At 59.0% G+C, this 57,671-nt stretch carries 46 protein-coding genes (2 of these 46 cut by a window edge); 32 read left to right on the forward strand and 14 right to left on the reverse strand.

Annotated features, from left to right (window positions below):
• Together QEH54_RS02740 and QEH54_RS02745 are read left to right on the forward strand one after the other, a co-directional pair.
• A protein-coding gene (locus tag QEH54_RS02740; protein WP_309017088.1) for a glutamate-cysteine ligase family protein crosses the window boundary here: on the forward strand, nt 1-583 show its 3' end. 674 nt of this gene lie to the left of the window's left edge; the window shows 583 of its 1,257 coding nt (coding positions 675-1,257); the start codon falls outside the window, past its left edge; the stop codon is at nt 581-583.
• A gap of 19 nt (nt 584-602) precedes the next feature.
• A complete protein-coding gene (locus QEH54_RS02745; RefSeq protein WP_309017089.1) occupies nt 603-1,331 on the forward strand; it encodes an N-formylglutamate amidohydrolase in 729 nt (242 codons plus the stop codon).
• Here QEH54_RS02745 and QEH54_RS02750 read toward each other — a convergent pair whose 3' ends face one another.
• The 4 genes from QEH54_RS02750 to QEH54_RS02765 form a co-directional block, all read right to left on the reverse strand.
• Nucleotides 1,332-2,120: a TMEM175 family protein gene (locus tag QEH54_RS02750; RefSeq protein WP_309017090.1), complete on the reverse strand. Its 789-nt coding sequence runs from the start codon at nt 2,118-2,120 to the stop codon at nt 1,332-1,334.
• Nucleotides 2,117-4,414 (reverse strand): FdhF/YdeP family oxidoreductase, encoded by a 2,298-nt coding sequence (locus QEH54_RS02755; protein WP_309017091.1) that lies wholly within the window; start codon nt 4,412-4,414, stop codon nt 2,117-2,119. The genes QEH54_RS02750 and QEH54_RS02755 overlap by 4 nt, the downstream gene beginning before the upstream one ends.
• Before the next feature lie 16 nt (nt 4,415-4,430).
• Complete coding sequence (gene fdhD, locus QEH54_RS02760) at nt 4,431-5,288, reverse strand: formate dehydrogenase accessory sulfurtransferase FdhD (protein WP_309017092.1); 858 nt, start codon at nt 5,286-5,288, stop codon at nt 4,431-4,433.
• A gap of 96 nt (nt 5,289-5,384) precedes the next feature.
• Nucleotides 5,385-6,278 (reverse strand): dienelactone hydrolase family protein, encoded by an 894-nt coding sequence (locus QEH54_RS02765; protein ID WP_309017093.1) that lies wholly within the window; start codon nt 6,276-6,278, stop codon nt 5,385-5,387.
• Between the two features lie 146 nt (nt 6,279-6,424).
• Here QEH54_RS02765 and QEH54_RS02770 point away from each other — a divergent pair, with 146 nt between their 5' ends.
• Complete coding sequence (locus tag QEH54_RS02770) at nt 6,425-7,111, forward strand: DUF1080 domain-containing protein (protein ID WP_309017094.1); 687 nt, start codon at nt 6,425-6,427, stop codon at nt 7,109-7,111.
• Nucleotides 7,112-7,174: 63 nt separating this feature from the next.
• On the opposite strand, the gene QEH54_RS02775 is transcribed toward QEH54_RS02770, so the two are convergent.
• Nucleotides 7,175-8,287, reverse strand: coding sequence for a DEAD/DEAH box helicase (locus QEH54_RS02775; RefSeq protein ID WP_309017095.1), 1,113 nt, complete (start codon nt 8,285-8,287; stop codon nt 7,175-7,177).
• Nucleotides 8,288-8,461: 174 nt separating this feature from the next.
• Here QEH54_RS02775 and QEH54_RS02780 point away from each other — a divergent pair, with 174 nt between their 5' ends.
• Nucleotides 8,462-8,872, forward strand: a complete 411-nt coding sequence (locus QEH54_RS02780; RefSeq protein WP_309017096.1) for a GtrA family protein — start codon at nt 8,462-8,464, stop codon at nt 8,870-8,872.
• Between the two features lie 56 nt (nt 8,873-8,928).
• Nucleotides 8,929-9,657: an IMP cyclohydrolase gene (locus tag QEH54_RS02785; RefSeq protein ID WP_309017097.1), complete on the forward strand. Its 729-nt coding sequence runs from the start codon at nt 8,929-8,931 to the stop codon at nt 9,655-9,657.
• A gap of 134 nt (nt 9,658-9,791) precedes the next feature.
• Here the strand turns inward: QEH54_RS02785 and QEH54_RS02790 are convergent, their stop codons facing one another.
• Nucleotides 9,792-10,523, reverse strand: a complete 732-nt coding sequence (locus QEH54_RS02790) for an SDR family NAD(P)-dependent oxidoreductase (protein ID WP_309017098.1) — start codon at nt 10,521-10,523, stop codon at nt 9,792-9,794.
• Between the two features lie 111 nt (nt 10,524-10,634).
• Here QEH54_RS02790 and QEH54_RS02795 point away from each other — a divergent pair, with 111 nt between their 5' ends.
• The 5 genes from QEH54_RS02795 (at nt 10,635) to QEH54_RS02815 (ending at nt 20,260) form a co-directional block, all read left to right on the forward strand.
• Entirely contained in the window at nt 10,635-11,195 is a 561-nt protein-coding gene (locus QEH54_RS02795) for a Crp/Fnr family transcriptional regulator (RefSeq protein ID WP_309017099.1), read from the forward strand.
• Nucleotides 11,196-11,255: 60 nt separating this feature from the next.
• A complete protein-coding gene (locus tag QEH54_RS02800; RefSeq protein WP_309017100.1) occupies nt 11,256-11,897 on the forward strand; it encodes a Vat family streptogramin A O-acetyltransferase in 642 nt (213 codons plus the stop codon).
• A gap of 140 nt (nt 11,898-12,037) precedes the next feature.
• The gene (locus QEH54_RS02805) at nt 12,038-14,872 is read left to right on the forward strand and encodes a glycoside hydrolase family 2 TIM barrel-domain containing protein (protein ID WP_309017101.1); all 2,835 of its coding nucleotides are present in this window, start codon (nt 12,038-12,040) and stop codon (nt 14,870-14,872) included.
• Nucleotides 14,873-15,075: 203 nt separating this feature from the next.
• The gene (locus QEH54_RS02810) at nt 15,076-17,952 is read left to right on the forward strand and encodes a TIM-barrel domain-containing protein (protein WP_309017102.1); all 2,877 of its coding nucleotides are present in this window, start codon (nt 15,076-15,078) and stop codon (nt 17,950-17,952) included.
• Nucleotides 17,953-18,097: 145 nt separating this feature from the next.
• Nucleotides 18,098-20,260, forward strand: coding sequence for a glycoside hydrolase family 3 C-terminal domain-containing protein (locus tag QEH54_RS02815; protein WP_309017103.1), 2,163 nt, complete (start codon nt 18,098-18,100; stop codon nt 20,258-20,260).
• A 57-nt stretch (nt 20,261-20,317) separates the two neighbouring features.
• Here the strand turns inward: QEH54_RS02815 and QEH54_RS02820 are convergent, their stop codons facing one another.
• The 3 genes from QEH54_RS02820 to QEH54_RS02830 all read right to left on the reverse strand — a co-directional run bounded on the left by QEH54_RS02820 (nt 20,318) and on the right by QEH54_RS02830 (nt 23,124).
• Nucleotides 20,318-21,391 (reverse strand): LacI family DNA-binding transcriptional regulator, encoded by a 1,074-nt coding sequence (locus QEH54_RS02820; RefSeq protein ID WP_309017104.1) that lies wholly within the window; start codon nt 21,389-21,391, stop codon nt 20,318-20,320.
• A gap of 136 nt (nt 21,392-21,527) precedes the next feature.
• The gene (locus QEH54_RS02825; protein ID WP_309017105.1) at nt 21,528-22,451 is read right to left on the reverse strand and encodes a tyrosine recombinase XerC; all 924 of its coding nucleotides are present in this window, start codon (nt 22,449-22,451) and stop codon (nt 21,528-21,530) included.
• Nucleotides 22,452-22,470: 19 nt separating this feature from the next.
• Nucleotides 22,471-23,124: a MazG family protein gene (locus tag QEH54_RS02830; RefSeq protein ID WP_309017106.1), complete on the reverse strand. Its 654-nt coding sequence runs from the start codon at nt 23,122-23,124 to the stop codon at nt 22,471-22,473.
• A gap of 183 nt (nt 23,125-23,307) precedes the next feature.
• On the opposite strand from QEH54_RS02830, the gene QEH54_RS02835 reads away from it, so the two are divergent.
• The 3 genes from QEH54_RS02835 (at nt 23,308) to QEH54_RS02845 (ending at nt 27,057) form a co-directional block, all read left to right on the forward strand.
• The gene (locus tag QEH54_RS02835) at nt 23,308-24,102 is read left to right on the forward strand and encodes an indole-3-glycerol phosphate synthase TrpC (RefSeq protein WP_309017107.1); all 795 of its coding nucleotides are present in this window, start codon (nt 23,308-23,310) and stop codon (nt 24,100-24,102) included.
• Nucleotides 24,103-24,148: 46 nt separating this feature from the next.
• The gene (gene rsmA / locus QEH54_RS02840) at nt 24,149-24,967 is read left to right on the forward strand and encodes a 16S rRNA (adenine(1518)-N(6)/adenine(1519)-N(6))-dimethyltransferase RsmA (protein WP_309017108.1); all 819 of its coding nucleotides are present in this window, start codon (nt 24,149-24,151) and stop codon (nt 24,965-24,967) included.
• A gap of 209 nt (nt 24,968-25,176) precedes the next feature.
• Nucleotides 25,177-27,057, forward strand: a complete 1,881-nt coding sequence (locus QEH54_RS02845) for a prolyl oligopeptidase family serine peptidase (RefSeq protein WP_309017109.1) — start codon at nt 25,177-25,179, stop codon at nt 27,055-27,057.
• Between the two features lie 128 nt (nt 27,058-27,185).
• On the opposite strand, the gene QEH54_RS02850 is transcribed toward QEH54_RS02845, so the two are convergent.
• Together QEH54_RS02850 and QEH54_RS02855 are read right to left on the reverse strand one after the other, a co-directional pair.
• Nucleotides 27,186-27,350, reverse strand: coding sequence for a hypothetical protein (locus QEH54_RS02850; protein WP_309017110.1), 165 nt, complete (start codon nt 27,348-27,350; stop codon nt 27,186-27,188).
• A complete protein-coding gene (locus tag QEH54_RS02855) occupies nt 27,340-27,600 on the reverse strand; it encodes a hypothetical protein (protein ID WP_309017111.1) in 261 nt (86 codons plus the stop codon). Before QEH54_RS02855 ends, QEH54_RS02850 begins: the two co-directional genes overlap by 11 nt.
• Nucleotides 27,601-27,848: 248 nt before the next feature.
• Here QEH54_RS02855 and QEH54_RS02860 point away from each other — a divergent pair, with 248 nt between their 5' ends.
• Entirely contained in the window at nt 27,849-28,331 is a 483-nt protein-coding gene (locus QEH54_RS02860) for a DUF192 domain-containing protein (RefSeq protein WP_309017112.1), read from the forward strand.
• Between the two features lie 35 nt (nt 28,332-28,366).
• On the opposite strand, the gene QEH54_RS02865 is transcribed toward QEH54_RS02860, so the two are convergent.
• The 3 genes from QEH54_RS02865 to QEH54_RS02875 all read right to left on the reverse strand — a co-directional run bounded on the left by QEH54_RS02865 (nt 28,367) and on the right by QEH54_RS02875 (nt 32,618).
• Nucleotides 28,367-29,620, reverse strand: a complete 1,254-nt coding sequence (locus tag QEH54_RS02865; protein ID WP_309017113.1) for a type II secretion system F family protein — start codon at nt 29,618-29,620, stop codon at nt 28,367-28,369.
• A gap of 11 nt (nt 29,621-29,631) precedes the next feature.
• Nucleotides 29,632-31,320 carry a GspE/PulE family protein gene (locus QEH54_RS02870; protein ID WP_309017114.1) on the reverse strand — a complete coding sequence of 563 codons (1,689 nt, stop codon included), beginning with the start codon at nt 31,318-31,320 and terminating at the stop codon, nt 29,632-29,634.
• 113 nt (nt 31,321-31,433) lie between these two features.
• Nucleotides 31,434-32,618 (reverse strand): aldo/keto reductase, encoded by a 1,185-nt coding sequence (locus QEH54_RS02875; RefSeq protein WP_309017115.1) that lies wholly within the window; start codon nt 32,616-32,618, stop codon nt 31,434-31,436.
• A 252-nt stretch (nt 32,619-32,870) separates the two neighbouring features.
• Between QEH54_RS02875 and QEH54_RS02880 the strand changes: the two genes are divergently transcribed.
• The 18 genes from QEH54_RS02880 to QEH54_RS02965 all read left to right on the forward strand — a co-directional run.
• Nucleotides 32,871-33,686: a fumarylacetoacetate hydrolase family protein gene (locus QEH54_RS02880; protein WP_309017116.1), complete on the forward strand. Its 816-nt coding sequence runs from the start codon at nt 32,871-32,873 to the stop codon at nt 33,684-33,686.
• 55 nt (nt 33,687-33,741) lie between these two features.
• Nucleotides 33,742-35,322, forward strand: a complete 1,581-nt coding sequence (locus QEH54_RS02885) for an aldehyde dehydrogenase (NADP(+)) (RefSeq protein WP_309017117.1) — start codon at nt 33,742-33,744, stop codon at nt 35,320-35,322.
• 110 nt (nt 35,323-35,432) lie between these two features.
• Nucleotides 35,433-37,385, forward strand: coding sequence for a YjhG/YagF family D-xylonate dehydratase (locus QEH54_RS02890; protein WP_345785634.1), 1,953 nt, complete (start codon nt 35,433-35,435; stop codon nt 37,383-37,385).
• 226 nt (nt 37,386-37,611) lie between these two features.
• Entirely contained in the window at nt 37,612-38,679 is a 1,068-nt protein-coding gene (locus QEH54_RS02895; protein ID WP_309017119.1) for a mannonate dehydratase, read from the forward strand.
• A 49-nt stretch (nt 38,680-38,728) separates the two neighbouring features.
• On the forward strand, nt 38,729-39,493 hold the full coding sequence (locus tag QEH54_RS02900; RefSeq protein WP_309017120.1) for an SDR family oxidoreductase: 765 nt from the start codon (nt 38,729-38,731) through the stop codon (nt 39,491-39,493).
• A gap of 275 nt (nt 39,494-39,768) precedes the next feature.
• On the forward strand, nt 39,769-40,815 hold the full coding sequence (locus tag QEH54_RS02905) for a uroporphyrinogen decarboxylase family protein (RefSeq protein ID WP_309017121.1): 1,047 nt from the start codon (nt 39,769-39,771) through the stop codon (nt 40,813-40,815).
• Nucleotides 40,816-40,913: 98 nt separating this feature from the next.
• Entirely contained in the window at nt 40,914-41,549 is a 636-nt protein-coding gene (locus QEH54_RS02910; protein ID WP_345785635.1) for a corrinoid protein, read from the forward strand.
• 112 nt (nt 41,550-41,661) lie between these two features.
• Nucleotides 41,662-41,916, forward strand: a complete 255-nt coding sequence (locus QEH54_RS02915) for a virulence factor (protein ID WP_309017123.1) — start codon at nt 41,662-41,664, stop codon at nt 41,914-41,916.
• An 88-nt stretch (nt 41,917-42,004) separates the two neighbouring features.
• Nucleotides 42,005-43,537: a methylenetetrahydrofolate reductase C-terminal domain-containing protein gene (locus QEH54_RS02920; RefSeq protein WP_309017124.1), complete on the forward strand. Its 1,533-nt coding sequence runs from the start codon at nt 42,005-42,007 to the stop codon at nt 43,535-43,537.
• A gap of 78 nt (nt 43,538-43,615) precedes the next feature.
• On the forward strand, nt 43,616-44,569 hold the full coding sequence (locus QEH54_RS02925; RefSeq protein WP_309017125.1) for a dihydropteroate synthase: 954 nt from the start codon (nt 43,616-43,618) through the stop codon (nt 44,567-44,569).
• A 306-nt stretch (nt 44,570-44,875) separates the two neighbouring features.
• Nucleotides 44,876-45,943, forward strand: coding sequence for an amidohydrolase family protein (locus tag QEH54_RS02930; protein WP_309017417.1), 1,068 nt, complete (start codon nt 44,876-44,878; stop codon nt 45,941-45,943).
• 119 nt (nt 45,944-46,062) lie between these two features.
• Entirely contained in the window at nt 46,063-47,916 is a 1,854-nt protein-coding gene (locus tag QEH54_RS02935; protein WP_309017126.1) for a DNA topoisomerase IV subunit B, read from the forward strand.
• A gap of 82 nt (nt 47,917-47,998) precedes the next feature.
• Entirely contained in the window at nt 47,999-50,017 is a 2,019-nt protein-coding gene (locus tag QEH54_RS02940; RefSeq protein ID WP_309017127.1) for a DNA gyrase/topoisomerase IV subunit A, read from the forward strand.
• A 5-nt stretch (nt 50,018-50,022) separates the two neighbouring features.
• Complete coding sequence (locus QEH54_RS02945) at nt 50,023-50,895, forward strand: tetratricopeptide repeat protein (protein WP_309017128.1); 873 nt, start codon at nt 50,023-50,025, stop codon at nt 50,893-50,895.
• A gap of 197 nt (nt 50,896-51,092) precedes the next feature.
• Nucleotides 51,093-54,296 (forward strand): ATP-binding protein, encoded by a 3,204-nt coding sequence (locus QEH54_RS02950; protein WP_309017129.1) that lies wholly within the window; start codon nt 51,093-51,095, stop codon nt 54,294-54,296.
• A gap of 29 nt (nt 54,297-54,325) precedes the next feature.
• Nucleotides 54,326-55,396 carry a glycoside hydrolase family 88 protein gene (locus tag QEH54_RS02955; protein ID WP_309017130.1) on the forward strand — a complete coding sequence of 357 codons (1,071 nt, stop codon included), beginning with the start codon at nt 54,326-54,328 and terminating at the stop codon, nt 55,394-55,396.
• Nucleotides 55,397-55,475: 79 nt separating this feature from the next.
• Complete coding sequence (locus QEH54_RS02960) at nt 55,476-56,621, forward strand: glycosyltransferase family 4 protein (RefSeq protein ID WP_309017131.1); 1,146 nt, start codon at nt 55,476-55,478, stop codon at nt 56,619-56,621.
• Between the two features lie 416 nt (nt 56,622-57,037).
• Nucleotides 57,038-57,671, forward strand: partial view of a TonB-dependent receptor plug domain-containing protein gene (locus QEH54_RS02965; RefSeq protein WP_309017132.1) — the 5' portion only. The gene runs 2,942 nt beyond the window's last position; 634 of the gene's 3,576 nt are visible here — the first part of the coding sequence; its start codon is at nt 57,038-57,040; its stop codon lies off the right edge, out of view.

A 57,671-nucleotide genomic window follows, 5' to 3' on the forward strand; every position in this document is an offset into this window, starting at 1 on the left:
AAGCCAGATTCTGCAGAAAACCTACGCCGCGATCGCTCCGCTCGACCCCGACGGCATCCTCCAGTACGAGTGGCTAAACTCGCGCGGGGCTATCGCTCGCTTCGATCGAAACGCCATCGAAATCCGACTTTTGGATACGCAGGAATGTCCGACACAGGATATTGGCATCTGCTCGCTGATCATCGCTCTGCTGGAAAAGCTGTGCTCTCTCGACATCGATGAACTGAAGACGCTGGCGAGGCGCTATCCGCCAGAGCGACGCAAGCAACAACTGCTCGCCATCGCTCAGGACGGCTTCGAAGCCGATCTGGATCTGCGAGACTTGGCGGACGTTTTCCAGCTGAACGCCAAAGCCACCACCGTGGGCGAGCTCTGGGACCGAGTGGTAGACGAATTGAAGCAGCATCCTCGCGTGTCCAAGCGCAAGGAGGCTCTCGGCTACGTGCTGCAGGAAGGCAACCTGGCGGAACGACTGCTCAATCACGTCGGAGCCACCCCGACGCAGAAGCAACTCGAAACCGCCTTGCGCGAGCTAGCCAACTGCCTCGCGCAAGGCAAACCCTTCGTCCCAAACAATCGCTAGGGATTCGTTCTCCCCTTTCATGCAAACCGTTCCCATCCCTGGATACAGCTTCATCGTTACGGCAGAACATGCCACCGACGTCATTCCGCGCAGCTGCATCGAATTGCTGACCGGACTGATCGCCAGCTCCGAAACGCACCAAATCTACGATCCGGGAACGAAAGCCATCGGCGTCGAACTGGCCAGTCGTCTCGAGTCCTCCCTGCTGCTTGGCACCTGCACGCGTCTCGCCATAGACCTGAATCGCTCGCTGGGAAGCGCCTCCCTATTCAGTCCGCCGGTCTTCGCGGCAAGCGAGGGACTGAAAATCGACCTGATAAACGATCACTACGCGCCTTTCCGCTGCGAAACGCAGCAGTTGATCCGAAAGCAGATCTCCGCCGGCAACACTGTCGTTCACCTTTCCCTACATAGCTTCACCAAGGTCTTTCTCGGCCAGAGGCGCGAGGTCGATCTCGGCGTCCTCTTCGACGACCAGCGAAGCCGCGAAAGCGCCGTCGCTCGCGCCTGGCTGCGCAACCTCAAGAGGGTGCTTCCCGACTTGACCATTCGAGAAAACGAGCCCTACCACGGCCGCGAAGACGGGCACACCACAGCATTGCGTCGGCAGTATCCTGATAGTCAATACATCGGAATAGAGATCGAGCTAAGTCAGGAGCTGGACTTGGAGCTGGACGCGGAGCTCTACGCCAAGGTGATCGCCAACAGCTTGCTGCGAACCCTAACCGTGCCGCCATCTCACAGCTAATCAACGATCGCTCCCAGCCGCTGCCGGGCCGGACTCCAGCATCGACGTCTCCTCGGCGACAGAGCCGTTTCGCGCCGCCGCGAGTTTCTTTCCATAATGTCGGCTGATGATCGCCATGGCGATGGGAAGAAGAAAATAGGCGAAGCCCGCGTAGACGCCAATGCGTTCAGGCATCGTAGCCGCCCACAAGGTCGACAGCAGGCCGACCAAAAATTGCGTCAGCCAGATCGCTATGCCCGTTCTGGTGAGAGCCAGCTCGATCTCGTTCAAGCCAAGCTCCTCGCGAGAGCGATAGGACCGCCAGTACAGGGCCATCAAGCTGCCTGTCAGAGCCATGAAACCAACCCCGTAGATCGCGAAAAGCCCTTTCACCTCAAACGCCTCGTTAGCTTCGAAATCCTGAGGCACCCAGCCTTGTGTCGCCCAGCTTAGAAAGGTAGAGAATATCAACCGTAGTGGAAAAACGTATACCAGCACGGTGAAGATCATAAACAGGGTCAGACCTGTGGTCCATCGATCCTCCAGCCCGTATCGGCGACTCCAAGATCGATGAGCGATCCAAAATACCGCAATCTGAGCGAAGCAAAGCGCGAAACCGGGCACGCGTTTCAACGCTTCCAGCAGTTCGGCGTAGTTGCCAGGGATCGTCACTGTCCACATCACTAAACTCGTAACGGCGAACGCGAAGGCGGCGTCCGAAAAGACTTCCATGCGCGTCATGGCCTCGCCACGCATGCGGAAGCCATCCTTGCAAGGCAGCGACGAAAGGGATTCTGCAGACCAAGTCATTTTTTCCTATGCTTTCTAATTTCCACTTCTACCGATTTCGAGGCAGGCGTAAAACTGCCGCTCGCCACATGATCGATAGGTACCAATACGTTCGCCTCCGGAAAGTACATCGCCACGCAACCTCTTGGAATATCGTAGGGAATCGCCAAATACAACCGCGCCCAGCGCTGCTCGCCCGCGAAAAACGAAACCACATCGACCTTTTCCTCGGCCTTCAGCCCGATGCGGGCCATATCGCTCCGATTCATCAGGACAATCCTCCGCTCTCCGTGAATGCCTCGATAGCGATCGTCCATGCCGTAGATCGTCGTATTGAACTGATCGTGACTCCGGATCGTCATCAGTATGAGACGATTGCTCATTGGTTTGGCGCCGACGGGATGGCTCACGCTGAAATTCGCTTTTCCCGTCTTGGTATTGAAACGACGTTCCTTGGCTGGATTCGGCAAGTAGAAACCGCCAGGCCGCCGCCCGCGCGAATTGTAGTTTTCGAATCCCGGAACAACCGATTCGATTGCGCTGCGAATCTCGTCGTAATTCCTCTCAAAGCGCCCCCAATCGATGGAGTTTGCTCCACCCAAAGTCCGTCGAGCCAAGTTGCAGACGATAGACACCTCGCTTCGCAAACAATCGGAAGCCGGAGTCAGCGTTCCGGACGAGGAGTGCACGATACCCATGGAATTTTCCACGCTCACCCACTGGAGACCGCTTTCCTGAAGGTCACGCTCGCTGCGGCCGAGGCAGGGAAGAATCAAAGCCCGTTTGCCTGTCACCAAATGCGATCGGTTTAGCTTGGTGGATACATGAACTGTCAACCTGCACGCCCGTAGAGCCTTCGCTGTGTATTCAGTATCTGGTGTCGCGGAGAGGAAATTTCCGCCGAGGGCGAAAAACACCTTGCCGGGTTCTTCCCGCATTGCTCGAATCGCCCTGACCGTATCCAGACCGAGCTCGCGAGGCGATGAGATGCCGAAACCTTGTTCCAGTTTCTTGTGAAACCACTCCGGCATGTATTCGCAAATCCCCATGGTTCGGTCGCCCTGCACGTTGCTATGGCCACGCACCGGGCAGAGTCCGGCCCCCTTTCGTCCGATTGCTCCTCTCAGAAGATGCAGGTTCGCCAAATCCCGGATGGTGCCGACGGCGTTCTGATGCTGGGTCAGTCCCATAGCCCAGCACGAAATGATGCGCTCGCTCTTTCGAAAAAGCTGAGCGAGGCGATCGATGGTTTCGTAAGACACGCCAGCCAGACGGGTCACAGCCTCCCAATTCAAAGCTTCGAGGTGGGAGCGATACTGATCGAAACCATCCGTTAAGTCCTCGATGAATGCGTCGTCGAGCACACCCGGATAGCTCTTGGCCATTTCCAGCAAACGCTTCCCTACGCCTTGAAACAGGGCTTGGTCGCGATTGATCGGCACTTGAATGAACCAGTCTGCAAGCGGCGTCTTCGCGCCCATCACCTGCGAGGGCTTCTGCGGATGGGCGAACGCCACCAATCCAGCTTCACGCAATGGATTTATGGATACAATCGTGGCTCCGCGTTCTTTGGCTTGCTGCAAGGTTGTGAGCATGCGCGGGTGGTTGGTACCGGGATTCTGACCGACGATGAGAATGAGCTCGGCTTCACGAAGGTCCTCGAGCGTGACGGTGCCTTTCCCGATGCCAATGGACTGAGACAAGGCCATTCCGCTCGATTCGTGGCACATGTTCGAGCAATCCGGCAGGTTGTTCGTGCCAAAAGCCCGAGCGAACAACTGGTAAACGAAAGCCGCTTCATTACTCGCCCGCCCCGAGGTGTAAAAGATCGCGTCGTTGGGATTTTTCAGATTTCGCAGTTCGTTGGCGATGTCGTCGAAAGCGTCGTCCCAACCAATCGGTTCGTAGCGCGTCGATCCTTCCTTCAGAATCATGGGCTCGGCGAGTCGTCCATGCTGGTCGAGCCAGTAGTCGCTCTGCTCAGACAGCTCCGAAATCGTATAGCGTGCGAAAAAGGCGGCGTCGACCCGTTTCTTCGTCGCTTCGCTGGCCACCGCTTTGACCCCATTTTCGCAAAACTCAAAAGTGCTGCGGTGCCCGTCCGGGTCCGGCCAGGCGCAGCTCGGGCAATCGAAGCCACCTTTCTGGTTGAGCTTTAGCAGCGCCTCGCCGCCTCTCATCAACCCAGGCTGGTTGGCGATGGCGCGCATGGCGTGGTAGATGGACGGAGCACCACCTGCTTTGCTCGCAGGAGAGCGTTTTTCCAAATCCGCCAACGCTTCAGGATTTTCGGCGTTCGGTTGGGGGTCAGTCATGGGGCACAAGCGACTATCAGGAAATCTGAATACGATGCGGCCCGCTGTACACATTAAACCGCCCGTCGCGCAGGAAGCCGACCAAAGTCATTTTGTAAACGTTGGCCAACTCCACAGCAAAACTGGACGGCGCACCGATGCTGGCCAGAAAAGCGCAGCCCGACTGGAGGGACTTTTGCATCAGATCGTATCCAACACGTCCGCTAAAGAGCAGCCCGGCTTCATGGCAGTTTTTCTCGCCCGAGAGCAGTCTCTGCCCGATCAGTTTGTCGAGGGCGTTGTGCCGGCCGATGTCCTCCGCCACATGAAGGATCTCTCCCTCCGCATCGAAACAAGCCGCTGCGTGCAGGGCTCCGGTATGCTGAAAGTCCGCTTGTCGCTGCAGGAGCCGATCCGGCAAACTTAGCAAGGACGACTGGCCAAGCCGAATCCCTTCGCTGGGGTGAAACGGTCCGACTCGTTCGATGCGCAGCGCCTCCAAAGCGCTCTTGCCGCAAGCGCCGCAGGCGGAGCTGATCGGGAACACTCTTCGATAGCGCTCCATGTCGAACGCCACGTGGTCCGCCAGCGTCACCGTGATTCGCGTTGCAGGTAGCGTCGCGTCCTCTTCCCGTTTCAAATCAACCCCCAGAACATCGGATCGCCCTCGGACGATGCCTTCGCTCACAAGCATGCCGAGAGCCAAGGCTTGGTCCTCGCCCGGCGTGCGAAAAGCGACGCCCATGGAATGGAGCTGGCCGCGTAGCGAAACCGCGATCTCCAAAGGCTCCTCGATCGCCACTCGATCCTCTTCGTAGCGCGTATCCCCATTTTCACTACGCAATACCTGCGTGCGCGCGACGCGTGACGATAATCTGGAAGGCGAATCATCCATCGCCCCCTAGCACGCGGTGGCGGATGGGAAACGCAACCTCAAAAGGAGCTCGTCCATGGATGAACGAACCCGATCAGCAACGATGCTGCGGACTAACTAGCCCCTCAGGCGCGAATCGAAAAAGCGCAGCGTTCGCTCCCAGGCGAGCTTGGCTGCTTCCTCGTCGTAGCGCGGCGTAGTGTCGTTGTGGAAACCATGATTCGCGCCCGGGTAAAAATAGACTTCATGCTCGATACCATGCTCGTTCAAAGCAGCCTCATAAGCCGGCCAACCGGCGTTCACCCGCTCGTCAAGTTCGCCGTAGTGGAGCTGCAAAGCCGCCTCGATTTTCGCCGTCTCCTCTGCGCTTGGCTGCCCTCCGTAGAAAGGCACCGCTGCTTTGATCAGCTCGGGTATGCGCCATGCGAGGTGATTGGACATCCAGCCGCCGAAACAAAATCCCACCACGCCGATGGTGCCGTTGCATCGCTCGTGTTCGCTGAGCGTTTTCGCCCCGGCGATAAAATCCTCCACGATGGCCATGCGATCGAGCTTGCGCTGCATGGTCCGACCGTCGTCATCGTTTCCTGGATACCCGCCAAGAGGCCACAGGGCGTCGGGCGCGAACGCTACGTAACCTGCAGCGGCGAGGCGGCGGGTCACGTCTTCCACGTACGGGTTCAAGCCTCGGTTCTCGTGAACCACCAGCACGCCTGGCTGTGGACCGGAGGCGTTGCTCGGCCACACCAGGTAGCCGCGCATCTCGCCATGACCCTCCGGCGATTGATAGGTCAGATAGGTCGAACCGATGCGTTGGTCGTCTGGATCGACCTGCTGGGCCAGGGCATAGTTCGGACTCAAACTTTCCATGAGAGCTCCCACCGTCAGTCCACCCACCGCGTACTTGCTGGCATCCTTCATGAAACGCCGTCGGTCGATCAAACCGTGCACGTATTTATCGAATAAGTTGAGAAGGCCCTGATCGAAGTCCGAAGCACGCTTGCGTTCCATGCCAAGCAAACGGGCCAAAGGGAGCCACGATTTCCAAATAAAACCGCCGGATCGAAGCTTGCGCGACTCGCGCGCTTGCCAAAGCCCCCGGATAGGCTAGGCTTAGCGAGCAACCTAAAAGGACCCCCGAAAAAAACATCCGCCTTATGAAAGCATCTCTCTTTGTCGCCACCCTGCTTGCCGCCAGCCTCTCCTGCGTCGCCGCGGAGGAGAACTGGGAACCGTTTTTCGAAGGCTACACCCACGACGACTTCTACTTCGCGTTCGAAGAGGAGGACGTGGACCCGGAGGAGGTTTTCATCTTCAAGGACGACAGCGGGCTCCTAATCAAGGGCGCCGATCATCCCAACGGCTACATTCAAACCCTGGACGAATACGAGAACTACGAATTGAAGCTCGAATTTCGCTGGCCCGACGAGCCAGGAAACAGCGGTATCCAACTTCATAGTACAAGCTACACTTCCTTCAGCATCTGGCCGGAGTGCATCGAAGTTCAGCTCGAGCACGAAAACGTGGGCGACTTTTGGCTGATGAATCACAAGATCGAAGTCGAGGAGGAGTCGCAAATCCCCGAGAAAGCCACGGAACGAAACCGCCGCACCAAGCTTGAGGACGACTTGGAGAAAAAGCCGGGCGAATGGAACGAGATGCTCATCACCGCCAAGAAGGACACCATCAAAGTGATGCTCAACGGAGAGCTGGTTAACAAGGGCACGGACGCCAGCGTGAGCTCCGGTTTCATCACCATTCAGGCGGAAGGCGCCGACATCGAATTTCGCAACGTCGCCATCCGCCTCATCGAAGACGACGAGCTGGAGGAGGACGACCAGTAGCGCCGCCCCACCGTCAGACGGTTTCCTACGGAATGCCTCTCGACCTCTCGAAGGGCTTCCTCTTTAGCCCACCCGCTGGAAGCGGATGTGCAGTTCGGCCTCGAATTCCTTGAGTCGCTTCAAATCGCTGCTGGTGATGAAGGCGATGGAGAGACCGCTGCGCCCGGCGCGGGCTGTGCGGCCGCTTCGGTGGGTGTAGTACTCGATCTGGTCCGGGAGCTGGTGGTGGACCACGAAAGCGAGGTCTTCCACATCGATGCCGCGAGCGGAAACATCAGTCGAAACCAGCACTTGCACCCGCTTCTTCTTGAAAGCTCGCATGACCTTGTCGCGCTCCTTCTGCGAGAGCTCGCCTTGCAAGGTGGTTACTTCTATTCCGCGCTCCGCTAGCTCGCGAGCGAGGTTTTCCGTGCCGGCCCGAGAGCGGCAGAAAACCACTCCGCTGCGCCCGTTCTGGGCGTGGATGAAGGTGGCGATCTCCTCCGGTTTCTCCTCGATGCGACAGATCGCATACTTGTGCTCGATGTTTCGATTGACCGGATTCTTGCCGTCGATCTGCACGCTCTCTGCGTTGGGCGACATGTAGTTGGCTATGATGCGGCGCACGCCTTTCGGCATGGTGGCGGAAAAGAGCCAAGTGCGGCGACTCCCTTGGGTGTATTCCAAAATGGTGTCGATGTCCTCCTTGAAGCCGATGTTCAGCATCTCATCCGCCTCGTCCAAGATCAGGTACTGCAACGCCTCCAAGTCGAGGGCCTGCCGCTTGAGCAACTCGATCAGACGGCCAGGCGTGGCTACCACGATGTGGGTCGGACGGCTGAGGGCCGCGATCTGCTGTTCCATTTTTTCGCCGCCGGCGACCGCTTCGGTGAAGATCTTCTCGGTATACTTCGTGTAGTGAAAGAGCTGCTTGGCGATCTGCTTGGCCAGCTCGCGAGTCGGTGCGAGCACCAACCCTTGGATGCGCTTGTCAGCCGGATCGATGCGCTGCAGCAGCGGCAGGCCGTAGGCGGCGGTTTTGCCCGTGCCTGTCTGAGCCTGACCCACGAAGTCGTGCCCCACTTTGATCAAAAACGGGATGGCCCGCTCCTGAATCTCAGTGGGTTCCAAAATTCCCTTTTCCGTGATCCCCTTGATGAGTGCGGGCGAAACTCCGAGCTGCTGAAACGTCTTCATATCGATAAGAAGCGCTCTAAGTGAGTGGCGTGGCTCCAGAAGTCAAGCGACCTGCCCATGCCGCAACATCCGCGCAACAAGGAACATCCCGCTGGAAGCTCGGACAGAATCCATTTGCCTTGCTCCGTGCGGGCCTCTTAGCTCCGCCGAAACGATCCGACTCAACCCCTGTCCATGGAAGAACTCCAACGCACCCTTCGACAAGTCACGCGCTTCGCCTTGGTCAGCGGAATCTCGCTCGGCATCGATTACGGCATCTATCAGCTGCTCACGGAAATCGCCGGCCTCGACAGCTCTTGGGCGAAACGACTCAGTTTCGCCTGCATTTTCATCTGGGCCTACTTCGCTCACAAGCATTTCACGTTTCGAAATCGCGGCTTCAACCCGGCCGAACCCATCCGCTTCTCCCTGCTCTACTTCAGCGGCTGGGCCATCAACAGCGTGGTGCACGATCTGACCGCAGCCGATGCGAACGGCTCCAATCCGGCTTTCATCGCCGCCACCTTCGTCTGGGCAGTTTGGAACTTCATCGGCCAGAAGCTCTTCGTCTTCCGAGACCGGGAACGATCCCGATACACCGACTAAGCAAAAACGGTTGCCAGCGCTCCCTGCTCGCCTTTTCTTGCACCCTTTTTTCAACCATGAGCGCAACCGAAATCGCAAACGCCACTCTGCAATCCCACGTCGCCGACAATCCCTACCCGGGACGCGGACTGATCATCGGCAAGGCCGCAAACGGCTCCGCCTGGCAGCAGGTCTACTGGATCATGGGCCGCAGCCCCAATAGCCGAAATCGCCAGTTCGCGCTCGAGGGATCCACCCTGAGAACCGAACCCTTCGACCCATCCAAGGTGGAAGACCCGAGCCTCATCATCTACGAAGCCATGCTGGAGCTCCCTGGAACGTTTCTGCTCAGCAACGGGGATCAGACCCGCACCCTCTGCGACGGACTCGCCGCCGGGAAAAGCATGAAAGACGCCCTCGCCTCTCGCGAGCGCGAGCCAGACGCCCCTAACTACACCCCGCGCATCACCGGCATGCTGGATTTCACCGGAGCGCAGCCGGAGATCGGTCTATCCATCCTCAAGGCCAACAAGATCGACCCGACCTTCACCGATCGCCACTACTACTTTCCTCAAGCTCCCGCCAACGGCATCGGCTACGGCCTCACCACTTACATGGGAGACGGAAACCCGCTGCCGACCTTCGACGTCGATCCGCTCCTGCTCCCCATCGCGGACACTGCGGAACAGACGCTAGAACTCTACTGGAACAAGCTCGACGCGGAAAACCGCATCTCCCTCGCGGTCAAGGAAGTCGCCCTCGACGGCTCCAGCTCCCGCGTCGTGCTGAAAAACAAGTACGTCTAGGCAACCCCGCGGCCGCCCTCCGCGGCCAGCCCTCCGTGGCTAGCCCTCCGTAGCCAGCTTTCCGTAGCCGCCTTCCTGCGGAAGGCTCCAAAAACCCTACTTCCGCTGGAGCTCCTCCTCAGCGGCGCCGCCCCTCACACGGCCCGCATCAAACGCTGGGCCATCCGAGGGCTGACGCGATCGATCGCCGCCAACAGGCAGGCCTTGCCAATCGCCGCGTCCACCCGCTCTTCTTCCACGACTTCGATCAGCTCTTTTGCCGCTTGCTCGGCGGTGATCTTGCCCTTGCCTCGTCCAGCGGTCATGGCCGTATCCACCAGCGGCAGCATGGCATGCAACACCCTCACTCCTCGATCCCACAACTGGTATCCAATCGATCGCGACAAGCTGCGCAGTCCAGCTTTCGTCGAGCAATACATCGGCGAGCTCGCTTTGGGAGCGATCGCCAAGGCCGAACCCACATTTAGGATCGCTCCTCCCTTGTCGCGTCGACTCATCTCGCAGGCCGCGAGCTTGGTCAGACAAGCGGGCGCCAGTAGATTGAGCCTCAATTCCCTTTCCATCGATTCGAAATCGTAACGCTGCGAGAGAAAACCGTCCGAGACCTGAATCGCCGCATTGTTTATCAGCAGGTCCACTCCCTCGAAGATCCAGGAGCTCTGCTCCAAGCGTCTCAACTGATCCGCATCCCCTAGGTCGCAAGCTAACGTATCCACATTTTCTTTACGAGTTTTCAAGGCCTCCAAGCGCTCGCTCTGTCGCGCGATCACCAGAAGCGTATTGTCCGCCTGCAAAGCTTCCACCAAAGCGAGGCCCACGCCGGAAGTTCCCCCGGTCAAAACGATTTCCTTTCCTTTTAGCTCCACAATCAGTCTCCTTTCAGTAGGGTTTAAACGATTCAGATAAGGCCTGCGAGTCTAGCAGTTCGCCCTACCGTTCGCCTTAACTTGGGTTAACTTTTTCCAACTCCCTCCAAGATGCGCTTCTCCGAATTCCTTCAACGCCACGGCACGCCCGTCACGATTTCAAAAGGGAGCCATTTCTTTCGCCAAGGCGACGACCTGAGCCGCCTCGCCTTCGTCAAGCGCGGAGTGCTCCGGGCCTACTATCTGACTCAAAGCGGGAGCGAACGCATCAAATCCTTCATCGCGGAGGGCGAAATCATCGGATCGCTGCGGGCGAATACGCACGCCATGCCAAATCCGTTTTCCGTGGTCGCCGCCGAAGACTGCGAGCTCGTCCAGTTCAGCTTCGACTGCTTCGAGTCCATCGCGTCAAGCGACCTGGAACTCGCCAACGAAGCCCTGCACACCTTGATCGATCTAGCCATCAAGAAGGAACGCCGCGAATTCGAGTTTCTCTGCCTGAGCCCGGAACAGCGCTACCGCTCTCTTTTCGAGACGAAACCGGCCTGGCTAGATCGCGTCACCCAGGCAGACATCGCACTCTACATCGGCATCACACCCGAAGCCCTTTCCCGCATCCGCCGACGCTCCACTCGCGCGCCCTCGTCCCAGACAATGTCACCGCTTTTCTGATACAGATTTCCAATCCGACCCGCCTCGCGAACCCTCCTAGCCAACTGAACCCTGCTTTCCATGAACGGACCCGATCCCTCGAATCCTCACCCGATGGAAGGATTCCCACAAATCTGCTACATCAAGAACACCGTTTCCAATCCCAACATCGTCGTCGGCGACTACACCTACTACGACGATCCGGACGATTCCGAAGGCTTCGAACGCAACGTGCTCTACCACTTTCCCTTCATCGGCGACAAGCTGGTCATCGGAAAATTCTGCGCCATCGCTCGCCAGGCCAAGTTCATCATGAACGGGGCCAACCACAAACTGTCCGGCCTCTCCACCTACCCCTTTCAGATCTTCGGAAACGGCTGGGAATCCGTCATGCCAAAACCGGGAGATCTGCCATACAAAGGCGACACCATCGTCGGAAACGATGTCTGGATCGGCTACGACGCCCTGATCATGCCGGGCGTCAATATCGGCGACGGAGCCGTGGTTTCGTCCCGCTCGGTGGTAGTGAAGGACGTGCCGCCCTATTGCGTGGTCGGCGGCAACCCCGCCAAGGTGATCAAGCGGCGCTTCGAGCAAGACGCCATCGAATCCCTGCTGGAAATCAAATGGTGGGATTGGCCCATCGAAACCATCACCCGCCACCTCCCGGTCATCGTCTCGCCCGACATCGAAAAGCTACAAGCGATCGCTAAAAGCCTCTAGCCGGGAGAAAACCGCCTTCCGCGTCCCGCAAACCGAAGGCGCGCGCGCGTTCCCTATTCAAGGATTTCAGCCAAGCATTGGCCTTCAATCTTGACACCGGATTTACCGTTAAACTTACTCCCGTAACTCGAGACCCCCCTATGACACTGTTCACCCGCACCCTCATCTTCGCAGCGAGCTGCTTAGCTTCGCAGATTCTCCTGGCCGGCGACCCACAGTTGCTTGACGACGGCTGGCTATTCCACCTCGGCGAGCTCGAATCCCCGCAAGCCGCGCTTTCCGTCGACTCCTTCGACGGCGAACGCATCCACATGCCGCACGACTGGGCAGCAGGTGGCGAGTTCGACACAGAAAAGCATGGCGGCACCGGCAAGCTGCCTTGGCAAGGCGTTGGCTGGTACCGCTACGAGCTTGAGCTTGACGCGAGCGACGCCGGTAAGCGGGTCTACTTGGATTTCGATGGCGCCATGGCGTTTCCCGTCATCTATCTCAATGGCGAGGAAGTTGGATCCTGGGATTACGGATACACGCCGTTTCGTATCGACATTTCGGATGCGGCGAAGTTCGGGGAAAGCAACGTTCTCGCAGTCAAGCTCGACACGCGCAAGTGGTCCTCGCGCTGGTATCCAGGCGCCGGCCTGTACCGAGACGTCTTTTTGAGCATCGAAAACCCTGTCCACCTCGCCCACTGGGGGCTTTCCGTATCCACCGATGGCGACGAGCTTCTCGGCCTGCCTGCCAAGACCGCCATGCTCGGCATAGAGATCGAAAATCACAGCGACACCGATCAGTCGCTCACCATCGAGGCCTCCATCCTCTCGCCCGACGGCAAAACGCTCGCGAGCCAGACCCTTTCTTCCAACGCCTTGAGCGGCGCCACCACCCATCGCGAGGTGTCTCTCGAAGTGGAAACCCCTCGATTGTGGGACGTAGACGATCCCGCCCTGCACACCGCCGTGGTGAAAATCATGGATGCGGAGGGGACCGTGCTCGACCAAAAGGAGGAACGCTTTGGCTTCCGCACCTTCGCGTTCACCGCCGACGACGGGTTCCATCTAAACGGACGTCGCGTTCAGCTGTACGGCGTCAATCTCCACTCCGACCTTGGTCCCATCGGCATGGCCTACAACTCCACCGCCATGCGGCGTCAGCTGGAGATCATGATGGAGATGGGCGTCAACGCCATCCGCGCCTCCCACAATCCGCCTGCCAAGGATTTTCTAAGGCTCTGCGACGAGCTAGGACTTGTGGTTTGGGACGAAGTCTTCGACAAGTGGGCCTGGACCGCCGGGCGCGACGATTTCGACCCGCCCCTGCCGGGCTTCGCGTTTCGCCAGATCGAGAATACCATGCGACGCGACCGCAATCATCCGAGCGTAGTGGTCTGGTCCTTCGGAAACGAAGTTGGCGGAGGCGACGAGGGAGAAGGCGTCACTCCGGCGCGCGCAGCCATGATGGCGGGCTTCATGCGCAACGTCGACGACACGCGTCCCATCGGCATGGCGTGCCACATTCCCTCGCTCGTCGATGGCGAGAATTTCGCCTCCATGGACCTGGCCGGCTGGAACTACGCCCGACGCTACGCCCGTTATCGCGAGGTTTGGCCGGAAAAGCCCATCATCTACAGCGAATCCGCCTCCGCGGTCAGCACCCGTGGCTACTACGATCCGGAGTTTCCCAGCCGTCCTGCCGACTACGGCGACGGGTACAAGATCAGCTCCTACGATCTCAACGCGGCCTTCTGGTCGGACGTGGTCGACGTGGAATTCGACTTGATGGAAAAGGACTCCTACGTGGCGGGCGAATTCGTCTGGACCGGATTCGACTACATCGGAGAGCCGACTCCGCACGACGCGGAATCGCGCAGCTCCTACTTTGGCATCGTCGACCTCTGCGGTTTCCCAAAGGACCGCTTCTACCTATATCGATCCCACTGGCGTGACGATGTGAATACCGTGCACATCCTTCCGCATTGGAACTGGGAAGGTCGCGAAGGCCAGAACGTGCCGGTATTCGTCTACACCAACGGCGACTCGGCGGAGCTGTTTCTCAATGGCAAATCGCTAGGCAAACGCGTCAAAGGAAACCGCCCGGAACGCTCGCCCAACCTCGCTCTAGAGGGAAAAGCCTTCGCCAGCTCGGGAGCTGAAGCGAGCAAGGCCATCGACTCCGACCTAAACACGGCTTGGACCGCTAGCCCTGAGGATGAAACGCCTTCGTGGACTATCGAGCTTCCCTCGAAAAGCGCGGTCAGAACCATCCAGCTCGAAACGAGCCAGAAGGAGCACCTTTTCGCCTACCACATCCAAGCGTCCACCGACGGAGAGAATTGGCAGACCATCGTGGAAAAAGCAGCCTCCCAGCTGGACCCATGGCAGGGCACCCAGCGCATCCTACACCACCTCGACGCCCAAGCGAAGTGGCTCAGACTCACCTTTCACGAAAGGACTGGAGACGCCATTCCAGGGCTCGCGGATTTCCGCGTATACGATCAGCCCACCACCAACGACTACTACGACATCACCTATGACTATCGTCTGCGCTGGGACCAGGTCAGCTATCAGCCAGGCACCCTCAAAGCCGTCGCCTACAAAGACGGCAAACGGATCGGCGTCGCCAAGGTGGAAACCACCGGGAAACCAGTGGCCTTGCGACTTTCCGCCGATCGCAAGCAGCTGCAGGCCGATGGCAAGGACCTCGCGTTTGTCACCGTGGAAGCTGTGGACGCAAAAGGCCGCGTCTGCCCGCTCGCCGACAATCTCGTCACCATCGAAGTGTCCGGCGCAGGAGCCTTCGAAGCTTCCGGAAATGGCGATCCGCATTCCTTCGTCTCTTTCAGCTCCCCCACGCGCGAGCTCTTCTACGGCAAAGCCCTCGCAATCGTACGTCCCGAAAAGGGGGAAAGCGGGAAGATAACCGTTTCCGCCAGCTCGGATGGGCTCGCGACCGCGACGCTCGATCTCACCACCCGCTAAGCCAATGCGACTCAATCTTTCATCAGGATCTCGTTTGATTAGTCCCTAAAATCGCAGGGCGTAATCGCCGATTTTCGAATTCGCTTGTCCGATCGACCCAGGCGCCGGTCGGTAGATCGAAATCGAAATGCTCGTCGGCGATTCGCCCTGCCTCCCTTATCCAAACCACTTCTTCAGCAATCACGAAAACGTCCCTCTTCTAAATGTCTCAATCCCCACCAAACGATGGCGCCGTGATGGATGGCTCGCAGTACGCTTCCCGCGATCTGGTGGAGTTCGAAGAAAGCCGTACGGCGCTCGTATCCAATCCGTCATGGCGCCGGACGGACAAAGGGCTCGAGTTCATCTACGAGCAGGGCCTCCTCAGATTGGAAGTGGTCAACGAGGATATTATTCGCGTTCTCTGCACGCCCCTGAATCAGTGGCCGGCCAAGCAAAGCTGCATGGTCCTCGAGCAAACGTCCCGCTCCGCGACGAAATGGGAAATACGCGAACGGGAAAACACCGTATCGCTTGAAACGAATACCATAGAGGCCCGCGTATCCAAGTTCTCGACACGCGTAAGCTTTTTCGATAAAAACGGATTCGAGCTGCTCGCGGAATCCCCGAACGGTCGGATTTTCATCCCATCCACCGTACTGGGCGAAGAAACCTATCAGATCGAACAGCGCTTCGACGCTCCTTCCGTTAGGACCATCCACGGTCTCGGCAGTCACCAAAACCGCGTTGCGAACTACAAGGGCAAAGACGTCCTGCTATCGCAGCAAAACGTCGTCGCTGCCACCTCCTTTTTCGTCACCGACCAGCGTTGGGGACTGCTATGGGACAACGATTCCATCACCCGCTTCGGCGACCCGCGCCCGATGACCGATCTTTCCGCCCTGGTTCTTCGCGGAAGGGACGGCCAAACCGGCGGTCTCAGCGCAACCTACTACAAGGATGCCGATTTCCAGGAAGCGCTCGCAATGCGACTGGAGAGCGAGCAGGCCTACGAGTTCATTCCCGACATTCCCGGCGACGCGCCGAAGGATTTCAGCTTTCAAACCGGAAGTATCCGCTGGGAGGGTACGATCGAAGCCAAACAATCCGGTACGCATAGATTTCAGCTGTATGGCTCCTCCTATACGAAAATCTGGGTGGACGGAAAACTGCTGGTCGATCGCTGGCGCCAGAACTGGATGCCGTGGACCAACGAATTCGAGCTGGATCTCGAAACGGGAGCCCCCCTCGTCATCCGGATCGATTGGATCTGCGACGACGGGTACCACGCCTTCAAATGCCTCCCTCCTGCTCCTGATTCGCTCGCAGAGCAAATCATTCTCAATTCGGAAGTGGGCGAGCTGATTGACTACTATTTCGTTCATGGACAAACTCCAAACGAAGTAGTATCGAACTACCGAATACTCACCGGTCGAGCACCATTGATGCCACGCTGGGCGTACGGCTTCTGGCAATGCCGCGAGCGCTACCAAACGCAGCAGGAGCTGCTCGACACCGCGCGAAGGTTCCGAGAACTGGGATTGCCCTTGGACAACATCGTGCAGGATTGGTTCTACTGGCCGGAGGACTCCTGGGGAGATCATGAATTCGACCCAGAGCGCTATCCAGACCCGCAAGCGATGGTGGATACGATTCACCAGGATTTGAATGCTCACCTCATGATCTCGGTTTGGCCAAAGTTCTATACTTCAACCGAGAACTACAAATCGATGAACGCAAACGGCTGGATCTATCCTCGAAATGTGGAACTTGGAGAAAAAGACTGGGTTGGACCGGGCTATGTATCCAGCTTCTATGACGCGTTCAACCCGGAAGCTGGCAAGGCCTTCTGGCAGGGGATCAGTGAAAAGCTCTTCTCGCTCGGCGTCGACGCCTGGTGGATCGATGCGACGGAAGCGGACATTCACTCCAACACCTCTGTATTGGAGCGAAAACTACGGATGAACCCGACGAGCAAAGGGAGCGGGGCTCGCGTTTTCAACGCATACTCGATCCATGCGTCACAGTCCGTCTATGAGGGGCAGCGAAGCGAAAAGCCGGATCAGCGCGTCTTCATTCTTACCCGCTCTTGCCACTCCGGACAACAACGCTACAGTGCCACGACTTGGAGCGGCGACGTCGCCGCAAGCTGGCAGGACCTGGCGAACCAAATCACCGCTGGCTTCAATTTCTGCGCTTCCGGCATTCCCTATTGGACCAGCGACATCGGAGGGTTCGCGGTCGAGCCGCGCTTCGAGCGCCCGAGCAGCGACGCCGATAGAGAGGAATGGAGAGAGCTGCAGCTTCGCTGGTTCCAGTTCGGCGCCTTCTGCCCCATCTTTCGCTCGCACGGACAGTTCCCTCCGCGCGAGCCTTTCAACATCGCGCCTCCTGGTCACCCCGTCTATCAGTCGATGCTCCGCTACACAAAGTTCCGGTATCGACTTCTCCCCTACATCTATTCGCTCGCCGGGGCGGTCACTCATCGTGGATCATCCATCATGAAGCCGCTCGCCTTCGACTTCCCGGAGGACGAGCGAGCGGCCCATGTCCAAGACCAGTTTCTTTTCGGCGATTGCTTGATGGTGGCTCCGGTTGTCGAACATCAAGCGCGCCAGCGATCCGTCTACCTTCCGCACGGCAGCGATTGGTTTCACTTGCAGAGCAATCGCCGATTCTCTGGAGGGCGAAGCGTGACCGTCGAAGCGCCCTTAGAGGATCTCGCTCTCTTCGCACGGGCAGGCAGCTTTCTCTTCCTCGGCCCAGAGCAGCAGTTCACCGGACAGCACGCGAACGAGACCGTTGAAGTTAGGATTTATCCCGGAGCGGATGCGACCTTCCTTCTCTACGAGGACGACGGCCTTTCCTATCAGTATGAAAATTTCAAATACACTTGCATCGAGTTTCGCTGGAGCGACCGTGACCGCGAGCTCAGCATCGGCGAACGTCAGGGCGCTTTTGAGGGCATGCTAGAGAAGCGTTTTTTCAAAATCGTAGATGGCAGCAGAATCGAAGGCGACGCCTTCGAGCATGCGTCGCTGAGCGAAACGAGAATCAGCTACAACGGAAAAGCCTGCAGCGTTTCGCTCCCGCGCGACTGAGAGTCCTTTGCGCCAGCGAGCCGTCGCCGGGGAGCCGCGTTCTCCTGAAGACGGTCACGCCAGTCGGACCTAGACCTCGCTCTGCCTCTTCATCCATGCAGCCATCCTTTCAAACGACCCCGAGCATCTAACAGACCATTTCACCATGAAGCACCTAACATCCTTACTTGCGGGAGCGCTGCTCCTTTCCTCAAACAGCCTCGCTGCGAGCGACGAAACAGAACCGTTTTTCAGCCGCGTTAGCGACGCCGAAGTGGAGGCCGTGCTCGATCAGCTGACACTGGACGAAAAGGTGTCGTTGCTGCACGGCTCCGGCATGTTCTACTCGGGCGGCGTTCCTCGTCTAGGCATTAGCGAGATGGCCTACACGGATGGCCCCATCGGCGTGCGCGAGGAGATCGAACGCGACTCCTGGAATCCCGCTGGACGCGACGACGACTATGCCACCTATTTTCCAAGCGGCACCGCTCTGGCCGCCACCTGGGATCCGGACCTGGCCGAACGCTACGGCGCGGCGATCGGAGCCGAAACGCGGGCCCGCGGAAAGGACATGCTGCTGGCTCCCTCCATCAACGTGATCCGCACCCCGCTCTGCGGTCGAAACTACGAGTACTTCAGCGAAGAGCCCTTTCTGACTGCGAGCTTGGCGGGTCCCTACGTCAAAGGCGTGCAAAGCCAAGACGTCTTCGCGTGCGTGAAACACTTCGTGGCCAACAATCAGGAAACCAATCGCGGCTCGATCAGCGTGGAGGTCGACGAAACCACCTTCCGCGAACTCTATCTGCGGCCGTTTGAAAGCATCGTCAAAACCTACCAGCCGGGAGCCGTCATGGGAGCCTACAATCGCATCCGCGGAACCTACGCTTGCGAAAACCCATACCTGCTGGACGAGATTCTGAAAGGCGAATGGGCCTACCCGGGCATCGTCGTATCCGATTGGGCCGCCACCCACTCCACCAAAGCGTCCATCGAAGCCGGGCTCGACGTGGAGATGGGCACCGAAGCGGACTTCGAAAACTACTATTTCGCCCAGCCGCTCATCGAAGGGGTGAAATCCGGAGCGGTCGCTCGATCCGAGGTCGACGAAGCGGCCCGACGCGTCCTGCGGGTGATGCTGGCCACCGGCAAGACCGATCCGGATCGAGCCCAAGGGGCGATCAACACCAAGGAGCATTCCGCGCTGGTGCGAGAAGTCGCTCGAAACGCCATCGTGCTGCTGAAAGACCACGCCAAACTGCTGCCGCTCGATCCGAGCAAGTACCAGCGCATCGCCGTCATCGGAGACAACGCCACCCGCCAGCAAGCCATGGGCGGCTTCGGAGCCAGCGTCAAAGCTCGCTACGAAGTCACTCCCCTGCAGGGTCTGCAAAACGCCATCGGCGATTCGGTTGAACTGACCTACGCCCGCGGCTATCGTCCCAACTATTTCAAGACAGGTGAAGGCTGGGTCCCGATTTGGGAGCAAACCATCGACCAGGCCCTCGATCCTGCTCTACTCGAGGAAGCGATCGAAACCGCTCGAGCCGCCGACCTCGTCATCTTCGTAGCCGGCACCAACCGGGATGTGGAATCCGAAGCCGCCGATCGCAAAAACCTGACCTTGCCCTTCGGACAAGACGCCTTGCTCACCGTTCTCAAGGCGGTTAATCCCAACATCCTCACCGTAGTGGTAGCCGGAGCTCCGGTCGATCTCAACATAGTGGACGCCAAGAGCGACACCTTGGTCTGGGCCTGGTACAATGGATCGGAAACCGGCAACGCCCTGTCCGACGTCCTGCTGGGCAAAGCGAATCCCAGCGGCAAGCTCCCCTTCACCCTTCCCAAAAGTCTGGACCAGATCGGGGCGCACGCCCTTGACGCCTTTCCGGGAGACGGCGAGACCGTGCGCTACAAGGAGGGATTGCTCGTGGGCTACCGATGGCTCGACGCCCACCAGCTGGAGCCGCTCTACCCCTTCGGCCACGGCCTTAGCTATTCGCAGTTCGAGCTTGGGGACGCCCATGTATCGGATGGATCGATACAGCTGGAAATCACAAATTCGAGCGACCTATCCGGAGCCGAAACCGTGCAAGCCTATATCGAGTTTCCGGATACGCTCGACAATCGTCCCGTTCGTCAACTGGCCGCCTTTCGCAAGGTCGACCTCGACGCTGGGCAAAGCAAGCTCGTAAGCCTCGACCTGCCGGAATCCGTTTTTCAGCATTACGACGAGCAGCAGGCCGCCTTTCGCATCGAGTCGGGAGACTATGTCATCCGCATCGGAAGCTCGTCTCGCGACCTGCCGCTTTCGGTCACGGTGAGGCGCTAGAGCCGCTCGCGCCGTCCGGTCGAATTCGCCAAGAAGCCGACCGGCGGGCTTTCCAGACTAGGACGCGCTGAGATCGCGCACCGAGCTGCGCTCCACCAATACGGTGGGGTGCACCACCACCTTGCCCAGGTCCTTGATGGCGTCTTCGCCATTGGAGATCCGTTTCATCAAAATGTCGACCGCCTCCGCTCCCATCGCCTTGAGCGGCTGGCGCACGGTGGTCAATTGAGGCACCGTGGCGCGGGCGATAAGGGTATCGTCGAATCCGCAAACCGACACGTCGTCCGGCACCCGAATGCCCGCTTCCGCGAGCGCTTCGATGCAGCCGAGAGCGATCGAGTCGTTGGCGCAGAAAATGGCGTCGGGCAAATCCAGGCCCTGATTCTTCTTAAGCCAAGCCCGCATTTTGGAACGCCCTCCTTCCTCCGAATAGTCCGTGGACACCAGCAGCTTCTCTTCCGGCTTCACGCCCTGCGCCTGCAAGGCCTCGCGGTACCCGTCGATGCGGCGCTCGACGCCGATCAACCCCCTCGGACCGCTCAGGTGCATGACGCGACGGTGCCCTTTTCGCAGCAGCAGCTCGACCATCTCACGCGCTCCAGTCCGCTCGTCCGACTCGATGTTGATCATGCCATCCACCTCGGCGTTGGCGTGCAGCGATACCGCTGGAATATTCGGATCGAGCCCGCTAGCGAACTCCGCCGTGACTACTGGAGCGATGAGGATCATGCCGTCGATTCGGCCATCGAAGGCTTTTTCGAGCTGCGACTTGGCATCGGACCAAGTATCCAAAGTGAAAACCGTCACGTTCTGCTGATACTTGGACGCGGCGTCGATGATGCCGTTGAAAACCGCGAGGAAGTAGTTGTTCAACTCGTGGTCCTCCACCACGAAGAACACGCCCAGCGTGTTCATGCGACGATTGACCAGGGCCCGGGCCGCGATGTTCGGGCGGTAGTTCAGCTCCTTCGCCGCTTTTCGAATCCGCTTCTGCGTTTCTTCGGAAATGCGGACAGAGGAGCTCGCACCATTGAGGACAGCGGAAACCGCCATGGCGGAAACACCTGCGGCGCGTCCTACGTCGGCAAGAGTCGGGGCGCGTTTTCGGGGATTGTTGCGAGGTATCGGCATGGGATGGCAACACCCAAACAGACTAAGGGAAACTTTCAATCCGTTTCTGCGTGCGCGTCTAGCTAGAACTCCATACAAACACCTACGCCACTACGCTGAGGGGATTGGCCCGTCGCTGAGGGCTAGCAGCCCCGAGTCAGGCTCTCGGATGGGCCTGATCGAAAACGTCCTTCAAGCGGCCGATGTTGACGTGGGTATAGATCTGGGTGGTGGACAGTTTGCTGTGCCCGAGCAGCTCCTGCACCAGGCGCAGGTCCGCACCGTTGTCCAGCAAGTGGGTGGCGTAGGAATGACGGATCTTGTGCGGCGTCAGGTCCATAGGCAGATCCGCGAGAGCGAGGTACTTCTTGAGCAGCAGCTGGATGGCGCGTGGCGACCACTTCGCCCCTTTGTTGCTCACCACTACCGGAGCGTCGTAGGCGGTGGATGCGGCGAATTCGCGTCTCCACTTTCCCAGCACGGCCATGGCGACGCGGCCGAGCGGACAGAGGCGCGACTTGCCGCCTTTGCCTACGATACGGGCGACACCTTCGTCGAAGCTCACCTGCCCGTAGGTCAGCCCGCATAGCTCGCTCACCCGAAAGCCCGCCCCATAGAGTAGCTCCAACACGAGACGATCGCGCCAGGCCTGAAACGGGGAAATCGCCTCGTTTTCCAGCAGCCGCATCGGGCCTTCGAGCAGCAGCTTGATCTGGCGCTCGGTCATGAACGCGGGCAGCTTCTTGGGCAGCTTCGGCAAGGTGAGCCCCGTCAATGGGCTGCGCTCCAGCTCCCCTTTGCGTATCCAAAACTTGAAGAAGGTCCGCAGGCCGGAAACGTAGTTGTGCACCGTGCGGCGCGAGACGCGTCGCTGCTGCTCGATCACGAAATCCCTCGAATCGGCGAGGGAGATTCGCTTCACATCCCCGTTCCAGTTCGACTCGGTCCGCAGAAACTGGAAAAAGGTTTCCAAGGCGGCCATGTAGTTGCGAACCGTATACACGGATAGACGGCGCTCCCCCGACAGGTGCCTTTCGAAAGGCTCCAGCCAACGGGACCGCCAATCCTGATTCGCGCTCATCTCGGACTCGAACGATCGATCAGCCCGCCTGCCCCTGAGCCTTGGGCTCGTTCGTCAACGCCTCGCTTTCGGCCATGACGCGACGGGCGAACTTGCGAGCGGCGCTTTCCGGGTCGATGCCTTTCAGTCGGCACGCCGCGGCGATTTCAAACAGGATGTGTCCCGCCGATTCCTCGTCCAGCTCCGAGGCCATGGCCTCGATCGCCTCCATATCCACGCTGCGCCCAACCGGCAACGCCTTCTTCTTGATCTGCTTGAAAACGTCGTACGCGAACAGCAGCGACGGCAGGGCGGGAGGCAGGTCCTTGAAAACCGTTTCCTTCTTCGCTCCGTCGAGCTTTTCGGTGGCTTTGATCTGCTCCCATTGCCGCAGCACCTGATCGGAGTCCTCCAGATCGACATCGCCAAAGACGTGCGGGTGGCGGCGGATCAGCTTTTCGTTCACCTCGGCCGCGACCGCCTCGAAATCGAAATGCCCCTCCTCCTTGGCCAGCTGCGCGTGGAAAACGACCTGCAGCAGCACGTCTCCCAACTCCTCGCGCATGTGATCCATGTCGAGCGTGTCTATCGTCTCCAACAGTTCGCTACATTCGTCGATCAGGCATTGGGCGATCGACTGGTGGTCCTGCTCGATATCCCAAGGGCACCCGCCGGGGCCTCGCAGTCGAGCCATCGTTTCAAGCAATTGTTCCATTGAACTCACGCGCCCCATCAAGCGCGAGCCACCGCCCTGAAGCAATGCCAGATTGCGAACCTCCTGGGCGACCGGAAAACCCAAGTCGCTCGGGGACGCGGAAAACGTTCGCATTGACAGGGCGTTCCCATCATGTGGCATAGCTTCTTTTTTCCCAACGCTATGGACAAGCTCACCGAGATCATGAATTGGAAGGCGCAAGAGATCGCCGATCGCATCCGCCCGGTCGACGATGGCGAACTGGCCGCGTTCGCTCCCAAGGCGGCGCAGCGCGGCAGCTTTTTGCAGGCCCTCGAGGCGCCGACAGGCCTCGCCGTCATCTCGGAGATCAAGCGACGCTCGCCCTCCGCCGGAGCGATCAAGGACCTCGGACCTTCGGTCGAGCAGGCCGAGACCTACCTTTCGGCCGGAGCCGACTGCCTATCCATTCTCACCGACGGCAAATACTTCGGCGGCGCCTTGGAAGACCTCAGCTCGGTCACCGAGAAGTTTAAGAACGAGTCTCGCGGCATCCCCTGCCTGCGCAAGGACTTCATGCTGCACCCGATTCAAGTGCTGGAAGCGGCCCAAGCCGGAGCCTCCGCCATCTTGATCATCGTGCGAGCCTTGAGCGACGAGCAGATGACCGCGCTGCGGCGCGCCGCCGACCTGGCGGGCCTCGATTCGCTCTACGAGATCCATAGCGAATCGGAACTGGAGCGGGCCGTGAAACAGAACGCCACGATCATCGGCGTCAACAATCGCGATCTGGCCGTTTTCAAGACCGATCTGGGATTCTCCGAACGCCTCATCCCCCAGTTTCCCAAAGGCGTCATCGCCGTCTCAGAAAGCGGCATCTGGAATCGCGAGGACGCGGTTCGCGCTCGGGCCTGCGGCGCCAAGGCCATCCTGGTAGGCGAAGCCCTCATGAAGGCGCCAGACACCGCCCAGCTGATGAAGGACTTCCATCAAGCGTAGCCCCCGATCCGAACCTCGCTTCGCCCCATCTAATCCTCGTCCGAGCATGCCTCTCTCGCCCTCACAGACCCGAGCCTTGCTGGAGCAGCTGGGACACCGACCGAAGAAGCAGCTGGGTCAAAACTTTCTCATCGATGGAAACATCGTGCGCAAGTCGCTGGAGCTCGCTCAGGTGGCGCCGGGCGACGCCGTGGTGGAGATCGGTCCGGGTCTGGGGACCTTGACTCGCGCCCTGCTGGAGGCCGGCGCTGTCGTCCACGCGGTGGAAAAGGATCCCGTTCTGGGAAACCATATGCAGAGCATCGCCGAGGAGACTGCGAACCTGCACCTGATCAAGGGCGACGCGCTGGACTTTCCGCTGGGCGACCTACCCCAAGAGGCTCCTGACTACAAGATCGTGGCCAACCTGCCCTACGCCATTTCGACGCCGTGGATGGCGGCCGTGCTGGAAGGGAGGCTTCCCAGCGTGATGACGCTCATGCTGCAGAAGGAGGCCGCTCAGCGCTACGCCGCCCAAGCGGGCACCAAGCAGTTTGGAGCGATCAGCGTGTTTCTGCGCGCCGCGTTCGAGGTGCTGCCCGGTCACGACGTTTCTGGCTCCTGCTTCTACCCGAAACCCGATGTCGGCTCCACGTTGCTCCACTTGAGACGCAAGCAGACTCCCTACCGCTTCTCTGCAGATGGGGCCAAGCTCCTGCGGGAAATCTTTCAGCAGCGACGCAAGCAAATCAGCTCTCTGCTGCGTCGCGCGAAATCGGATACGGCATCCAAATGGCTGCAGCGACTCGACACCGCTCAGATCGAGCCCAACGCCCGTCCGGAACAGATCGACACGACGCGTTGGATCGTCTTGGATCGCGACTGAAAGCCGTTGCAAATCGCAGCGCAGCCGGTCCGCTCAGGCGGCGACGCCATGCGACATCCGCAAAATAACGGACTGTCATGAGCTTGAGCTGAGCGCTGAAATCGCTATGGTTTGAGCCTTATGAGGTAGTAGTCTCCCCAACGCGCTTCACCCGACCGACCTGCCTCGGCGCCAAAGGCGTCCCCCATTCATCTCATCCCCGAACCATCATGTACGAACTCCGACTACCCAAACTCGGATTGCTTCTTGCATCCGCTTGCGTCCTCACGGCCAGCGTCTTCGCTGATTCCACCCGCTTTCTCATCCAACCGGTTTTCAGCGAGGTCTCCCTCTCTCCCAGCGGGAAATACATCGTGTCCTTCGAGGACTCCAGCGAAGAGAATCGCCGTATCCAAATCATCTCCACTGCCGACATGAAGTCGGAACCGCTCAGCGTGAGCAACGGCAAAGGGGGAAACGCCCGAGTCACCGATATCCGATGGCTGACCGACGAGTACCTCGCCATTATGAGCGAAGGCGATGATCAGGCGAACTGGCTGCATACCTACAAGTTGGGCGACCGCGCCCCCGAGCGCGTCGCCAAGGAAGGAAAGCGATCCATCCTGCGCGTGATCCCGAAATCCACACGCTTTCTGGTCCTGGAAACCGAAAGCCCGGATGCCGATGGCATGAAGCGCGTTTATGAATACGACGCAACGCGCCCCACGCAGCCCAAGCTGGTCTACCAAGCGGACAGCCAAGCTTTGGAGGCGGTGGCAGACGTCTCCGGACAACTCAGAATGGTGAAGCGCGACGACGGGGATGGACTCAGCTGGTACGCCCTCGCCACCGACGACCACGCAGAGACAAAACTCAACAAGCTGCAACAATGGCACAAAGTCCACGGCATCGTGAAAACGAGCGACCAGGCGATCGTATCCGGCCAGATCAATACACCGCTTCCCTCCGTATACCTGTATGATATTTTTGAGGACGAGCCGAAACAGGTGCTCGCCGACCAGGATCAGTATTCCATCGACACTTTCGGCCGTACCGTGTTCGAACCCGCCACCGGCGAAGTGCTCGGGTTGCATTTCGACTCCACCATTAGGACAACCTTCTGGTCCGACCCCGAAATGCAAAAGATTCAGGATACCGTCGACGGAAAGCTCCCGGGCTCCGTGAACCGCCTGATCGACTGGAATCGAGAGCGCACGAAGGTGATGATCGAACGATTCATCCCCATGCTCCCGACCCAATTCATCTACGCGAACCTCGAGTCAGAAACCTACACCGCCGTATTCATAAACGGAGGACGCGTCAAGCCAGGCGAATCCGGAGTCTCACGACTTGTGGAAATCCCGAATCGCGACGGCCAGAACCTCACCGCCATCCTCACCGTCCCAGCGGAACGCGGCGGCAAGCCCTCGCCGCTGCTCATCTGGATCCGAAAAGGAGTCTGGACCGACCTTGATCGCCCCGAATGGCACCCAGAAGCAAACTACTTCGCCGATTCCGGATTCGTTGTATTGAGAATCAACTACAGCGGCAGCGAAGGCGTGCTCGGCCCCCTTGCCATCGATACCTCGACCAAGGCGGGCGTGCAGCAAACCCTGGAGGACATCGAGGACGCAGCCAAGGTCCTTATCGAAACCGGGCTGGTCGATTCCGAGAAAATAAACATCGGAGGAGAGGGATCCGGAGCTTGGCTGGCTGCCTACGCGCCGATCCATTCTCCAGGCCTCTATCAATCCGTGGTTTGCATCAACGGTGTCTACGATCTCGTGGATCTGCGAAAAAATGACAAGGCGAGCGGCGGCAACTATCTCTCCCTCGCCTCGAAAGACAGTTCTCTGAGCGAAAGCGATCTCGCCAAGCTTTCGATCTCGTCCCCACCTGACAGCTATCCGAAAGACGTCTTCGTAGCCTACGGGAAGTGGTCGGAAAACGACTACAAGTCGCATGTGAACTCCTTCGTCAAAACGGTCAAGAAAGCAGGGGCCAAAGTGAAGGTCCACCTCGACGACTGGTGGGGCACCGGACTCGAAGGCGTACAAAGAATCAAAGCCTTCGAACGGGCCAACAGCATGCTCGTTCAAGCGAACAAGTAGCCCGTATCCAATCGACAAAGACAGAAAGGCTCGGGAAGCGCTTCCCGAACCTTTCTGGCCCTTGCGCAAGCCGATTCCCTCGAAAGCGAGGGAGCCGTTCATTCCTGCGGCCGACCTCCTCTTTCCAGCTAGGACACCCAGTCCGTCGCCTTGACGAGGCAGCCACTGGAGCCCAGTAGCAAGCGGCGCTGACGGCGAAGTCGAATCATAGCTGGCAGCTCGAGCAATCGTCTCACCATGTTTTCGCTGCGGCTGTCCAGCATCAGAATGCTCTTCTCTTGCTTACTCATCATTCCCTCCATCCACATACAAGGTTTCGAAGACCTTGATCAAGTCGCCGAGGCTCGCGGCGCCAGCATCGAGACGAGCGTCGATGCGTCCCTGCCGATTCAGCAACTCCTTGCTCGCCAAGCTCCAGCCGGTTCGACGTGCCTCAGGCTCCTTCTGCGTCGATTCGCTCTCAGCGAAAAAGTTGAACTCGTCTTGCGTTCCGAGGTCCCAATTGGGGCTCCATGTCTCTTCCAGTCGATTGATCTGATTCATGGCACGAGAATACCACCCAGGGTCAGACATAGCCTGTCCTATGCTAGAAATGTTAAGCAATTTCTCGGAGCCAAAGAGAGCTTGAAAAGGCGCCGAGCTCATCCTAGCTTCGAAGCCAAAATTTCCCACCCACACACAACACACCACCCTGCCAGGCCGTTCCCTCGACGGCCTGGCAACTTTTTGGGCGGGGAAGACCCGGCATTGAAGCTTGCTCAAAGGAGCGGCGCCGATTCATTTCCTATCCCATGTTGAATCGGTTTCTGCTACCCTTGGCGATTTCGCTCTCCATCGTTCTAGGCTTGTCGGCCTGCAAGGAGACGAACCCTCCCCACGAAGCGGTCTCCAGCGATCTGCCCCTCATTTCGGTGGGCGACGTCACGCTGAAGATGGAGCTTGCCCTGACGCGCGAGCAGCAGCGACGCGGCTTGATGTATCGCGACGGCATCGAGCCCGACCATGGCATGCTCTTCGTTTTCAAGGAGCCCCAGGAAATGTCGTTTTGGATGAAGAACGTCGATTTCCCGATAGACATCGGCTACTTCACCGCTGACGGCGTGCTGCGCGAAATCTATCCCATGTATGCCAACGACACGCAGGGTCGCCGCTCCATTCGCGACGATCTGCTCTACGTGCTGGAGGTCGAGTCGGGGTGGTTCAAAAAAAACGGCGTGCGACCGGGGGCGCTGCTCGACCTGGCGGCGCTTCAGCGAGCGCTCGAGAATCGATAGTTGCGAGCCAACGGCGCTGCCAGAGCGGCGCGGCGCTACCCGTTTCCAAAGCTTTGCATGATTTCGATGAACGGGAGAAAGAGAGCGAGCACGATCAACACCACCGCAATGGCGAGGGTCACGATCATCAAGGGCTGCACCAGGGAGGTGAGCGAGGAGATCGCGTTGTCCACCTCCTCGTCGTAAACGTCCGCTATCTGGTTGAGCATGTCGGGCAGGTCTCCCGTTTCCTCGCCCACTTCGATCATGCTTGGCACCATGGTAGGAAATATCTTCGTCGCCAGCAGGGTGCTAGCGATGCCCTCGCCGTCCTTCACCCGGAGACGCACCCGCTCCACGGCGTTCATCACATGCGTATTGCCACAGCCATCGCGAGTGATGCGCAAGGCCTCCAGTATCGGTACGCTGCTCTCGATCAGGGTCCCCAGCATGCGAGAGAAACGAATCACGTAGACCTTAGTGCTCAAGTCGCCCAAGCCGGGCAGGCGCAGGGTCAGCCAATCATAGACGCTTCGCCCCAAAGGCGTCATCCCGAACAGCTTCTTCAGTAGGTATAAAACGAATACACCGCCGAAAACCAGATACCAATGGCGCACCAGATACCCGCTAACGCCGAGCACGTAAACGGTGAGCTTAGGGATCGCGTCCTCGCCTAGTTCGTCCACGAAGATCTGCTGGAAGTTCGGCACCACGAAGATCAGCAGACCGACCACGATCAGGCTGGATACGATCATCACCACCGTGGGATAGGTCATAGCGGAGGCCAGCCGGGCCTTCATGCGCTCGGTTTTTTCCAAGTAGGTCGCCAGACGAGCCAAGGAAACCTCGAGCATGCCGCTCGCTTCGCCAGCTCGAGCCATGTTGACGTAGAGAAAGTCGAATTCGCGGGGAAACTTCGCCAAGGCGTCGGAAAAGGTGCTGCCGGACTGGATGCTTTCGGTCAGCTCCAACAGGATCCAGCGGAAGACCACGTTTTTCTCCTGGTCGATAAGGACCTCCAACGAGCGCAGCAAAGTGAGGCCTGCCTGCAGCAAGGTGGCCAGCTTGCGGGTGAACTCCGCCAAAGCCTTCTTCTTGATGGCGGAGCCGAAGTACATCGGCTTTTTGGAGGAACGTACCCGTACCGTGCCATCGCCGCTGGTATTCTCAGTCTTCGCCACATGGACGCGAGCCGGCGTCAGTCCATAGCTGCGTATCTGCTTGGATGCCTGCTGCCTCGAAGGGGCCTCGATCATGCCCCGACGCTCCCGGCCTTCGCCATCGACTGCTGTGAACTTGAATTTCGCCATCTGCTTCTCTCTCAGGAGTATCGTATCACCTCGTCCACCGAAGTGACACCCGTGAAAATGTTTCTCAGCCCATCCTCACGCAGGGTGCGCATGCCTTCGTGGATCGCTTGCTCGCGGATGGCCACGGCCGGCTTGCCTTCGCTGATCAGCTCCCGCACGGACTCCGAAATCCGCAGCATCTCGAAAATGCCCAAACGACCGGAATAGCCCGTATTGGCGCAGGTCTCGCAGCCAGTCCCCTGAAAAAACTCCTTCTGCTGCAGGATGGTCGGATCCAGGTTGAGCTGCTGCAGCAAAGCGGCATCGGGCAGATAGGCGCGGCGGCAATCCGAGCAAATCCTGCGAAGCAGCCTCTGGGCCAGCACCGCCTCCAGCGAGGACGAAATCAGGAACGGCTCGATCCCCATGTCCATCAGCCGCGTCACCGCTCCGGAGGCGTCGTTGGTGTGCAAGGTCGTCAAAACCAGATGCCCCGTGAGCGAAGCTTGGATGGAAATCTGGGCCGTATCCAAATCCCGGATCTCGCCGACCATGATGATGTCCGGGTCCTGTCGCAGAAACGATTTCAGCACGCTGGAAAAGCTCAAGCCGATGTGCGCGTTCACCGCGACCTGCATGATGCCGTCGATCTCGTATTCGATGGGATCCTCGGCGGTCATGAGCTTGGACTCCACCAGATTGAGCCGCTTCAAGCAGCTGTACAAGGTCGTGGTCTTACCGGACCCTGTCGGGCCGGTGGAAATGAATATCCCGTTGGGTCGCGCGATCGAGAGCTCCACCGCCTCACGCACATCGTCGGGCATGCCCAGAGTCATCAGATCGAGCGAGGTAGCGCTCTGGTCGAGCACACGGAGCACCACGCTCTCGCCGAACTGCGTGGGCAAGGTGGAAATGCGTAGATCCACATGCCGCCCCGACACCACCAGCCGCACCTTGCCGTCCTGCGGAACCCGCCGCTCCGCGATGTTCAACGCCCCAATGACCTTCACCCTTGAGATGATCGGCACCGCCAGCTCGCGAGGCGGCGGAGACATCTCGTAGAGCGCCCCATCGATGCGGTAGCGAATCTTGAACTCCTTCTCGAATGGCTCGAAATGGATGTCGGAGGCCTTGTCCTTGATGGCCTGGGCCAACACCAGATTCACGAAACGGATGATCGGCGTCTCCCCCGCTCGGCTGAGCAGATCGTCCGCTGTCAGGTCCTCCTCGCCTCCCAGCTCGTCCAGATCGATCTCTTCGAGTATGCCCGTATAGTCGACGTTCTTTGGGCGGTAGTAGACATCCAGCAGCTCCCCAACCACCTGCGGATCCAGTACCCGCATCACCACATCCCGATTCACCGAAAAGGCCACATCCTCCACCACGCTAGTGTTGAACGGGTCTTCCGACACGATGACCAGCCGACGCTCGTCGGAATCGACGGGCACCACGCCATGCATGCGCGCCAAGCTAGGCTCGATCAAAGCCACCGTCTCCGTCGGGATGTCGTAAGGAGCCTCCTTCAAGCGCTCCAATCCAAGATAGCTCGCCACCGTATCCAGAAAAACAGACCGCGAAACGGCTTTGCTTTGAAGGATCTCATCCGCCAGCGAATGGCCTCTCGCCTGCGCGGCGGCCTTGAGCGATGCTAGCTGCTTTTCACCCAAGAGGTTGTGGATGAGACAAAGGTCCGAAACCGCCTGATTGTGGGAATTGAACATGAAAGGTGGAAGCGGAGCCCAAGCTGCCCTGCCCCGCCCCAGCTAGCAACCTAAATATAAGAACCGCCTCGCCCGCGCCCGAAGCGGGCGCAGACCGCCGGTCTGGCCGCTCCCTAATCGCTCTGACTCAGGCGCTTTACTTCCACGTCGTTGAACATCTCGTGAGCTTCCTCGAGAATGTCCGGGATGCGGTCGGCGAAGGGGCTGCCGTTTAGCTTCTCCTTCATCTCGCCGCGATCGTAGTCGCTCACCTTCTCTCCCGGAAACCAATGGCCCGCGTTGCCGAGCAGGTTGTAGCGCATCTTGCCCCATGGCACGAGGTCGAGAGCTTTGGCGTAGGTCCACAGTCGCAGGATCTCCTTCACGTTCACCCCCTTGGGCAACTCGTCCCACTCCGGCAATCCCTTCCACCAGCCAGCGCACCAGTCCGACCCGTGCGTCTTCTCCAGCTCGGCCCGCAGCTTCCTTTCGATGGGAGCCATCACCTCGTAGGCGTTGTCGTAGTGGTCAAGCATCTCGAGGTGCGTATCGAAATCCTGAGGACAGCTCACTCCCATGCTTAGGGTATGAACTTCCGGACGCGAGAGACAAAACAGAGCGTTCCACTGCATGGGATGCAGGTCGCCGCACAGCTCGACGAGCTTTTCCGAGGGTTCGTACAATTTGCCCCCTTTATCGTTCGGGCTGATGATGAAAACGCCCATGTCGTTGCCAGCTGCGACTTCGATGGCCTCCCAATTGAGCTCGTTGACGAAGTACCAATGCACGTTGCAGTAGTCGAAGGCGTTACTGGCGTTTGCCGCGCAGATCACCTTTTCGCTGGCATGGGTGGAATAGCCGATGTGCCTCACCCGCCCTTGCTCCTTGAGCTTGAGGGCAACCTCCATGCATCCTCCGTCGCGCAAGGTCCAGTCGAGCAGCTCCTGATTGTTGATCCCATGGATGGAAAACAGGTCAACGTAGTCGGTTTTCAGATACGCCATGGATTTCTCGAAGTTTTCCAAAAACACCTTCGCATCCTCCTCGGGGCATACCTTGGTCTGCAGGATAAGCTCTTCGCGATTCAATCGCGGCAGCACCTGGCCTAGCTGCATCTCGGAAGTCCCGTACCCGCGGGCGGTCTCGATATGGTTGGCCCCGACTTCTAGAGAAAAGCGGATCGCCGCCTCGAGATTGGCCTGCCCACCCCTCTTGATCTCTTCCATGGGCATATCCGACCAGGACTGCTGAAACCGCATCCCTCCACAGGTGATCACGGGCATCTCGATTTCAGTGCGGCCATATCTGCGATACTTCATGGCCGAAACCGTTCATCAAAGTCCCGCAAGTTTCCACCTCAAAATCCCTGACGTGAAGCGATCTGCAGCGAATCGCCGGCGCTCTCACAAATTAGCTTCGCCAGATTTGAACGTTTCCCTACGCTCGGTTTCCGCTCCGCCGACTCTTTCCCTAGGACTCCTCTCCCTGACCCATGCTAATCCACTTCCTGCGGTCGCCTCGCCGCGGACCAACCCCTATGCTCGCCGCTCGCGGCAAATAAGAAAAGTTCCATGTACCTGACGCGTCACTCCACTCCCGACCAACCTCGCTGGGCTTTGAACGGCTCATGGCTTCCGCCAGAGTTCAGCCTCTCCCGCCTGCTCGCGACGCCGCTCGACGAAGCTCGCAAGAGCTTGAGCGAGCTCGCCACGTCCGAACCGACCGGCGAAGCGCCGCTGCTGCCTCCTATCGAAACCGATCAGGAGGTCTGGGCCAGCGGCGTCACCTACCTCAGCAGCCGCATGGCCCGAGAGGCGGAATCGCAAAGCAAGGACGTCTACCAGAAGGTTTACGAAGCGGAGCGGCCAGAGCTGTTTTTCAAAGCCACCGGCTGGCGGGTGAAAGGCCACCAGCAGCCGATTCGAGTGAGGGCCGACAGCGCCTGGGACGTGCCGGAGCCGGAGCTCACCTTGGTGCTCACTCGTCATGGCGAGATCCTAGGCTACACCGTGGGAAACGACGTTTCCTCCCGCAGCATCGAAGGCGAAAACCCGCTCTATCTGCCGCAGGCGAAAGTCTACGACGGATCCTGCGCCCTCGGCCCAGGCATTCGGATCGCGGACCAAAGCGAGCTGAGCGATCTACCGATTCGGCTGGAAATCCTGCGCCTAGGCGAAACCGCCTTCAAAGGCGAAACCCGCACCTCGCAGATCAAACGTCCCTTTTCCCAGCTCGCCGACTTTCTGGTCAGGGAGCTCGACCAGCCAAACGGGGCCTTCCTCATGACCGGTACCGGCGTGGTGCCGAGCGAAGCCTTCACTTTGAACTCAGGCGACCGAGTTCGCATCGACATCGACGGCCTGGTCCTGGAGAATCCCGTCGATTGACGAACAGGTTACCCTGTACCTTAGCCCGAAGACCTAACCGCAACCCGACTTTACTATGCAAAACTTACTCGTCAACGGACAGTGGCTCGCCGCCAAAAAACCGGAAGACAGCTTCCACGCTCGCAACCCATCCGACCGCTCGACCCTTAGCGAGCGCGAATTCCCGGTGTCCAGCTGGCAGGACATCGAAGCGATGATCGGCCACGCTTCCGAAGCCGCTCGCGTCCTCGCGAAAACACCCACCGAAGCCATCGCGTCGTTCCTGGATGAATACGCGCGACTCATCGAAACGCGAACCGAAGAGCTGGCCAAGACCGCCCATCTGGAAACGGGCCTTCCCGTTCGTCCTCGTCTCGCCGAAGTCGAAATCCCCCGCACCGTCAATCAACTCCGTCAGGCCGCCGCCGCCGCTCGAGCGGGCGACTGGGCTCGCCCCACCATCGACACCACGGCCAACATCCGCTCGGTGCACGGGCCGCTAGGCGGGCCAGTCGTAGTGTTCGGCCCAAACAACTTTCCTTTCGCCTACAACGGAATCGCCGGCGGTGATTTCGCGGCAGCCATCGCAGCGGGGAATCCGGTCATCGCCAAATCGCACCCGGCCCATCCCCACACCACCGAACTGCTAGCTCAGCTGGCCAATCAAGCCGTGAAAACGGCAGGGCTTCCGCAAGCCACGGTGCAGCTTTTCTATCACGTCGCGCCGGAGAACGGCAAACGTCTGGTCTCGCATCCCGACGTCGCGGCCGCCGCCTTCACCGGGAGCCGAACAGGTGGACTCGCCCTCAAAGAGGCTGCCGACAAGGCGGGCACGCCCATCTACCTAGAGATGTCGAGCGTGAATCCGGTTTTCGTATTGCCGGGATCACTACAGGAACGCGGCAGCGAAATCGCCGATGAGCTGCATGGCTCCTGCAACCTCGGAGCGGGCCAGTTCTGCACCAAGCCTGGTCTGGTCATCCTGCCCAGCGGGGCGAAGACCGACGAGTTCATCCAGCAGCTTAAAAACAAGTTTCAGCAAACCGCGCCAGGCGTCTTGCTCACCGAAGGCGGAGAAAAGACGGTGGCGGAGACAGTTGGCAAACTGGTCGACTCCGGAGCGGAAATCCTGGCAGGCGGCGAGCCCGCTTCGCAAACGCACTTCGGCTACCGATCGACCTTGCTGCGCGTCTCCGGAAGCCAGTTCCTGAAAAATCCCGAGCAGCTGCAAAGCGAAGCCTTCGGAGCAGTCTGCCTGCTGGTCGCTGCGGAAAGCCTCAAGCAAATGCAGGCCATCGTGACGGTTTTGGAAGGAAACCTGACCGGCTGCATCTACTCCAGCAAATCGTCCACCGACGACGAAGCCTATCAAGCGATCGCTAGCGAGCTTCGCTTCAAAGTCGGCCGCTTGCTCAACGACAAGGTGCCAACCGGCGTAGCGGTCAGTCCCGCCATGAATCACGGTGGCCCGTATCCATCGACTGGACACCCGGGATTCACAGCGGTCGGCTTCCCGGCCACAGTGATTCGTTTCAGCGCCCTGCATAGCTACGACAATGTGAGGCATGAGCGCCTGCCGCTCGCGTTGCAGGACAAGAACCCGACTGGAAAACTGCTTCGCTACATCGACGGAGCCTGGTCCACCAAAGACCTCTAAAACTCAGGGCGTGGCCGCCGTGCCACGCCTCCCCCCCTAAATCTCTACGCTCCACTTCGCCCGTGCCCCAAGACTCAGCTTCGATCCGCTTTCTCCCGTCGCGAGACGCTTTGCTCAACACGCGCACCACAGGCGAAGGGCCAAGCGGAAAACTGCCCGTAACCGAAGAACAACTACGGGAGTCGCCAAGCGGCGACTTGTTTGGTCTCACGCAAAACGCGGGCATGGGCTGGCGGGCTTCGGAGATCGGGCGAGACCCTTTCCTCATCGTCAGCACATCGGGAGGCTTGCGAGCCGAGGACGGTTCGCCGATCGCCCTTGGCTACCATACGGGCCATTGGGAAATCGATCGACTGGTCAAGGAAGCGGCTCGAACCATTTCCGAGCAAGCAGGCCTGCCCTTCGCCGCGACGGTTTCCGATCCCTGCGATGGTCGCTCGCAAGGCACCACTGGCATGTTCGACAGCCTGCCCTACCGAAACGACGCCGCCATGACCATGCGACGTCTGATTCGCTCCCTGCCACGCCGCAAAGGCGTCATGGGCGTGGCCACTTGCGACAAGGGATTGCCCGCTACCTTGCTAGCTCTCGCTGGCAGTTCGAAGCTCCCTGGCATCATCGTGCCGGGAGGCGTCACCTTGCCGGCGAAGGGGGCGGAGGACGCAGGCAAAGTCCAAACGATCGGAGCTCGCTTCACCCACGGACTCATTTCCTACGACTACGCGGCGGAAATGGGCTGCAAAGCCTGCGGCTCGCCGGGCGGCGGCTGTCAGTTTCTAGGCACCGCGGCGACAAGTCAGGTTATCTCCGAAGCCCTCGGGCTCTCGCTGCCGCACACCGCCCTGTGCCCGTCCGGCGAGCCCGTCTGGCTGGAAATGGCTCGACGCTCCGCCTCAGCGCTGCTGCAGCTCGCCCGGCTCGACATATCCATATCTCGAATACTGACGCAGGAAGCATTCGAAAACGCCATGCTGGTCCATGCGGCCTTCGGCGGCTCCACCAATTTGCTCCTGCACATCCCCGCCATCGCCCACGCCGCTGGATTGAAACCTCCTGTCGTAGAGGATTGGATACGCGTCAATCGGGCCACTCCTCGTCTGGTCGATGCCTTGCCCAACGGACCGCGTAACCATCCAACCGTGCAGGTCTACATGGCGGGCGGCGTGCCCGAGGTGATGCTGCATCTGCGAGAAATGGGCCTGCTGCATTTGGATCTCCTTACCGTGACCGGAAAAACCGTGGGCGAGAATCTCGATTTGTGGGAGCGAAGCGAGTCCCGAAAGATCGCTCGTGAGCGCTTGCAGAAGCTCGACGGCGTGGATCCGGACGATGTCATCTTCTCGGCCGAAGTCGCCCGAAAGTCCGGATACACATCGGCCCTGGTCTTCCCTACCGGAAACCTCGCCCCGCAGGGTTCAGTCATCAAAGCGACTTCGATCGACCCCTCCGTAGTGGACTCGGACCAATGCTACCGTTTCCGCGGTCAAGCCCGGGTGTTTTCGAGCGAGCGCGATGCCATTCGAGCCATAAAAGCTCAGGACGAAAGCGCCCTGCGCCCTGGCCAGGCCATCGTGCTCGCGGGATGCGGGCCGGCGGGCACCGGCATGGAGGAGACCTACCAGCTGACCTCCGCTCTGAAACACCTGCCCTGGGGCAATCGGATCCCAGTGCTGACCGACGCCCGCTTCTCTGGCGTGTCCACCGGAGCCTGCATCGGACACATCGGTCCGGAAGCCTTGGCGGGCGGTCCCATCGGCAAGCTGCTCGATGGCGACTTCGTCGAAATCCTAGTGGATCGCCTTCAGCTCACCGGACGCATCGACTTCGTAGGCGAAGATCCAGAGGCTCCTCTGGATCCAGAGCAAGCGGCGCGCATTCTGGAACGACGACCGATCAACCCGGCCATCGCCGCCCACCCGCAGCTGCCCGACGACACGCGGCTCTGGGCCGCGTTGCAGGACGCCAGCGGAGGAACCTGGAGCGGATCGGTCTACGATGTTGATAAAATCATCGCCACCTTGCAGGCTGGAAAAGTCGCCTTGTCACGCTCCTCGCAGGCCTAGCCCTTCCCGGGCATCGATCAGCCCTCGCCCGAAGACGCTCGGAAAACCGATCTTGGGATTCGCAATTCTGATACCCGCACACATGATTTCTAATCGTCGCGCCTCACTAGGAGTCAACGTGTAATCGCTCTTCGGCGATTTTCCTCGAATCTAACCGCTCGTAGGCTATCCGCATAGCACTTCGCCTGCTGAAGATTGGCGATTGGCAGCAATCTTTCAACGTCACATGAAACTCGGTCTAGGACTCTACAAACACATGCTTACGAGCGACAACTTCCGTTTCGCTCGCCAGGCGGGCGCCACGCACATCGTGGCCCATTTCGTCGATTACTTTCGAGGAAGCGCTCACTCGGACACGGACGACCAGCCGACCGGCGACGACTGGGGATGGGGCTTGGCAGGCGACGCGGAGCGGCTTTGGACCTTGGAGGACATGGTTTCTCTGCGCAAGGAAGTGGAGGCCCACGGTCTGACGCTGGAAGCCATCGAGAACTTCGACCCGGCCCACTGGCACGACATCCTCCTGGACGGGCCGAAACGCCCCCTGCACATCGAAAACGTGAAGACCATCCTGCGTCGCATGGGCGAAGCGGGCATCCCAGTGATGGGCTACAATTTTTCCATCGCGGGCGTGGCCGGCCGCACCACCGGTCCCTACGCTCGTGGCGAAGCTCCTTCCGTCGGCATGGAGGGACCTTACGACAAGCCGATGCATAACGGCATGGTTTGGAACATGATCTACGATCCCGACGCTCCCGAGGGCACGGTGCCTTCCGCCACCCACGATCAGCTATGGGACCGTCTGCAACGTTTCCTCGACGAGGTTCTGCCCGTCGCGGAGGAGGCTGGCGTGACGCTGGCAGCGCATCCGGACGACCCGCCGATGCCGACGGTCCGACAACAGCCGCGCCTCGTCTACCAGCCGAGCCTGTACCAGAAGCTGATCGACTTGAATCCAAGCCAGGCCAACAAGCTGGAATTCTGCATCGGCTCACTCGCCGAGATGACCGAGGGCGACATCTATGAAACCATCGACACCTACTCCGCTCAGAATCGCTTGGGCTACGTGCACTTTCGAAACGTGCGCGGCAAGGTGCCGACCTACAAGGAAACCTTCATCGACGATGGCGACATCGACATGATCAAGGCTCTGGAAATCCTGAAACGGAACCAGTTCGATGGCGTGCTGATTCCTGACCACTGCCCGTCCATGTCCTGCTCCGCTCCCTGGCACGCTGGCATGGCCTACGCTATGGGCTACATGAAAGCAGCTCTCAAAATCCTCGGTTGCTAATTCCGCAACGCTTCGCTCACCCTCTCGAAACCTCGCACTCAACACTCCAATGCGTTTTCCACAAATATTCTCTCTCGAAGGCGAAACCGCTCTCATCACAGGCGGCGGCACCGGCATCGGACAGGCCATCGCCCAATGCATGTACGAAGCGGGGGCTACGGTCGCTCTCGTGGGCCGACGCGAAGAAGAGCTTTCCCGCGCGGTGAGCGAACTGGGCGAACGAGCCCACTACTTCGTGCACGACATCACGGAGATGGATCAGGCCGACCGACTGGCTACACGCGTGGAAGGAAAGCTCGGCCCCATCACCTGCCTAGTCAACAACGCTGGCAAGCACCTCAAGAAGGCCGCCCTGGAAACCAGCACCGACGAGTTTCTCGCCGTTCTCAACACCAACGTCATCGGCACCCACGCCCTCATCAAGGCCATCGCGCCCGGCATGGTCGAGCGCCAGAAGGGCAGCATTCTCTTCACCGCGTCCATGGCTTCGCTGTTCGGCATCCCACAGGTCATCGCCTACAGCGCCGCCAAAAGCGCCCACCTCGGCATGGTGCGTTCCTTGTCCACGGAGCTCTCGCCGAATGGAGTGAGAGTCAACGCCATCGCTCCAGGATGGATCGAGACCGAGATGTCTCGCAAAGCCTTGGACAACGATCAGGCCCGCAAGGACAAGATCCTCGGCCGCACGCCGATGCACAAGCTTGGCCAGCCGAGCGACGTGGGCTGGGCAGCGGTCTATCTGGCCTCTCCGGCAGCCGCCTTCATCACCGGCACCATTCTTCCCGTGGACGGCGGAGCGAGCATCGGCTTCTAGTCCACCGCCGACGAGCGAAAGTCTTTTTTTTTCCTCAACCCATTTTCGGTTCAACGTATAACCGAAAATGGGTTATTTGCTTTGAGTCGCTTCACGCTCGCGCTACCTAAGGTTATCTATCCCGTTCCGAAACAGAGCGACGCCCCGAATTCAACGCTCGCCCGAATCCCTTCACCCCGCCCGCAGCCGCGGCCGCCAGGTCTCCGCCTTCGAGCGACCCAGATTTTCAGCCACAAAGACACGTACCTAAGCCCCCAACGTCTTCTTAAGCAACTATGAGACCCGAACAGTGGGAAATCTTCAAACGCGCCGCCCGCGGCGAGAAAATGGACAAAATCCCCATGGCGATGATCGTGGACAGCCCCTGGATCCCGGGCTACTACGGCATCAAGCACATGGACTACTATCTCGATCCGGAGCTTTGGTTCAAAACCAACTTGCGCCTGCACGAGGAGTTTCCCGACATCATCTTCATCCCGTCCTGGTGGGTTGAATACGGCATGGCAGCCGAACCCTCGGCGCTCGGATCGAAAATCAAGTTCTGGCAGGACAACACGCCCTCCGAGTACCACACCCTCTACCACGTGGAGGACATCGAGAAGTTTCCCGAATACGAGGTGGAAAACGACGCCTTCATGGCCATGACCCTGCACCGCATTCGCATGCACCAGCCGCGCATCCTCGACGCAGGCTACATCACCCCCATCGTCACCTCCCGCGGCCCCCTCTGCACAGCTGGCTTCGTGCGCGGCACCACCGAGTTCATGATCGACATCGCGGAAAACGGCAAGTGGGCCCACAAGCTGATCGATCTCTGCACCAACCTCATCATCGATTGGCTCAAGGCCCAGCAAAAGGCCATGGGCGACTGCGTGGAAGGCATCTTCATACTGGACGACATAGTGGGCTTCGTGAACGAAGACCACTACATGGAGTTCGCCCACCCCTACCTGAAGCGCATCAACGACGCCTTTCCGGACGATTTCGTAAAGATCTACCACAACGACGCCTCTATCGAAGCCTGCCTCGAACACCTGCCCGACACCGGCTTCAACGTGCTCAACTGGGGCAAGCAAACCGAAATCGCCGACGTCAAGGACCGCATCGGCGACCGCATGGTGCTGATGGGGAACGTCAATCCGCTGGAGATCGGCGTACGCGGCGATCCCGAAGAGGTCTTCGACGCCACCATGGACGTGCTCGAAGACTCCGAAGGCGAAAACATCATCCTCTCCGTTGGCGGCGGCACCTCGCCCGGCATGCCGAAAGAAAACATCAAAGCCATGCTCGACGCCCTCCAGGAATACAACGAGGACCGATAGGGCCTATCCGTTCCGAATAGCGCAAACCGTATCCACCTTCTCACGACTCCACCTTCACCATTCAGCATTCCGCCCTCCCCGTGCCAGACTACGCCCAGATGAATCAATACCTCTACGAAGGCAATGCCGCCGAAGTGGAGAAGATGACCAAAGACGCCCTGGCCGAAGGGCGCACCCCGCAGGAGATCCTCACCGAAGGTCTCATCGCCGGCATGGCGGTGGTCGGAGAGGATTTTAAGTACAATATCCTCTACGTGCCGGAAGTGCTCATCGCAGCCCGCGCCATGAAAGCCGGCATGGGCGTGCTCAAGCCCCTCCTGGCCGCTCGAGACGACGCGGCCATCGATGCCGACAGAGCGCCCGTCCTGCTGATGGGCACCGTGCGCGGCGACCTGCACGACATCGGCAAGAATCTCGTCTGCATGATGGCCGAAGGCGCCGGCTTCGAAGTGCACGACATCGGAGTCGACCAGTCGGTGGAAAAGTTCATGGCGGCGGCGGACAAATGCAAACCCCAGATCATCGGCATGTCTGCCCTGCTCACCACCACCATGACCTACATGAAAACCGTCATCGACGGCTTCGAGGAAGCGGGACGCACCGACGTCAGTTTCGCCATCGGCGGCGCTCCGATTTCCCAGATGTTCGCCGACGAAATCGGAGCCGACGGCTATGGCGCTGACGCTTCGGCGGCGGTGGAACTCTTTCTGAAACTGGTCGGACACATCGACTAGGCCTCGCGCTTCCATCGCGGCGCCAGAGCCCAGACGGCGTGCCGACACGAGACGCCGCATCGGCCTTTCGTATCCACTTTCCATACACAAACCGCCGACCTTTTCACACCCTATGGCCCACTACCAAATACTCTACTGGCAGGACATTCCCACCCAGGTGAAAGCGTGGGACGAGTTTGACGAAGCGAAAGCGCAGCTCGACCCGACCTTTATGAAACGTGTCGACGCCAGGGCTCAGAAGGAAGGCAAGACGGATTCCGCCAGCTACCTCGGAGCCTTCAAATGGTCGGAACCCCAGGAGCGCCCGGGCGAGGCCGACGACGTGGCTGACGAAATCAAAGAGGAACTCGAAGCGAAACTTCTATAACAAGCCTTCCCACGAATTACGCGAATTCCCACCAATTTCTTTTCAGCGTCATTCGTGAGGATTCGAGCAATTCGTGGGCAAAACTAAAATGCGATCTCTCCGCGAAAAGCTCCATGAATCCACCGACTTTCTCACCGGGGTCGAGCTCGTTTCCATTCGCGGAACCATGGCCGCCAAAAGCGCCCTCAAAGCCCGACGTTTCGCCCACGAACTCGTCGAGTGCGATCGCGTCGACTGGATTTCCATCACCGACAACGCAGGAGGAAACCCGCAGCTGGCGCCCCACTCCCTTGGCAAGCCCATCCTCTACGCGGGCAAGGAAGTGGTGATCCACCTCACCTGCAAGGACCTCAACCGCAACGGCCTCGAATCCGAAGCCTGGGCCTTGCACAGCGAAGGATTTCAAAACATTCTCGCTATGACCGGCGACTATCCGGTCGCGGGAAACGACGGGCTGGCCAAACCGGTCTTCGACATCGATTCGGTCGGCCTGATCGCTATGCTCAGCAAGATGAACCGCGGCTTCGACCATACGGAGCTGGTCGATCCGAGCCACGAGCCAAAGTACGAGAAAACCGCTTTCAATATCGGTGCCGTCACCACCAACTTCAAGCGGCTCGAAGGCGAGCTCGTCCCGCAGTACCTGAAGCTACGCCGCAAGACCCAGGCCGGCGCATCCTTCATCATCAACCAGATCGGCTACGACTCGCGAAAGATCCATGAGCTCAGAGTCTACATGGATCATCATGGCATGAAACGAATCCCCCTGATCGGAAACGTCTATCTGCTCAACCCCCGCGTAGCCAAGCTTTTCAACTCCCAGCGAATACCGGGAGTCGTCGTATCCGATAAGCTCCTACAACTTTGTCAAAAGCAGGCGGACTCGCCGGACAAGGGAAAAGCCTTCTTTCTCGAGCTCGCGGCCAAGCAAGTCGCCATCTACCGCGGACTTGGATACCGAGGGGCTTACATAGGCGGAGCGCACGACGCGGAAACGATCCGTCGCGCCCTCGACATCGAAAAGAGCTTCTCTGACGATGATTGGAAACGCTTCGCCAGGGAGATATGCTTCTCCCAGCCAGGCGAGTATTTCCACTATCAGGAGGATTCCTCCACAGGGCTGGCCGACCCCGAAGCGCCGACCGCTCCAACGCCAAAGTCGTCGCCAAGTTTCCACTACAGCCTATCCAGGTGGATGCACGATCACGTCTTCGCCCCGGAAACGACTTTCGCGAGGCTCGGACGAAAAGCCTGCGCCAACGCCAAGGACCCCGCCCAAGGCCCCGCTCCGCTTCGCGTCCTCGAGCACGCGTCCAAGGCGATGCTCTACCGTTGCCGCGACTGCGGCGACTGCTCCCTGCCGGATATCGCCTACCTGTGCCCCGAATCCCAGTGCGCCAAGAACCAACGCAACGGCCCTTGCGGCGGCACGCGCGACGGACGATGCGAGGTCGATGGCTACGGCGACTGCATCTGGCTGAGGGCTCACGAGCGCCTGAAGGCGGCCGGAAACGTTGATTCGCTGCTCACCCATCGCGCCATGGTGCAGAACCAGGGACTTCGTCACACCTCCGCCTGGGCCAACAACTGGTTGAAGCGCGACCATCACGCGAAACCGTAGCCCGTATCCACCTTTCACTGTCACTTCGTCACACCTCCCCTAAACCTGTCAACTCCACCTGCTAGAACGCTGTTTCCCATGATCTCAACCAAACAGAAACTCCACGTCATCGGCGAATTGATGAACAACTCCTACGCTCGCGCTCGACGCGCCTTCAAAAGCCGAGATCTGGAAGCGTTTCAGCGGCTCGCCCAAGGACAGTCCGAACTCGGAGCCGCATTTCTTACCCTCAACATAGATGGGACGCAGCGTATCCAAGTAAAACTACAGGAGATGCTGGACTTTCTCCCCACTCTCATTCCGGCTATCCAGCAAGCCTGCGACACTCCGATCAGTTTCGACAACCCCTCGATCGAATACCACAAGGTCGCCCTCGCCCACTACGATCGCAGCCTCAGCGGAAAACCCATCCTCAACTCCCTCGCCGCTTCGCGCGAAAACCTCGATGAAATGATCGACCTGGTGAAAGACTACGACACCAAAGCCATCGTCATGGCCTCGGAAAAATTCGTAGACGGCGGCGGAGCCCAGTGCCTCAATCCGCTGGATTCCTACGAGGCCGCCAAGCGATTCGTGGAAATGCTGGTGGAACGTGCGGACCGCTCCACGGACGACATCATCATCGACACCGGACTTGCCCCTGTCGGCGCCGACACCTACGGCTTGGTGAATATCGGCCTCGACGCCATGCAGCTCATTTCCAACGACCCGGATATGAAGGGCGTGCACATGATGGTAGGCCTGTCCAACTTTTCCTTCGGCACCCCGAAACACATGCGCGAGAAACTGGAAGGCGCCTACCTGACTCTCGCCATGCAGCGTGGGCTCGACTTCGCTCTGGCCAATCCCGAAAAATCCCCCGCGCCCCTACCTCCCGAGGATCCCATCGTGGCCGGCCTGCAAAACGCGCTCGACCAAGGCCGCCCTCGCGACGGCGAATCCCAGGAAAGCGCCGGCTTCCGACAGGCGGAAGCGATCCTAGCCCTTTGCGCCCAGCAGGATGATGACGACGATTGGGACGACTGGGACTAGAGACAGACTCCCGCGCATAAAACGGATGATCACGAATTCCTAAAAGCTAATTCGAGCCGATTCGAGCAATTCGTCGGCAGCAACACACAACCATAGTTCACTATTCACGCTTCATCATCCTCCCTTTCAAAGCAGAACGCCTGGCTTCGCGTCGGCACTCTCATCGACGGCGTATCCTCCTCTCCACTACGCGACGCCCATCTCGTCTACAACGATAGCGAGATCCTCTACGTCGGCGCCACCGCGCCTCCTGCCAGGCTCGTCGTCGATCGCTCTATCCCCGATCGAGAGCTTCCTCGGCACACGATTCTCCCGGGCCTGATCGAATCGCACGCCCACTTGTTCCTTGAAGGAGCGGAGCTGGACTTCGAAAAACGCAAAGCCTACCTGAAGCAATCTCCCACCATGCTGCTCGCAAAGGCGATCCTGCGCCTCGAAAAGCTGCTGAAACTCGGTATCACCGCGTATCGAGACGCTGGCGACAAGGACGGCGTAGGCATCGCCCTGAGCAAGCTCTACCGTTCCCCGAGCCATCCAGCGATGCCTTATGTTGAAAGCCCCGGGCCCGCCATTCACCACCGAGGACGCTACGGATCCTTCATGGCCGAACCGATCGAAGATCATGCCCATCCCGCTAGTGTGGTCGAACACCGAATCAAGCTAGGGGCAGATCGTATCAAACTTATCCCTACAGGAATCATCAACTTCAAGAAAGGCCTCGTCACAGCGAAACCTCAGATGGACGCGCAAGAAGTCAAGGCCTTCACCGAAGCGGCCAAGGAGCGAGGGAAGCAGACCTTCGCCCACGCGTCAGGCTCGGATGGGATCCAAAACGCTATCGATGGCGGCGTGGACTCTGTCGAGCACGGCTTCTTCATCACCGACGAGCAGCTCGCCCGGATGCGAGATCTCGACATCGCATGGACGCCGACCTTCGCTCCCGTTCAGGTCCAAGTGGACGAAGCGGAACGCATGGGATGGGACCAAACCGTCGTTTCCCATTTGCGGCGCATCCTCGAAAGCCATTCGCGCAGCCTGGCGAAGGCGCAGGCACGAGGCGTCAAAATCGTCGCCGGCAGCGACGCTGGCAGCTGCGGCGTGGGTCATGGCACGCATTTCCTCTCCGAGCTGGAGCTGATGGAGCAGGCCGGCCTCAGTCCGCTTCAGGTCATCAACTCGGCCACTGGCGTACCGGCTTCCCGACTCGGCTTCAGCGAGCGTTTCGGCAGTTTGACGGCGGGCTGCAAGCCACGCTTCATCCTCACCGAGCACGATCCGCTGGCCTGCGTTTCCCAGCTAAGGCTGCCCAAGATCACTCACTTCGATGGCCGCGAATTCGTCGGATCGGAGTCCGACGACATCAGCGGGCTCTAGCCAACCACGGGTCCAACCTTTTCGTTATGTACAACTTAAGGGATGTCTGAGCCAGCTCGTCCCTGTTTTTACGACTTCTCGCTTGATTTCAGCATTCGCACTGGTTCCTATCTGCGCCGATGGCAGAATCGAACTATACCGAGTCGAGCATCAAGTCCCTCAGTCCCCGAGAACACATCCGCCTTCGCCCTGGCATGTACATTGGCAAGCTTGGCGACGGCTCCTCTCCAGACGACGGTATCTACGTGCTCATCAAGGAAATCATCGACAACTCGATCGATGAGCATACCTCCGGACACGGCAATCGGATCGATATCACCATCCAGGACGAAACCGTCACCGTGCGCGATTACGGTCGTGGCATCCCGCTGGGCAAAGTGGTCGACTGCGTTTCCGTCATCAACACCGGAGCCAAGTACGATTCCGAAACCTTTCAGAAGTCCGTCGGCCTAAACGGCGTCGGCACCAAGGCGGTCAACTTCCTCTCCGAAACCTTCAGCGCAGCCGCCTTCCGCGAAGGCAAGACCAAACGGGCTGATTTCGAGCACGGCGAGCTGGTCAACGACGGGCGCAAAACCAAGTCCGACGAAAAGGACGGCACCTTCGTGCAGTTCGTGCCCGACCACAGCATCTTCAAAAACTACACGTTTCGCCTCGAATACGTGGAGGCGATGCTCTGGAACTACGCCTACCTCAACACCGGCCTCACCCTCTCGCTCAACGGAGAAACCTTCAAGTCGGAGAACGGGCTGAAGGACCTGCTGCAGGACAACCTCTCAGGCGACATTCTCTACCCCATCATCCACTTGAAGGGAGACGATATCGAAGTCGCCATCACTCACGGGACGCACTACAGCGAGGAGTACTTCTCGTTCGTGAACGGCCAGCACACCACCATGGGCGGCACCCATCAGGCCGCGTTCCGCGAAGCGATCGTCAAGACCATACGCGAGTTCTTCAACAAGAACTACGATCCGGCGGACGTGCGCACCTCCATCATATCCGCAATCTCAATACGCGTGCAGGAGCCGGTGTTCGAGTCGCAAACGAAAACCAAGCTCGGCTCCCAGAACATCGCCCCCAAAGGGCCTTCCATTCGCAACTTCGTCAACACCTTCATCAAGAAGGAACTCGACGACCACCTCCACCGCTACCCGCAGACCGCCAAGGCCCTGCAGCAGAAGATCGTCTCTTCCGAAAAGGAGCGCAAGGAGCTCTCCGGCATCCGCAAGCTTGCTCGCGAAAAAGCCAAAAAGGTCAACCTGCACAACAAGAAGCTTCGCGACTGTAGGGCCCATTTCAATACGAAGCACAAGCAAGCGGAAGACGCCACGCTTTTCATAGTGGAGGGTGATTCCGCAGGCGGATCCATCACCAAGACTCGGGACGTCAACACCCAAGCAGTCTTCTCGCTCAAGGGCAAACCGCTCAACGCTTTCGGACTGAGCAAGAAGATCGTGTATCAGAACGATGAATTCAACTGCCTGCAAAGCGCCCTGGATATCGAGGACGGACTGGATACGCTGCGCTACAACAAGGTCGTCATCGCCACCGACGCCGACGTCGACGGCATGCACATCCGCATGCTGCTGCTCACCTTCTTCCTGCAGTTCTTCCCAGATTTGATACGTCAAGGGCACCTGTACATCCTCCAGACGCCCCTCTTCCGCGTCAGAAACAAGAAAAGCACCATCTACTGCTACTCGGAATCCGAGAAGGAAAAAGCCCTGAAGCAGCTGGGAAAGACCGCGGAGATCACCCGCTTCAAGGGCCTCGGAGAAGCCTCACCCGACGAATTCGCCACCTTCATTGGGCCGGATATGAAGCTCGATCCCGTCACCATGTCCCACCTGCACAACATCGACGAACTGCTCTCCTTCTACATGGGTAAGAACACGCCGCAGCGACAGGAGTTCATCATCGAGAACCTGCGCATCGAAAAAGACGTCATAGAGACGGCGGAAGCCGTATAAGCCCTATAGCGTGTCGCTCAAAAGCCCGTAGCCAAAATTCAGCTACAGACTAATCACCTGCAGACCTCCTACCTGATTCTAAATGTCGGACGACTCCCAAGACGAACTTGACCTGCCCGCAGGCGGCGAAGAGAGCGAATCTCCCGAAAAGTCGGGAAACGCCAAAGCGCCTCTCGCCTCCAACTACCAGAGCTGGTTCCTCGACTACGCCTCCTACGTCATCCTCGATCGCGCCGTTCCCGCGCTGAACGACGGCCTCAAGCCCGTGCAGCGTCGCATCATGTACTCGCTCAACGAGCTCGACGACGGACGCTACAACAAGGTCGCCAACGTGGTCGGTCACGCCATGCGCTACCATCCGCACGGCGACGCCTCCATCTACTCGGCCATGGTGGGCATGGGACAGCGTAACCTGTTGATCGATACGCAGGGCAACTGGGGAAACACGCTCACCGGTGACGGAGCCGCGGCGGCTCGTTACATCGAGGCGCGCCTTTCCCCCTTCGCCCGCGAAGTCGTCTTCAATCCCAAGACCACCAATTGGCAACTCTCCTACGACGGACGCAACAAGGAGCCGATCAATCTTCCGGTCAAATTTCCGCTGCTTCTCGCCGAAGGCTGCGAGGGCATCGCGGTCGGCCTCGCCTGCAAGATCCTGCCGCATAACTTCAACGAGATCATCGACGCCGCCATCGCCTACCTGAACAAGGAGGAGTTCGAACTGTATCCAGATTTCGAAACGGGCGGAGTTGCCGACTTCACCAACTACAACGACGGCCTGCGCGGCGGTCGCATTCTGGTTCGCGCGGTTTTCGAAAAACTGTCGAAGTACCAGATCGCCATCCGAGAGATTCCCTTCGGCTGCACCACCGGTTCGCTCATCGACTCCATCATATCCGCGAACTCCAAGGGCAAGATCAAGATCAAGAAGATCGAGGACAACACCTCGGACAAAGCGGAAATCCTCATCACCCTGCCGCCAGGATCCGACGCGGACGCCACCATCGACGCTCTCTACGTCTTCACCGACTGCCAGGTCTCGATCGCTCCTAACTCCTGTATCATTGAGAATGATACGCCCTACTTCCTGCCCGTTTCGGAAATCCTCCAACGCTCGACCGACAACGTAAAGGGGTTGCTGAAGCGCGAGCTGGAGATCAAGCTCGCCGAGCTCGAGGAGAAGTGGCACTTCGACTCGCTGGAACGCATCTTCATCGAGGAGCGCATCTACCGACGCATCGAAGAGTGCGAGACCTGGGAAGCGGTCATTTCAGAAATCCACAAAGGACTCGACCCGTTCAAGAGCCAGCTCAAGCGAGAGGTCACCGATGACGACGTGGCTCGATTGACCGAAATCCGCATCAAGCGCATTTCCAAATACAACTCCTTCAAGGCCAACGAGGAAATCAAGAAAACCGAGAAGGGAATTCGCGAGACCAAGCGCCACTTGCGCTCGCTGGTCAAGTTCACCATCGCCTACTTCGAAGCCCTGAAGGAGAAATACGGCAAAGGGCGGGAACGCCGCACCCGTATCGAAAGTTTCGAGACGATCAAGGCCGCCGAGGTCGCGCTGCCCACCGAGAAGCTCTACGTCAACCGCGAGGATGGCTTCATCGGCTTCTCCCTCAAGAAGGACGAGTTTCTGTGCGAATGCTCGCAGCTTGACGACGTCATCGCCTTCAGCTCCGACGGCACCTTCCGCGTTTCCCGCGTGGCCGACAAGGTTTTCATGGGCAAGGATATCGTGCACGTCGCCGTCTGGAAGAAAGGGGACGAAGAAACGATCTACGACATGGTCTATCGCGACGGTCCGCGCGGATCGTCCTTCGTGAAGCGCTTCGTGGTGAACGCCGTCACCCGCGACAAGGTCTACGACCTGACGAAGGGCTCCAAAGGGTCCAGGGTCCACTATTTTCGAGCCAATGCGGACGGCTCCACGCGCCCGATCAAGGTGCGCCTCACGCCGACCTGCAGCGCCCGCATCAAGGAGTTCGATTTCGACCTCGGCGAGCTCACCGTGAAGGGGCGAGCCAGCAAAGGGAACCTGCTCACCAAATACGCCATCAAATCGGTACGCGCCCACTTCAATACCGAACTGTAGCGCCCATGCCCGACATCGTCGCCGAAACGCTCGCCAAGGCCATCTCCCTGGAGCACGAGGGCAAGCCCGACGCTGCGCTGAAGATCTACGAAGAGGCGATCGGATCGGGAGCGGAGGAGGTTTTGCTGCACAGCAACCGCGGCCTCCTTCTGGATCGCATGGGCAAGGTGGAGCTCGCCTTGGCCGACTTCCGCAAGGCGAACCTCATATCGCCCAACTTTCGCGACCACTACAATGCGGGAAACATGCTGATGAAACTCGATCGCTTCGAGGACGCGCTCTCGGAATTCGAAGCGTCGCTTTCCTACCGAAACGACTACCCGGACTGCTGGGCCAACAAAGGCATCGCTCACCACGCGCTCTCGCAGCTCGAAGAGGCCCGCGAATCCTTCGACCGGGCCCTGCAGCTCAATCCAGACTTCGCGCCCGCCCATCGCTGTCTGGCGATCCTGCATCGCTCCCTCGGACGCGACTCGCTGGCCATCGGACACTTCAAAAAGGCTGCCGAAGCGGCGCCGGAAAACGCCAACGCTTGGTTCGAATACGGCTGCGCGCTCTACAAGGCGCTCGACGGCGAAACGGTCTCCTTCGATCCCTCCGGACCCGAGGGCCAGGCCGTCAACGCCTTCGATCGCGTGATCGAGCTCGCCCCTGCAAACGCCGGCGCTTGGGGCCGAAAGATCGGCGTGCTCTTTCGGCTAGCCGACGCCGCTCAAGCGGCCGACGCGCAAGCTTCCGACGAAGCCCCGCAGCTGGTGCAGCTGATCCTGGCGGATCTGGCCTCGACGCTGACCCTGGCCAGGGAGCAGTTTCCCCACGACGACTGGTTCGCGAAGCGCCAGCAGGATCTTGCGAATTTCCAGCAAGATTCGCCCTAGCCGACGGTTCGTGAGAGCTTTTCGCCAATCACTCGCTTCGGTGACCTTGTATTGTCTCCGTTTCTAGTTAGGTTTGCCCTGAACATGCGTCTTTCGTTTCGTAGGAAGCGAAATGCGACCACCGCCAGATCGCCCTTGAGCCAAGGGCTTAGAGACCGGGAGCGCGCCACGCCGACTTCTGACCAACCACCGCAGATTTGCCAACTTCAACTCAAAGCTCGCCCTCGGTTCGACGGTGCCTCGCCCTGCTCGCAAGCGCTTGCATCGCCTTTTTCGCGAGCGCCCAAGCGGAGCGTGACTCCTTCCTCGGCAGCCCCTACTTCTCCGTATACGAACCGACCTCGATCGGGAGCCAGCACGGCCTCAACCACATTTCCATCGATCCGTTCGGTCGCATCCTAGTAGCCAGCGGGGCCAACGTGTTGGCCTTCGACGGCAACGTCTGGCTCACCTACACGCCCAAGGAATTGAGCGTGAGCCAAGAGAGCTTCTCGATCCACACCATCGGGCTGGCTCCGAACGGCAAACTGTACGCGAGCACCACCACCGGCATCCACCAGTTGAGCTTCGCCGCGGGTAAGCGCTACGAGCTCCGGTCCATCGCCGATGTCGAACAGCACCATCACCAAGGGGTATCCACCTTGCTCGAGCTCGTGACGGATGGCGACATCTTCTACTTCTACGGGCAAGGATCCATCGCGGAGCTCGATACCGCCACCGAATCGGTAAGGTTCGTGCAGGAGACGTCCAGTAGCATCGCCAGCGCCGCCTTGCACCAGAACAGCCTCTACGCCTTCGGCGTCGATGGAAAGGCTTTGAAACGAGAGGGAAATCAATGGAGAGCCTTAGGCAGCGGAGAGATATTGCGCTACCGCGAAGGCATACGGTCCGCCGAGTCCTGGCCGGGAGTCGGCCTGCTGCTGGGACCTGACATCAGCGGATTGCAGCGCCTCGACGAGGAAGCCGGCATCGTGCCGTGGCCCAGCGAGATCGACCAGCTGGAAACGCACCGCATCCTGGACATGGAGCCGATCTCAGACCAAGTGCTCGCCCTCTCGGTGGCGAACAACGGCATCTTCCTAATCAACCGAAAGGGCGAAGTCATCCAGTGCCTCAGTCGCAGCATCGACTATCGTTTCGGCCAGGCAAACCACCTGATCCACGCAGGGAACGGCGTAGTTTGGGCCATCTCCGAATCGTCCGTGATCCGAGTCGACTTTCTCAAGCCGCTCACGGATATCTCAAAACTACTCCCCTACGCCACCACCTACCCGCGCATCTTCTGGCATCGCGATCGCATGCATGTGGTTTCCGACTCGAAGCTCGTAGGCGCCATCACCTCCCAAGGCGGGGCCTTGCTGGGATTCGAGCGTCTGGCAAGCGAGCTCCCTAGCAGGATCCTCAATGCGATTTCGGTGGAGGACGGCATCCTTTGCGCCACGGTGGACGGCGTGTTTCTCCTTCGAGACGACCAACGCGCCCAGCAAATAGCCGGCGTGGCCGAGTCGACCTTGGTAGTGCGGCATCCTGACTACCCGAACCAAGCGGTAGCCATCGGAGGCCAAGAGTATCGGCTGCTGAAACGGGAGGATGGGCAATGGAGGGCCACTTCGTTTTCACGTCCCTCACGTGGGTTGAGCTACGACGCGGTTCTGGACAAGGACGGCGTGATTTGGCTCGAACTCGGGGTGGGAGCCGTGGCCCGATTGGAGATGCGTCCGGACTCCTTCGACGTTCGGCGGCTCGGAGCAGCCGAGGGGCTGGCGAACTATTGGGTCAACATTTGGCAACTGGGCGAGCGCACCCTTTTCGGAGTGGGAAGCGACATGGAGTATCAAGTATGGGATGCCAACACCCAAGCGTTCACACCGGTGAAGGAAAAGATAGCGAGCGGAATCTTCAGAGACTATCCTGGCGTCACCCGCCCCGTTCTCGACTCTGAATCAAGATTGTGGGTACCGACCAACTCGAACCACGTGATCCTTAGGATGGAGGAAGACGGCTCGATATCTCGCGATACCGAAACGCTCGCCTCCATACAAAACGAGCGATTGCTCTGGGTCAGAGCGCGCGGCGAAGGGATTTGGCTCACCGGCAAGAACAAGATCTTCCACTTCAATACCGCATACGAAAAGCCGCTGCCGAACCTTCCTGAAACCTCGATTGTGAGTATCGAAGATCCCAACACGGACACCCTTCTCTTCGACGGGCTTTCCGACCAACTCAGCGACGAACGCGCCATCGCCTACCGAAACAACAGTCTGCTGATTCATGCCGCCACTCCCACCATCGCCTACCCCCACGACATCTCGCACCAGTACCGCATCCTGGGGAAGTCTCGCTACTGGCATCGTTTCTCCACGCCGGAAAGCTTGGCATTGACCAACCTGCTCGAAGGCGACTATCGCATTCAGATCCGCGCCGTATCCAACAATACATACGGCGCCCCAACGGAGTTCTCGTTCACCATCTTCCCTCCGTTCTACAGATCAGCGTACGCGTACTTTCTCTATCTTCTCACCTTCGGAATCCTGCTGTACATCGGAGTGCGCTTCATCCGGACTCGAGCCGAGCGACGCAACAAGTTGCTCCAATCCGTAGTCGACCTGCGCACGAGAGAGCTGCGCGTGGCCAACGACGAGCTGAAGACGCTCGTTCGCAAGGCCGAATCCGCGACCATCGCCAAAACCGCTTTCCTTCACAACGTGAGTCACGAGATGAGAACGCCGCTCAACGGAATCATCGGCCCTTCCACCCTATTGCTTAGATCCGCCAAGGACGCCGACAGCAGGACCCTGGCTAAACTCGCCAAGGAATCAGGAGAGAGACTGGCAGGCATTATCGAGAAGCTGCTTCTTTTCGCTGAAGCCGAGGGCAACGACCTAAATTCGGATGTATCCTCTTTCCATATACAGGAAACTCTATCGGAACTGCTCTCGGAATTCGAGGAAATCGCCCAGCAAAAGCAGCTCGAACTTCAGCTTCGCATCGAACCGAGCACGCCCCGATACTGGTTCGGCCAATCAGCGAAAGTTCGTCAGGCTCTTCGCATCCTGCTGGAGAACGCGCTTAAGTTCACCGAATCCGGCTGCGTGAACCTCTCCGCCCAGAGGATAACGAACATCAAGGAAGGCGAGTTTCTGGTGATCGAAGTTTCGGATACGGGAATCGGAATCAAAAAAGAGCTGTTGAAATCTCTGTTCGAACCCTTTCAACAGGGCCGAGACAAGGGAGGCAACAAGCACAGCGGCACTGGCATCGGTCTTGCAATCTGCCAGCAGCTGGTGCTTTCTATGAACGGCCAGATCGAAGTCGAAAGCGAGGAGGAAAACGGAGCGTTGTTTCGTATCACCCTACCACAAAACGTCTTATCCAAAAACAAGCGACAGAGCGCGATCTGACCCGCCACACGAATCGATTCCCCCCAAATATGAGAGCCTTATCACGCTTCGCTCCGCCACTGCTTTGCCTCGTCGCTTTCGCTAGCCACGTTCAAGACACCCGAGCCGGGCAAACGATCAATACTGGAGCCTTGCTCGTAGACAATCTCCTGCAGAGGGAGGATTACATGCGCTACGGCGAACACGGCCTACACTATGCGGAAGCTTGCGCCGCAATAGGAGCCATGCGCTTTTGCAGCGCAACCGAAGATCGAGCCCGACTGGAAGCGATCGCCTCCCGCTACCAAAAGCTGCTGGAACCCGGCAGCGATTTGATCAGCGCGGAGCCTCACGTGGACTTCAGCGTGATCGGGGCAATCCCGCTGCAAGCGTATCTATCGACTGGAGACAAAACGCAACGCGCCTTCGGATTGCGGTTCGCCGATCGCCAATGGGAGGATCCGCTTCCGAGCGGACTAACCTCCGAAACGCGTTGGTGGATCGACGACATGTACATGGTCGGCTTGCTGCAAATGCAGGCGTTTCGCGCCACCGAAGACCCGACCTACGCGGACCGAGCAGCTCGTTTCCTTCATGCCTACCTTTCTCGCCTCCAGCAAGAAAACGGGCTCTTCCATCACGGGCCCGACGCTCCCTTCCTTTGGGGTCGCGGCAACGGCTGGTGCGCCTCGGCCTTGGCAGAGGTACTGTCATCGCTGCCGGAAACCCATCCGCTCTTCCCAGAGATCCTAGCCCGCTATCGAACCATGATGCGGTCGCTGCTCGACTATCAGCAGGTATCCGGCATGTGGACACAGCTCATCGATCGCCCGGATTCCTGGGAGGAGAGTTCTTGCACCGCCATGTTCGCGTACGCCATGCAAGTCGGTATCAACCACGGCTGGCTGGACGCCCACGCCTACCAAGCCCCTGTGGACAAAGCTTGGACTAGCCTCTTGCGGCGCCTCGACGAGCAAGGGGACCTGCAGGACATCTGCGTCGGCACCGGTCAAAGCAAGGACGCCAGCTATTATCTAAATCGGCCTCGACACTCGGGCGATTTCCACGGACAAGCTCCCATGCTTTGGCTCGCCACGCAACGCCTGAAAATCCGACCATGAAGGCATGCGCTGCCTGATCATAGGAAAAGTCTGGCCCGAACCAACCTCTTCAGCCGCAGGATCTCGCACCCTCCAGATCGTGAAAAGCCTCCAAGAGGCCGACTGGGACTTGAGCTTCGCTTGCGCCGCTCAAGAAACCGCATACAGCGCGGATCTTGAAGCAGAATGGGGCATCCCCTGCCATCCCATAGCCGTGAATGACTCGAGCTTCGACCGATGGATCGCCGATCTCGATCCAGAGGTCGTCGTTTTCGATCGATTCATGACCGAGGAGCAGTTCGGATGGCGGGTCGAAAAGTCCGTCCCTGGCGCCCTTCGCGCGCTCGACACCAGCGACCTCCATTGCCTTCGAATGGCTCGCCACGAGGCGATGAAGACTGGAAACGAAACCAGCGTCTCCTCGCATCCGATCGCCCTCAGGGAAATCGCCAGTCTCTATCGCTGCGATCTCACCCTCATGATTTCGGAATACGAAATCCACCTCCTCGAGACAGAATTCGAAATCAAGGATTTCCTAGTGGCCTACTGGCCATTCGCCTTGCCCGATCCGACCGAAGCGCTTCTGCCAAGCTTCGATCAGCGGCGAGATTTCGTCATGATCGGCAGCTTCCTGCACGAACCCAACTGGGATGCGGTCCGATACTGTAGCGAATCGATCTGGCCCAAGATTCGCTCCCTGCTTCCCAAGGCCGAGCTCCACGTCTATGGCTCATACTTGCCCGACAAAGCCAAACGATTGCACCAGCCTGAACTCGGCTTCCACCTGCGCGGCCGAGCGGAGCAGGCGGTCGAAACCTTGTCCCACTACCGAGTCAACCTCGCTCCTCTCCGCTTCGGGGCAGGTCTGAAAGGCAAGCTCGCAGACGGTTTTCTCGCAGGGACACCGAGCCTCGCTAGCCCCATCGCGGCCGAAGGCATGACCGGGAGCCTCCCCTGGGGCAGCGAAATCTGCGAAGACCCGAATGCCTTCGCCTCCGCCAGCGCCTCGCTCCATGAAGATCCTCTGGCCTGGACGAAAGCTCAGCAATGCGGTTTCGCGATCGCCCGCCAGCGCTTCTCCGAAAGAGAGTGGCTGCCTAGGCTTCCTAAACTGCTCTCAGAGGCCTTCAGCAAGCGCTGGGAAAACCGTCGAAGCAACTTCATCGGCCAGCTCCTTCGTCATCATCAGCATCGAAGCACCGAGTTCATGAGCCGATGGATCGAGGCGAAAAACAAGCGCGCCTGAGTTGAAAAACGGTCAGATGCCGGGTGGATTCTAAGATGATATGACGGGGATCTAAGATCCGTACACTCTGCACATATCAGACAGGAAATATCAGCTTAGATACACCTGGAAATCTACTATTCGATTGACTTGGAGTAAGAAAATCCATGGCCTGATTTATCGTTTATTTAGCATTTTTCTCATACTCCAAATGGAGCATTTGAATAGCAATTAAGCACCTGCATCACCCCAATCCACTGATCCCAAAACCGACTCTCTACCTGACGCCTGATTCATTGGAAGCGGGCTGAAAGAAAGAGCGCTGATCGTTACCCGATACCCCCTTTTGAAAATGAAAGCCAGTCCAGCAGGCCGGGGTGATTTAAGGTTATATCTTCCGAATAAGCTTTTCACTAGTCAGACACACAAACACGAACATGAATAACAAACTATGCTACCCCTGGAAGAGCCGTTGCGGCTACTTCCTGCTGGCTTGCGCCATGGCTACCTCTGCTAGCTATGGACAAGATTCGGCAAACGACGTGGAGGAGGAAGTCTTCGAGCTTTCCCCTTTCGAGGTGACCGCGGATGAATCGACCGGCTACGTCGCCACCTCAACATTGGCAGGAAGCCGCATCCGCACCGACCTGAAGGATGTGGGCTCCGCGATCAGCGTTGTCACCGAGGAATTCCTCAAGGACACCGGAGCGGTCAACAATGAAACCCTTCTGCAATACACGCCGAGCACAGAAGTCTCGGGTCTTGCCGGCAACTTTGCGGGTTTGGGAAATGGGAATGCTCTCGATGACACGAGCCAACGTATGGCTCCACACGAAAGCACCCGTGTTCGCGGTCTTAGCCAAGCCGACAATACTCGGGACTTCTTCCTGACAGGAGTGCCCTGGGATTCCTACAACGTGGGAAGAGTCGACCTGCAACGCGGCCCCAACGCCATCTTGTTTGGCATCGGAGCGCCCGCCGGCATCATCAACACATCTGTAAACAGCGCTCACTTCGAAAACGAAGGCTCTGTCGAGGTCAGATTTGGAAGCTACGGTTCAACCCGCCTAT

This window comes from Pelagicoccus sp. SDUM812003, from assembly GCF_031127815.1.
Classification (GTDB): domain Bacteria; phylum Verrucomicrobiota; class Verrucomicrobiia; order Opitutales; family Opitutaceae; genus Pelagicoccus.

Excerpts from the sequence above, each read along its gene's own strand:
- QEH54_RS02745 (WP_309017089.1), top strand. The coding sequence starts at position 603 with ATGCAAACCGTTCCCATCCCTGGATACAGCTTCATCGTTACGGCAGAA.
- QEH54_RS02750 (WP_309017090.1), bottom strand. The coding sequence starts at position 2,120 with ATGACTTGGTCTGCAGAATCCCTTTCGTCGCTGCCTTGCAAGGATGGC.
- QEH54_RS02755 (WP_309017091.1), bottom strand. The coding sequence starts at position 4,414 with ATGACTGACCCCCAACCGAACGCCGAAAATCCTGAAGCGTTGGCGGAT.
- fdhD (WP_309017092.1), bottom strand. The coding sequence starts at position 5,288 with ATGGATGATTCGCCTTCCAGATTATCGTCACGCGTCGCGCGCACGCAG.
- QEH54_RS02765 (WP_309017093.1), bottom strand. The coding sequence starts at position 6,278 with ATGGAACGCAAGCGTGCTTCGGACTTCGATCAGGGCCTTCTCAACTTA.
- QEH54_RS02770 (WP_309017094.1), top strand. The coding sequence starts at position 6,425 with ATGAAAGCATCTCTCTTTGTCGCCACCCTGCTTGCCGCCAGCCTCTCC.
- QEH54_RS02775 (WP_309017095.1), bottom strand. The coding sequence starts at position 8,287 with ATGAAGACGTTTCAGCAGCTCGGAGTTTCGCCCGCACTCATCAAGGGG.
- QEH54_RS02780 (WP_309017096.1), top strand. The coding sequence starts at position 8,462 with ATGGAAGAACTCCAACGCACCCTTCGACAAGTCACGCGCTTCGCCTTG.
- QEH54_RS02785 (WP_309017097.1), top strand. The coding sequence starts at position 8,929 with ATGAGCGCAACCGAAATCGCAAACGCCACTCTGCAATCCCACGTCGCC.
- QEH54_RS02795 (WP_309017099.1), top strand. The coding sequence starts at position 10,635 with ATGCGCTTCTCCGAATTCCTTCAACGCCACGGCACGCCCGTCACGATT.
- QEH54_RS02800 (WP_309017100.1), top strand. The coding sequence starts at position 11,256 with ATGAACGGACCCGATCCCTCGAATCCTCACCCGATGGAAGGATTCCCA.
- QEH54_RS02805 (WP_309017101.1), top strand. The coding sequence starts at position 12,038 with ATGACACTGTTCACCCGCACCCTCATCTTCGCAGCGAGCTGCTTAGCT.
- QEH54_RS02810 (WP_309017102.1), top strand. The coding sequence starts at position 15,076 with ATGTCTCAATCCCCACCAAACGATGGCGCCGTGATGGATGGCTCGCAG.
- QEH54_RS02815 (WP_309017103.1), top strand. The coding sequence starts at position 18,098 with ATGAAGCACCTAACATCCTTACTTGCGGGAGCGCTGCTCCTTTCCTCA.
- QEH54_RS02820 (WP_309017104.1), bottom strand. The coding sequence starts at position 21,391 with ATGCCGATACCTCGCAACAATCCCCGAAAACGCGCCCCGACTCTTGCC.
- QEH54_RS02825 (WP_309017105.1), bottom strand. The coding sequence starts at position 22,451 with ATGAGCGCGAATCAGGATTGGCGGTCCCGTTGGCTGGAGCCTTTCGAA.
- QEH54_RS02830 (WP_309017106.1), bottom strand. The coding sequence starts at position 23,124 with ATGGCTCGACTGCGAGGCCCCGGCGGGTGCCCTTGGGATATCGAGCAG.
- QEH54_RS02835 (WP_309017107.1), top strand. The coding sequence starts at position 23,308 with ATGGACAAGCTCACCGAGATCATGAATTGGAAGGCGCAAGAGATCGCC.
- rsmA (WP_309017108.1), top strand. The coding sequence starts at position 24,149 with ATGCCTCTCTCGCCCTCACAGACCCGAGCCTTGCTGGAGCAGCTGGGA.
- QEH54_RS02845 (WP_309017109.1), top strand. The coding sequence starts at position 25,177 with ATGTACGAACTCCGACTACCCAAACTCGGATTGCTTCTTGCATCCGCT.
- QEH54_RS02850 (WP_309017110.1), bottom strand. The coding sequence starts at position 27,350 with ATGATGAGTAAGCAAGAGAAGAGCATTCTGATGCTGGACAGCCGCAGC.
- QEH54_RS02855 (WP_309017111.1), bottom strand. The coding sequence starts at position 27,600 with ATGAATCAGATCAATCGACTGGAAGAGACATGGAGCCCCAATTGGGAC.
- QEH54_RS02860 (WP_309017112.1), top strand. The coding sequence starts at position 27,849 with ATGTTGAATCGGTTTCTGCTACCCTTGGCGATTTCGCTCTCCATCGTT.
- QEH54_RS02865 (WP_309017113.1), bottom strand. The coding sequence starts at position 29,620 with ATGGCGAAATTCAAGTTCACAGCAGTCGATGGCGAAGGCCGGGAGCGT.
- QEH54_RS02870 (WP_309017114.1), bottom strand. The coding sequence starts at position 31,320 with ATGTTCAATTCCCACAATCAGGCGGTTTCGGACCTTTGTCTCATCCAC.
- QEH54_RS02875 (WP_309017115.1), bottom strand. The coding sequence starts at position 32,618 with ATGAAGTATCGCAGATATGGCCGCACTGAAATCGAGATGCCCGTGATC.
- QEH54_RS02880 (WP_309017116.1), top strand. The coding sequence starts at position 32,871 with ATGTACCTGACGCGTCACTCCACTCCCGACCAACCTCGCTGGGCTTTG.
- QEH54_RS02885 (WP_309017117.1), top strand. The coding sequence starts at position 33,742 with ATGCAAAACTTACTCGTCAACGGACAGTGGCTCGCCGCCAAAAAACCG.
- QEH54_RS02895 (WP_309017119.1), top strand. The coding sequence starts at position 37,612 with ATGAAACTCGGTCTAGGACTCTACAAACACATGCTTACGAGCGACAAC.
- QEH54_RS02900 (WP_309017120.1), top strand. The coding sequence starts at position 38,729 with ATGCGTTTTCCACAAATATTCTCTCTCGAAGGCGAAACCGCTCTCATC.
- QEH54_RS02905 (WP_309017121.1), top strand. The coding sequence starts at position 39,769 with ATGAGACCCGAACAGTGGGAAATCTTCAAACGCGCCGCCCGCGGCGAG.
- QEH54_RS02910 (WP_345785635.1), top strand. The coding sequence starts at position 40,914 with ATGAATCAATACCTCTACGAAGGCAATGCCGCCGAAGTGGAGAAGATG.
- QEH54_RS02915 (WP_309017123.1), top strand. The coding sequence starts at position 41,662 with ATGGCCCACTACCAAATACTCTACTGGCAGGACATTCCCACCCAGGTG.
- QEH54_RS02920 (WP_309017124.1), top strand. The coding sequence starts at position 42,005 with ATGCGATCTCTCCGCGAAAAGCTCCATGAATCCACCGACTTTCTCACC.
- QEH54_RS02925 (WP_309017125.1), top strand. The coding sequence starts at position 43,616 with ATGATCTCAACCAAACAGAAACTCCACGTCATCGGCGAATTGATGAAC.
- QEH54_RS02935 (WP_309017126.1), top strand. The coding sequence starts at position 46,063 with ATGGCAGAATCGAACTATACCGAGTCGAGCATCAAGTCCCTCAGTCCC.
- QEH54_RS02940 (WP_309017127.1), top strand. The coding sequence starts at position 47,999 with ATGTCGGACGACTCCCAAGACGAACTTGACCTGCCCGCAGGCGGCGAA.
- QEH54_RS02945 (WP_309017128.1), top strand. The coding sequence starts at position 50,023 with ATGCCCGACATCGTCGCCGAAACGCTCGCCAAGGCCATCTCCCTGGAG.
- QEH54_RS02955 (WP_309017130.1), top strand. The coding sequence starts at position 54,326 with ATGAGAGCCTTATCACGCTTCGCTCCGCCACTGCTTTGCCTCGTCGCT.